General features: G+C 60.0%; 54 protein-coding genes (2 of these 54 cut by a window edge). 42 read left to right on the forward strand and 12 right to left on the reverse strand.

Annotation, left to right across the window (positions count from 1 at the left end; genetic code table 11):
• On the forward strand, positions 1-539 hold the 3' portion of the coding sequence (locus HS122_06120) for a hypothetical protein (protein ID MBE7537969.1). The gene continues 304 nt to the left of window position 1, outside the view; the window shows 539 of its 843 coding nt (coding positions 305-843); its start codon lies off the left edge, out of view; it ends in the stop codon at positions 537-539.
• A gap of 161 nt (positions 540-700) precedes the next feature.
• Here HS122_06120 and HS122_06125 read toward each other — a convergent pair whose 3' ends face one another.
• Together HS122_06125 and HS122_06130 are read right to left on the reverse strand one after the other, a co-directional pair.
• Complete coding sequence (locus HS122_06125; GenBank protein ID MBE7537970.1) at positions 701-1483, reverse strand: nucleotidyl transferase AbiEii/AbiGii toxin family protein; 783 nt, start codon at positions 1481-1483, stop codon at positions 701-703.
• The gene (locus HS122_06130) at positions 1477-2469 is read right to left on the reverse strand and encodes a hypothetical protein (GenBank protein MBE7537971.1); all 993 of its coding nucleotides are present in this window, start codon (positions 2467-2469) and stop codon (positions 1477-1479) included. Before HS122_06130 ends, HS122_06125 begins: the two co-directional genes overlap by 7 nt.
• A 257-nt stretch (positions 2470-2726) precedes the next feature.
• Here HS122_06130 and HS122_06135 point away from each other — a divergent pair, with 257 nt between their 5' ends.
• Genes HS122_06135 through HS122_06145 form a run of 3 tightly spaced genes read left to right on the forward strand, consistent with a single transcriptional unit; the run spans position 2727 to position 4420 of the window.
• A complete protein-coding gene (locus HS122_06135) occupies positions 2727-3260 on the forward strand; it encodes a hypothetical protein (protein ID MBE7537972.1) in 534 nt (177 codons plus the stop codon).
• A gap of 51 nt (positions 3261-3311) precedes the next feature.
• Complete coding sequence (locus HS122_06140) at positions 3312-3443, forward strand: DUF45 domain-containing protein (protein ID MBE7537973.1); 132 nt, start codon at positions 3312-3314, stop codon at positions 3441-3443.
• Between the two features lie 47 nt (positions 3444-3490).
• Entirely contained in the window at positions 3491-4420 is a 930-nt protein-coding gene (locus tag HS122_06145) for a hypothetical protein (GenBank protein MBE7537974.1), read from the forward strand.
• A 96-nt stretch (positions 4421-4516) separates the two neighbouring features.
• Here HS122_06145 and HS122_06150 read toward each other — a convergent pair whose 3' ends face one another.
• The 4 genes from HS122_06150 to HS122_06165 all read right to left on the reverse strand — a co-directional run bounded on the left by HS122_06150 (position 4517) and on the right by HS122_06165 (position 11986).
• On the reverse strand, positions 4517-6439 hold the full coding sequence (locus HS122_06150) for a S9 family peptidase (protein MBE7537975.1): 1923 nt from the start codon (positions 6437-6439) through the stop codon (positions 4517-4519).
• 192 nt (positions 6440-6631) lie between these two features.
• Complete coding sequence (locus HS122_06155) at positions 6632-9385, reverse strand: TonB-dependent receptor (protein MBE7537976.1); 2754 nt, start codon at positions 9383-9385, stop codon at positions 6632-6634.
• Positions 9386-9674: 289 nt separating this feature from the next.
• Positions 9675-10268 carry a gluconate 2-dehydrogenase subunit 3 family protein gene (locus HS122_06160; GenBank protein ID MBE7537977.1) on the reverse strand — a complete coding sequence of 198 codons (594 nt, stop codon included), beginning with the start codon at positions 10266-10268 and terminating at the stop codon, positions 9675-9677.
• A gap of 11 nt (positions 10269-10279) precedes the next feature.
• Entirely contained in the window at positions 10280-11986 is a 1707-nt protein-coding gene (locus HS122_06165) for a GMC family oxidoreductase (GenBank protein ID MBE7537978.1), read from the reverse strand.
• Positions 11987-12546: 560 nt separating this feature from the next.
• Between HS122_06165 and accB the strand changes: the two genes are divergently transcribed.
• From accB to HS122_06215, 10 genes are all read left to right on the forward strand, one after another.
• On the forward strand, positions 12547-13038 hold the full coding sequence (gene accB, locus HS122_06170; GenBank protein ID MBE7537979.1) for an acetyl-CoA carboxylase biotin carboxyl carrier protein: 492 nt from the start codon (positions 12547-12549) through the stop codon (positions 13036-13038).
• A gap of 91 nt (positions 13039-13129) precedes the next feature.
• The gene (gene accC, locus HS122_06175; GenBank protein ID MBE7537980.1) at positions 13130-14494 is read left to right on the forward strand and encodes an acetyl-CoA carboxylase biotin carboxylase subunit; all 1365 of its coding nucleotides are present in this window, start codon (positions 13130-13132) and stop codon (positions 14492-14494) included.
• A 91-nt stretch (positions 14495-14585) separates the two neighbouring features.
• Positions 14586-15029, forward strand: a complete 444-nt coding sequence (locus tag HS122_06180; protein MBE7537981.1) for an Asp23/Gls24 family envelope stress response protein — start codon at positions 14586-14588, stop codon at positions 15027-15029.
• An 81-nt stretch (positions 15030-15110) separates the two neighbouring features.
• Positions 15111-15521 (forward strand): hypothetical protein, encoded by a 411-nt coding sequence (locus HS122_06185; protein ID MBE7537982.1) that lies wholly within the window; start codon positions 15111-15113, stop codon positions 15519-15521.
• 67 nt (positions 15522-15588) lie between these two features.
• Complete coding sequence (locus HS122_06190) at positions 15589-16695, forward strand: NAD-dependent epimerase/dehydratase family protein (GenBank protein MBE7537983.1); 1107 nt, start codon at positions 15589-15591, stop codon at positions 16693-16695.
• 308 nt (positions 16696-17003) lie between these two features.
• On the forward strand, positions 17004-18059 hold the full coding sequence (locus HS122_06195; protein MBE7537984.1) for an aldo/keto reductase: 1056 nt from the start codon (positions 17004-17006) through the stop codon (positions 18057-18059).
• A gap of 12 nt (positions 18060-18071) precedes the next feature.
• Complete coding sequence (raiA, locus tag HS122_06200; GenBank protein ID MBE7537985.1) at positions 18072-18476, forward strand: ribosome-associated translation inhibitor RaiA; 405 nt, start codon at positions 18072-18074, stop codon at positions 18474-18476.
• Between the two features lie 126 nt (positions 18477-18602).
• The gene (locus HS122_06205; GenBank protein MBE7537986.1) at positions 18603-19685 is read left to right on the forward strand and encodes a hypothetical protein; all 1083 of its coding nucleotides are present in this window, start codon (positions 18603-18605) and stop codon (positions 19683-19685) included.
• Positions 19686-19810: 125 nt separating this feature from the next.
• The gene (locus tag HS122_06210; GenBank protein MBE7537987.1) at positions 19811-21193 is read left to right on the forward strand and encodes a hypothetical protein; all 1383 of its coding nucleotides are present in this window, start codon (positions 19811-19813) and stop codon (positions 21191-21193) included.
• A 143-nt stretch (positions 21194-21336) separates the two neighbouring features.
• Entirely contained in the window at positions 21337-22401 is a 1065-nt protein-coding gene (locus tag HS122_06215; GenBank protein ID MBE7537988.1) for a TlpA family protein disulfide reductase, read from the forward strand.
• 57 nt (positions 22402-22458) lie between these two features.
• Here HS122_06215 and HS122_06220 read toward each other — a convergent pair whose 3' ends face one another.
• Positions 22459-24234, reverse strand: coding sequence for a hypothetical protein (locus HS122_06220; protein MBE7537989.1), 1776 nt, complete (start codon positions 24232-24234; stop codon positions 22459-22461).
• 1461 nt (positions 24235-25695) lie between these two features.
• Here HS122_06220 and HS122_06225 point away from each other — a divergent pair.
• Positions 25696-26667 carry a fused MFS/spermidine synthase gene (locus HS122_06225; GenBank protein MBE7537990.1) on the forward strand — a complete coding sequence of 324 codons (972 nt, stop codon included), beginning with the start codon at positions 25696-25698 and terminating at the stop codon, positions 26665-26667.
• A 3-nt stretch (positions 26668-26670) separates the two neighbouring features.
• On the opposite strand, the gene HS122_06230 is transcribed toward HS122_06225, so the two are convergent.
• Complete coding sequence (locus HS122_06230) at positions 26671-27969, reverse strand: mechanosensitive ion channel family protein (protein MBE7537991.1); 1299 nt, start codon at positions 27967-27969, stop codon at positions 26671-26673.
• Between the two features lie 140 nt (positions 27970-28109).
• Between HS122_06230 and HS122_06235 the strand changes: the two genes are divergently transcribed.
• Complete coding sequence (locus HS122_06235) at positions 28110-29096, forward strand: TerC family protein (protein MBE7537992.1); 987 nt, start codon at positions 28110-28112, stop codon at positions 29094-29096.
• Positions 29097-29162: 66 nt separating this feature from the next.
• On the opposite strand, the gene HS122_06240 is transcribed toward HS122_06235, so the two are convergent.
• Together HS122_06240 and HS122_06245 are read right to left on the reverse strand one after the other, a co-directional pair.
• Entirely contained in the window at positions 29163-29573 is a 411-nt protein-coding gene (locus HS122_06240; GenBank protein MBE7537993.1) for an Hsp20/alpha crystallin family protein, read from the reverse strand.
• 84 nt (positions 29574-29657) lie between these two features.
• Positions 29658-30104, reverse strand: coding sequence for an Hsp20/alpha crystallin family protein (locus tag HS122_06245; protein ID MBE7537994.1), 447 nt, complete (start codon positions 30102-30104; stop codon positions 29658-29660).
• 447 nt (positions 30105-30551) lie between these two features.
• Between HS122_06245 and HS122_06250 the strand changes: the two genes are divergently transcribed.
• Positions 30552-32213 (forward strand): hypothetical protein, encoded by a 1662-nt coding sequence (locus HS122_06250; GenBank protein ID MBE7537995.1) that lies wholly within the window; start codon positions 30552-30554, stop codon positions 32211-32213.
• A 324-nt stretch (positions 32214-32537) separates the two neighbouring features.
• On the opposite strand, the gene HS122_06255 is transcribed toward HS122_06250, so the two are convergent.
• Together HS122_06255 and HS122_06260 are read right to left on the reverse strand one after the other, a co-directional pair.
• Positions 32538-32774 (reverse strand): hypothetical protein, encoded by a 237-nt coding sequence (locus tag HS122_06255; GenBank protein MBE7537996.1) that lies wholly within the window; start codon positions 32772-32774, stop codon positions 32538-32540.
• 403 nt (positions 32775-33177) lie between these two features.
• Entirely contained in the window at positions 33178-33600 is a 423-nt protein-coding gene (locus tag HS122_06260; GenBank protein MBE7537997.1) for a hypothetical protein, read from the reverse strand.
• 235 nt (positions 33601-33835) lie between these two features.
• Here HS122_06260 and HS122_06265 point away from each other — a divergent pair, with 235 nt between their 5' ends.
• The 25 genes from HS122_06265 to HS122_06385 all read left to right on the forward strand — a co-directional run.
• Positions 33836-34027 carry a hypothetical protein gene (locus HS122_06265; GenBank protein MBE7537998.1) on the forward strand — a complete coding sequence of 64 codons (192 nt, stop codon included), beginning with the start codon at positions 33836-33838 and terminating at the stop codon, positions 34025-34027.
• Between the two features lie 556 nt (positions 34028-34583).
• Positions 34584-34748, forward strand: a complete 165-nt coding sequence (locus HS122_06270) for a hypothetical protein (protein MBE7537999.1) — start codon at positions 34584-34586, stop codon at positions 34746-34748.
• A gap of 54 nt (positions 34749-34802) precedes the next feature.
• Positions 34803-35357 carry a hypothetical protein gene (locus HS122_06275; protein ID MBE7538000.1) on the forward strand — a complete coding sequence of 185 codons (555 nt, stop codon included), beginning with the start codon at positions 34803-34805 and terminating at the stop codon, positions 35355-35357.
• Between the two features lie 308 nt (positions 35358-35665).
• Positions 35666-35857, forward strand: a complete 192-nt coding sequence (locus tag HS122_06280) for a hypothetical protein (protein ID MBE7538001.1) — start codon at positions 35666-35668, stop codon at positions 35855-35857.
• Positions 35858-36083: 226 nt separating this feature from the next.
• On the forward strand, positions 36084-36380 hold the full coding sequence (locus tag HS122_06285) for a hypothetical protein (GenBank protein MBE7538002.1): 297 nt from the start codon (positions 36084-36086) through the stop codon (positions 36378-36380).
• An 837-nt stretch (positions 36381-37217) separates the two neighbouring features.
• Positions 37218-37331, forward strand: a complete 114-nt coding sequence (locus HS122_06290) for a hypothetical protein (protein ID MBE7538003.1) — start codon at positions 37218-37220, stop codon at positions 37329-37331.
• The gene (locus tag HS122_06295; GenBank protein ID MBE7538004.1) at positions 37280-37780 is read left to right on the forward strand and encodes a hypothetical protein; all 501 of its coding nucleotides are present in this window, start codon (positions 37280-37282) and stop codon (positions 37778-37780) included. Before HS122_06290 ends, HS122_06295 begins: the two co-directional genes overlap by 52 nt.
• 173 nt (positions 37781-37953) lie before the next feature.
• On the forward strand, positions 37954-39165 hold the full coding sequence (locus tag HS122_06300) for a VCBS repeat-containing protein (protein MBE7538005.1): 1212 nt from the start codon (positions 37954-37956) through the stop codon (positions 39163-39165).
• Between the two features lie 499 nt (positions 39166-39664).
• Complete coding sequence (locus tag HS122_06305; protein MBE7538006.1) at positions 39665-40048, forward strand: hypothetical protein; 384 nt, start codon at positions 39665-39667, stop codon at positions 40046-40048.
• A gap of 161 nt (positions 40049-40209) precedes the next feature.
• Positions 40210-40494 carry a hypothetical protein gene (locus HS122_06310; GenBank protein ID MBE7538007.1) on the forward strand — a complete coding sequence of 95 codons (285 nt, stop codon included), beginning with the start codon at positions 40210-40212 and terminating at the stop codon, positions 40492-40494.
• Between the two features lie 116 nt (positions 40495-40610).
• Positions 40611-41141 (forward strand): hypothetical protein, encoded by a 531-nt coding sequence (locus HS122_06315; GenBank protein MBE7538008.1) that lies wholly within the window; start codon positions 40611-40613, stop codon positions 41139-41141.
• A gap of 208 nt (positions 41142-41349) precedes the next feature.
• Positions 41350-42741, forward strand: coding sequence for an RHS repeat-associated core domain-containing protein (locus tag HS122_06320; GenBank protein ID MBE7538009.1), 1392 nt, complete (start codon positions 41350-41352; stop codon positions 42739-42741).
• Between the two features lie 81 nt (positions 42742-42822).
• Positions 42823-43095, forward strand: a complete 273-nt coding sequence (locus HS122_06325) for a hypothetical protein (GenBank protein MBE7538010.1) — start codon at positions 42823-42825, stop codon at positions 43093-43095.
• Positions 43096-44487: 1392 nt separating this feature from the next.
• Entirely contained in the window at positions 44488-45057 is a 570-nt protein-coding gene (locus HS122_06330; protein MBE7538011.1) for a hypothetical protein, read from the forward strand.
• A 1053-nt stretch (positions 45058-46110) separates the two neighbouring features.
• Entirely contained in the window at positions 46111-47775 is a 1665-nt protein-coding gene (locus tag HS122_06335) for a hypothetical protein (GenBank protein MBE7538012.1), read from the forward strand.
• Positions 47776-47790: 15 nt separating this feature from the next.
• Positions 47791-48123: a hypothetical protein gene (locus tag HS122_06340; protein MBE7538013.1), complete on the forward strand. Its 333-nt coding sequence runs from the start codon at positions 47791-47793 to the stop codon at positions 48121-48123.
• A gap of 196 nt (positions 48124-48319) precedes the next feature.
• On the forward strand, positions 48320-49576 hold the full coding sequence (locus HS122_06345) for an RHS repeat-associated core domain-containing protein (GenBank protein MBE7538014.1): 1257 nt from the start codon (positions 48320-48322) through the stop codon (positions 49574-49576).
• A 968-nt stretch (positions 49577-50544) separates the two neighbouring features.
• Positions 50545-50928, forward strand: a complete 384-nt coding sequence (locus HS122_06350) for a hypothetical protein (protein ID MBE7538015.1) — start codon at positions 50545-50547, stop codon at positions 50926-50928.
• 180 nt (positions 50929-51108) lie between these two features.
• Positions 51109-51417 carry a helix-turn-helix domain containing protein gene (locus tag HS122_06355; GenBank protein ID MBE7538016.1) on the forward strand — a complete coding sequence of 103 codons (309 nt, stop codon included), beginning with the start codon at positions 51109-51111 and terminating at the stop codon, positions 51415-51417.
• Positions 51418-51765: 348 nt separating this feature from the next.
• Positions 51766-52401 carry a transposase gene (locus HS122_06360; GenBank protein ID MBE7538017.1) on the forward strand — a complete coding sequence of 212 codons (636 nt, stop codon included), beginning with the start codon at positions 51766-51768 and terminating at the stop codon, positions 52399-52401.
• Positions 52402-52555: 154 nt separating this feature from the next.
• Positions 52556-53053: a hypothetical protein gene (locus HS122_06365; GenBank protein ID MBE7538018.1), complete on the forward strand. Its 498-nt coding sequence runs from the start codon at positions 52556-52558 to the stop codon at positions 53051-53053.
• Between the two features lie 187 nt (positions 53054-53240).
• Complete coding sequence (locus HS122_06370; GenBank protein MBE7538019.1) at positions 53241-53399, forward strand: hypothetical protein; 159 nt, start codon at positions 53241-53243, stop codon at positions 53397-53399.
• Positions 53400-53533: 134 nt separating this feature from the next.
• On the forward strand, positions 53534-56047 hold the full coding sequence (locus HS122_06375) for an RHS repeat-associated core domain-containing protein (protein ID MBE7538020.1): 2514 nt from the start codon (positions 53534-53536) through the stop codon (positions 56045-56047).
• The gene (locus tag HS122_06380) at positions 56044-56499 is read left to right on the forward strand and encodes a hypothetical protein (GenBank protein ID MBE7538021.1); all 456 of its coding nucleotides are present in this window, start codon (positions 56044-56046) and stop codon (positions 56497-56499) included. Before HS122_06375 ends, HS122_06380 begins: the two co-directional genes overlap by 4 nt.
• Positions 56500-56887: 388 nt before the next feature.
• Positions 56888-57671, forward strand: the beginning of a protein-coding gene (locus tag HS122_06385; protein MBE7538022.1) for an RHS repeat protein. Its footprint extends 3593 nt past the window's final position; 784 of the gene's 4377 nt are visible here — the first part of the coding sequence; its start codon is at positions 56888-56890; the stop codon falls past the right edge of the window.

Consider the following 57671-nt stretch of genomic DNA (forward strand, 5'->3'; position numbering starts at 1 on the left):
GCGCCGGTAAACCCAACGAACAGGTACATCTGGTGGATTGGGATCGCGCGGAGCGGAATGACTTCGCCATCGCCGAGGAAGTAACCTTGCGCGGCGGCTACGAACGGCGGCCCGATCTGGTGATTTACCTGAACGGCATCGCCATCTCCCGCAAGCCGGCCAACAGCGATGTGCGCTACAAGTTCGACACGTACACCAGGCACGTTCTCAAGAACAACCAGACGACCAAAGCCTACGAGGACGACCTCAAGCGGCGCTTCATCGAGGGAGGGAAAAAGCTCGATGCAGCCCGCGAGACCGCCCTGTTGCGTGCGGGTGACTTCGAACGGGCGGTCACGCCCGAGGCGATGAAGTTCCTACTGCGAGAGGGATTTCATCCGCAGCTCGGCGTCCAGCCCCTCCGTCAAACGGTCGAACGACAATTGCAGGACGCCGTGGTGCGAGGGCGTGGTAGAAACGGCAGGCGGCGAGGACGAGGTGGCGATATACTTCGCCCTGCGCATCCGGCGACGGGATGCGGCCATCAAGGAGGTCATTGAGCCGCTGTGCTTGGGTGTAGGGCACTAACTCTGGCGACAAAGCCCCCGCACGCGTCACTTTCAATAATTCGGGTTGAGATTCCCCGGCACTCGCCGCGGTCAGGACCCGGGCGCGGAAAGCGTGCCGACGGCGGGAGCGAACGTTTTGAGCGCAGAGGTGTTCATGGGGTGAGACGGAAAAAGACTTGGATGGCCGAGCGCAGGGCGGCCGGCCGGATCCCGCCGCCCAAGGTGTTTTTCAGTGAAGCGAGAATCGATGGCCAATCCGGTGAATCTTCCGGGAAAGAACGGAGAAAACGGTCGAGCTCGTCTGTAATGGACTTGGGTAATTCCGGCCCGGGTTGGCCGGGCAGAGTGCCGGCCAGGCGGAAAACATCGTTTCGATGCTTGGTGATATTCCTTGAATCAACCTCGAGCCCGGAGGCTTTGTCCCGGGTCAGGTTGTGCCAGGCCAGGGCCTTCAGGGGAATAAGCGCGGTCGCGGTGGCAAAGAGGAGCCCGTCGTGAACAGCGTGGTGTTGTTGGATCAACGCATAGTAGGCGTCATCCAGCAGCAGGGCCGACAAGCTGTGCTGATCTGTGTCGGCCGGCACGGGGATGACTTCCTGCCCTTCGCCCAGTTGGATGCCTTCAGGTTTGCGGCTGAAGAACTCCAGCATGAATGGAAACGCATCGTTCTTGGGCTTGGCGAAACGATAGAGCACCGGCACGCCCGCAGTTCGTTCGCGAATCTCGTAACCTCCGTCTGAGACGAAAGCCCGCAGCGCTTGGATGGCCGCCGGGGAGAGCACTTCGATGATCAGGACGATATCGAGATCCTTGGTGCCCCGGAATTCGAGCCCGGCGGCCCCGAACCACTCGTCGCAAGCGGCCCCGCCGATCAGGACAAAAGAGTCTTCAAATTCCTTGAAACGCTCCCGAAAAAGATCGAGGCCCCTTACCATTTGACTTCCTCGATGAGCCGATCCAACTGCTGCTGGACGCGTTCGTCCGCGGTGTCCCGCAGGCTCAGGTAAAGGGAAAGCACATCGACGGTCGGGGAGACTTGGTCGTGCAGCGTTTGCGGATCGTAAGACCAAACTTCAACCCGGGCCGTGGCAGTCTCCGCATCGCGGCATCCGACGCATTCGCCCTGTTCGAGGCAGTCCTGAAAGGCGGTATGGATCATCGCATAGGTGGGCAGCCGGCTGTCGGCGATCATGCTCCGCCGGCTCAAAGCGCTCACCCCGGCGAGCAAGGCGGACGGCTGGGGGCGATTCCAGTTGATCCAGCATTGCCGCTTAACCGGAGAAGCGAGGCGAGGCATGACCTGGTCCCAAAGCCCGCGCCCGGAGGTCGGGAAATCCAGAACGACGGAACGACCGCTGCGGACGACGCGGCAGACCTTGGCGGCCTCAAGCTCATCCTTCACCTTCGACATCATCATCGGGGAGTAACGGACTTTCTGCGCAATTTCCCGGAGGGGAATTCCGGTCAGCGGATGGCGCAGCAGGTGATAGAGCACGGTGCATTGCGCGGCCGGGCTAAGCATCTCACGGGGCTTGGGCGCGGTTTGGGGGAAGCGCTCCCGCAGATCGATCAGGCGATTGGGCAGGAAAGTCTGACTGCCGGGGACAATGAAGGGCAGGCCCATCTGCACCATGCGATTTCTGGCGTAGGAGGGCAGAATCGGCAGGACCAAGATAACCGGACCATGGAGTGCCTGGTGGAGGGTATCGGCGTGCTTCTGATATTCACCGGGGGACCCTGTTTCCCACCCCTTCGCTTCAAGGGCTAGGAACGATTTGCGTCCGAACAGAAGGGTGGAAAAAACCGCGTAACGCTCGCGCAAAAACAAAGGCAAAGAGGATGCTTCCTCGGCAACGAGATCGAGGCGATCACCGGTTAGGGGTTCCCAATAGTCGAACAAGCGTTCTTTCAGGGAGGACATTGGAGATACACTTAATGTGCACGATACACATATCAAGTTTATCGTGCCTACTCTATGCTATCATACTGTTTCATAGGCTTATGCGATTTTCGTTCCTGATCTCGGTGAGGGCGGCTTTCCGCCAAGCGGCCATCCACCGATCCAAGTCATTCTCGGTTGCGATGTAAGGCAGGTCGCAAACTACGCGCAGGGACGAGGCTGCGACATAGGTCGTCGCCGTCGCCGGATCATTTAGCTCACCGGAAAACTGGCCCTTCATGCGTCACCTGCTCAACACCTACGTGCAGGCCGACCCCGCGGCCGACATGGGCAACCTCAACTCGCTGTCGCTCACCGAACTGATTGTCGAAACCGGGATCCACGACGCGATTGCCCGGAAACTGAATGCGAAGGGTAAACTCTCGAAGAACGCCATCGCCGAGGGCATCATCAACAATGTCCGCAAAACCATCATCCGGGACCAACTCACCGATCCAAGGTTTTATGCGGAGATGTCGAGGCTGCTGGATGACCTCATCAAGCAAAGCCGTGCGGACGCCGCCGACTACGAGGCGTTTCTCAAGAAGGCTGAAGAGCTGGCGAGGCACCTGGCAAAAAAGGAGTCGGTCGCGGATGTGCCCGGTATGTTGCACGGCAAACCCGAGGCGATCGTGATTTTTGCCAATCTCCCCGACATTCTCGCCGGAGGGGAGTCTGCGCTTCATGACGACAACGCCATGGAGATTGAGAAGCGCGCGGCGCTGGCTCTTCTGATCGATCAAACGATGCACGAAAAGGCGCCCGCAGGATGAAAGGGCGATACAACGCGGGAGAAGCAGGTCCTCAACGCGCTTTTCCCGCTCATGTCCCATGACCTGGAGCCGACCCACAGCGAGCATTTCGTCGGTATCCTGAACAAACACTACCCGACGTGGCGTGAAGCGCGGGCCGAATTGAACGAACTGCCGCTCAGCGCCGAGGTGTGGCGGGAATAGCATTGCGCGACCGGTGCCGTCAATCTGACCTAAGAGCCCCCGCCACAATGAAGACTTCGTTCATCTGTATCGCCATCGCGCTGTCCACGACTGGCGCCGTTGCCCAGGACATCAAGGGACCCGCCCCGGTTTCCGTCTCCGCCGCCAACTACCAGAAAACCGATCGCGCGGAATTGATTCGCAATGTCTCACAAAAGAACGTCGTCAACCCTGCTGCGATGGCGGCCGCTTCAGACACTGCACCCACCCATTTCATCTTTCTCCCCGGGGAGGTGTATGAGTCCGATGTCACTTACGAGGAGCTCTGCAAACTGCTCACCCCCGCCCTGCTCAAGCGAAACCTGATCAACGCGGCCGACGAGCAGGGGCTGATGCGCGAACCCGAAAAGGTGTCGCTGGTCCTGCGCGTGCACTATGGCATCCGTCCATGGCGCCAGCCGATCGTCCGCACGGAGCAGTTGACCTGGAAAGACGGAATCGTCCCCGGTCCCAAGGGGCGCGGACTGCACACCCTCGGTGGAGACACGCTCTGGGATAGCCGCGCGGGAGGAAACGACGAAGCGCTGGCTGCCGCGAAGGAGAATCAGTCCGGCAGCAGCGCGTGGGGCAAGGGCGGGGGAAAATCCGGCGGGGGCTCCGGCGACTCAGGCTCGGGGGGAGCCGGCACCACCGGCATCATGAACAGCACCGCCACGGGCATCGCGGGGCTGACCGGATACGAGCGCACAAGAGACTTTCACATCATTGTGGTCGATGCGTTCGACTACGCGGAGCTCAAGGAAAAGGGAAAATCAGCCAAACGACTGTGGACCACATTCGTGGCCGCACCCAAGGAACCCAGGCAGCCATTCTCGGCGATCGCGAAGACCCTTATCCGCAACGCAACGCCATACTTCGGGGAAACCACCGACGGACTTCAGGTCTACACCGATGCTCGCGCCAACGTGGAAATCGGCGAAGCCACTGTTGTGGAGTAGCGAAATCCCCGGCGGAAAACCAATCCGTCATTGCATGATCGTCCCGCCAGCGGCGCTTCTCAGCCCGACTGGCGGGATCATTTTCAGCGGCGGCAATCAATTGCCACCGGCACCGGGCACATGCTTCTTGAGGAAGCGGTCCACCTGCGTGAAGAACGCGATGGAGTTCTCCTCTTTCCGGAACCCATGACCCTCTCCGGATTCGATGATGAATTCGAAGTCCTTGCCCGCTCTTGAAAGGGCGGCCTTCATGTCATCGCCATGTTCACGGGTCACCCGGGGATCAGACTGACCGTAGGCCATGATGACCGGCGCACGAATGGAGGAGGCAAAGTTCACTGGCGAGCGAGCCTCAAGCTCCCTGGCATCGTCGTAAAGATCCCCAACGCGAGTCCGCGTCCAGGCACGGCGATCCTCGGTCGAGCGTCGCTGCGAGGCGATCAGCTTGAGATTCGTCACGCCGACATAATTGACCCCGGCGCAGTACAGATCGGGAGTAAAGGCAAGGCCGGCCATGACCGCATAGCCGCCATAACTCGCACCTGCGATCACCACCCGTTTGGGATCCGCCAGCCCGGTATCGACCGCCCATTTCACGGCGTCGCTCAGATCGTCCTGCATGATCCGCCCCCACTGCCGGTACCCGAGCCGCTCAAACCAGTCCCCATACCCGCCCGAGCCGCGATAGTTGGGCTGGAGGACCGCATAGCCGCGGTTGGCATAGAGCTGAACCTCGGGGCTGAATCCGATTTCATCCCGGATGCCAAAGGGGCCTCCATGGGGATGGATCACCAGCGGCAGATTGTGCGGATCGCGCCCGACGGGAAGCGTCAGCATGGCCTCGATCTCGAGGCCATCCCGCGCCTTGTAGCGAATCGCCTTCATCGGCGCCATGGTCTCCGGATCGATGTGCGGCCGAACGACCGCCAGTTGATCGATCTTCTTTCGCTCCTCGTCGAAGAGATAGTAGACTCCGGGTTCCCGCTCCGACCGTGCAACCACAACAATCTGATTCCGTTCGCCACTCACGGACGTCTGGCGGTTGATTGTGCCAGGCAGGGCTTCATCAAGGATTCGCTGCCTTCGGTTCATCGCCTCGTCGAAATAATGGATGCTGTCACGATCTGAAACATAGGTCACCCCGACAATCGGACTGCGCCCCAGATCATCCTGGAAGGAAACCACGCCAGTCATGTCGTACCGATCGTCGGGGTCCGCATAGACGAGATCACCCCGCTTGTGGGTCACCGTGTCATAGCGATAGATCGCATCGGTCTTTCGTCCCTCATTTGAACGGATGAAAACCGTGCGATTGTCGGCATCGAATGCCAGGGGAATCCATCGCGGCTCTCCATCCCGAAACGTCGCCAGAGTTCTCCAATCGTCGCCCGCCTTGTCGCGATACAGAATCGTCTCTTCCAGCGTGCGGCTATCGATCGCAAAACGGGGAACGTTGTCGCCGTCAAGAACCCAGCTCCGCACCTGTCCTGGATTCCTGGCGATGATGGTGATCTTGCCGGTCTTCACATCCAGCCAGCAGGGATCGGCCCGATTGGCATGCGTCTGGTTGGAATAAACCAGCACGCGCCGGGGATTGTTGGGATCCCTTCGAAGGATCGATGAAATCGCCTTCGTATCGTCGAACTTCGTGAAGTTCTTTCCATCCCGGTCGATGGCAAACGGGAGCAGATCCTCATCGCCATCATCATCCAGCAGCATCACCAGCCGGTCGTCATTCGCCCAGCGGTAGGAGGAGATGCTGAAGTCCTTGAACCCGGTGATCAGATTCTTGGTCCGCTTCTCCGTGTCCATGATGACCAGATTCAATCGCCGTTCATACGGAACAAGCGCAGCAATGTACTTTCCGCTCGGCGAAAAGCGGAGCTGGGCGATGGCTGGATTGCGGAAAAAATGCTCCACCGGAAATTCAGCCGGTACGGACGTTGCGGCGAATGACAGACTCGCAAGGCAAAGGAAACCCAATGCCATGAAGCGGATGTTCGTGAAGGAATGATGCATGAACCGGACTACATTTTAGGGTTTGGCGATGTCTGGCATCGAACGGCAATTCACAGCATCCATCTCAGTGAGCTCGAGCTGCGTTTCTTCCGACCCGTCCATGCCTCGCACCGTATTCTCATTCGAAAAATGAAACAGCCTCGCTTCGATGACGCCGCGAGGCTGCCGCTAAGAACCAACTAGGAAGGATGACTAGAATTCCTTTTCAAGCCGGAGATAGATGAAGCGCCCGAGGCCGATGCGGCCATAGGTGCTCTGGTCAAAGCTCGACGACTCATAGCCATTGAATGGGGGTTCCTTGTCGAAGACATTGTTGACGCCGATGGTTGCCTTCGTGTCCCAGAAGCCCTTGTAGGAAAACTGGGCATTAACCGTGGTGACAGCATTCTCACCCCAGCCTGCAGCCGTATAGGCATCGTTGAAGTACGCGCCGATATAGTTCACGCGAACCGCGGAACCATAGTCCTTGTAGGCCCAGGACGCGGACGCTGAGCCATTCCACTTCGGATTGTTGTACAAACCGACATTCTCAAAATCGTCGGGCAGGTTGCCGCTGGCATCACGGATGCCCGAATTCGACTTGATGCTCAAGGTGCGTGTCGTGTTGAGGGTGAAAAGGAAATCACCCACGCGCGTGTTGCGGAGGTCATACTTCGCCTCAAAATCCACTCCCGAATACCACTGTTTCGCGACATTGAAGGGAACGCGGCGGAGGTAGAGGATCGGGCCGGGATTTCCCTGGGTGTTGTCACGCACAACCGCTCCGGGGAACTGGTCTTCGCGCGCGAGCAGGGTTGTGTCGGACGGCGAGGAAATCACGTCATCGATCTCGAATTTGAAGTAGTCGACCGAGAGGGACAGTCCCTTCACAGCCTTAACGTCAAACACGGCTCCACCGTACCAGATGTCTGCTTCCTCCGGTTTGAGGTCGGCATTGCCCGAGGTGATGATCCTCATCTGGGTGGCGGGATCCTGCGGACGCTTGGGGTCCGTGCGGGTTGTGGACGTAAACGCTGTCGTGGCGGCGGTGAACAGGCGGCCCATGTCCGGCGCCTTGAAGGATTGTGAGAATGATGCGCGCAGGAGAACATCCACGATCTTTGTCGGAGGCAGCTTGAACTTGGCACCGATCTTTGGCTTGGTCGTGGTGCCAAAATCGCTGTAATCCTCAAAGCGGCCCGCCGCCTGGACTTCGATTTGGCGGGTGATGGGGAAGGTTGCCTCCACATAGGCGGAGAAAATGGTCCGGTCACCGCGGTAGGGCGTGCCTCCGCCCGATCCGACATAGGCTGAGGTATCGGGATCCTGCTTTATCATGTCCTTGCGATACTCGCTGCCGATGGCCACTCCGATGTCGCCGCCGGGCAGTTCAAACAGGTTTCCGGTGACAGTGGCATCCAGCATCTCCGCCTTTGCCGCATACACGGAATTGGAAATCGTGAACAAGTTGTCGACGAGGCTCTGATTGTCGGAAGGGCCGAATGGATTCAGGGCAGTCTGGCGTGTCGTGCCATCAAGCGCCCGCTGAAGGTCCACTGCACGGATCTGATTCCGGGCGGTCGTCGTAACGTCGCCGCGACCGAGCGAGGCGCCAACCTCCCAGCTCCAATTGTCATCAATGTCACCACCCACACCCATCAAATAGGTGACTGCAGAGCTCTTCGTGTCGAACTTGCGGGCAGGACCAAAGTTTGTCCGGTAAAGGAAGTTGGTGATGTTGATCCCAAGGGGATTGTAGGGGTTGGTCGGGGGAATGTTCAGGAGGCCCGTGGGTCCGGTTCCCGCATTCTGCGTGCTCTGGATCACCGACGGCGTGAATGAGAAATTCGTTTGGTTGTTGCTGTAGATAACCTCTCCAAAGAAGTACAGGCTGTCGCTGATTTCATGCTTAATGTTCGCGTAGACGCCGTAGTAATCAAAGGGAGGGAAAAGCTGATAGGTCTGCGCGAAGTCATAGCGGTTCGCATTGGTCAATGGGTTCGCCAAGGCAAACTGCGACTTCACCGGGTTCGCAGTCGGTTTGCCTCCCGTCAGCGCATAGGTGCCGCCTCCCGTGGTGAACCCTGCTGCGGCCGCCTGCGCAGCGGACAGATTGAGATTTGCCGGCCAGTTTGCAGAGCTGTTCTGGTTTGTGCCCTTGGGAGCATGACTGGAATAGTCGGTCGTCTTGGAGCGGTCGAAGTCCCGAATGAAGTTGTCATTCGCTCCAACGTAGCTGGCCACCATGACGATAGAGGTCTTGCCGGTTTGGGCACCCACCAGGACCGAGGTTTCCTTCGTGAAGGTATCGTGACCGAGGGTGTTGCCACCGAGCAAATCGACGCGAAGGCCGCTGTAATTGCGCTTAAGTTTGATGTCCATCACACCCGTCACGGCATCAGATCCGTAAATCGCGGATGCACCGTCCTTAAGGTAGGTGATTTGATCGATCGCTGCCAGCGGTATCGAATTGAAGTCAAACACCGACTGATTGTTTGAATTCGTCAGTGCGTAGCCAACTGAACGGCGTCCATTGACCAGCACCAGGAACCGGTTGCTGCCAAGGCCGCGCGGATTGACCGTGGCCGCGCCACGCGTAAACGAGGCGGTTTGAACGATCGAGTTGGTGGAGCCGGTGTTGAACGGAAGGCTCTGCACGAAATCGCCCAAACTCGTGAAGCCACCCATCTTGATCTCTTCCGAGCTAAAGGTCACCACGGGTTGTGGCGTTTCCGCATCCAGGCGCTTGATGCGCGATCCTGTCACCTCAAACTTTTCCATCTTAACATGTTCAGTCTTCGATGGATCGTTGGTGGTTGGCTGCGTTTGTGCCTGAACTTCAGTTCCAGCACCCACGGTCATGGCGATAAGCGCCAATGCTATTTTGCTGCTATAACGGTCGGCAAAGATCGCTTTGGCTGAAAATGCGCGATCCGTAACCAACCCCGACAGACGGAGGTAGTTCATGTTGTATTTGTTGTTCGTTGTCAAATAAGCCAGACGGCTCAAAAAGTCGCCAAAGCTTTATTTTGGTCGGGAGGTAAACAAATCCAGACGAATTGTGCAATAAATAAGTCGAATTGACTGACTATCGCGATATGAAGTCAGCTAATCTCCGATCGGCTGAAATCGCAGATGAACAACCGCACTCCGGGAGTCCTAGGCGTCGATTCACTCGCTCCCGTCAATGTGTGGCGCGCGTGAGTTCATCACGCCGTGCGTTCGAAAAGTTGAGCGTTTGAGGTCGATGAATGACCTAAAGGGTCCAGTTCCGATTTCCCACCTCGGAAATTGGCGCACAGGCTTCAAAAGCTCCGGGCACGGGGTCGTAGTGGAGCACGTTCTTTCCGACTGCTTCTGATGTAAAATACCCAAGCACTGTCATATCGCGGATCAGACGGAAAAATCGGCGGCGATCGTCCCGGGCATCCGTTGCAATGGCAGTCAGCAAGGCATCCTGTTCCGGTGCCGCAAGTCTCGAAAATGTCCTGCCGTGAGTCTTGCGACTCTCGTTTTCCACATCCGCCAACCCGGTCACCAGGGAATCATGCTCCTCGGTGGTCATGTACCCGATGCACATGAGATTGATGAATTCCGGCACCGCCACGTCAACAGCACCAGGGGTGTCCGTTCTTGGAATGATTCGTTCGACCATGGCCGTGAGGGTTTCCATCTCACCCTGCGACAGCCTTGCCGACTGTGGGGGGCCGGGCATGCCTTTTTCCTGCGCATGAAGCACCCGCGTCACCAGCGATGGCGAAAAGGCGATTCCCATCAGCAGTGAGGCGCGGCGAATGGCCTCACGGCGAGTCAGGTCCGTGGCGGATGATCGATTGGGTTCCGTGCTCATGGCTGCTTCCATCAGAGGTTGTGCTTCTTGAGTTCACTCACCGCGTGGTCGCAGGCCCGGGCCGTGAGAGCCATGTAGGTCAGCGAGGGATTGACGCAGGAAGACGACGTCATGCATGCGCCGTCCGTAACGAAAACATTCGGAACCGAGTGAACCTGATTCCACTTGTTCAAGACCGATGTCCGGGGATCCCTTCCCATTCGCGCAGTGCCCATCTCATGTATGCAAAGCCCGGGTGCCAGAGGATCATCGAAGGGCGTGATGTCTTTGAGCCCCGCCGCCTCGAGCATCTCAACCGCCGACGCCTTCATGTCCTTGCGCATCGCGTACTCGTTCTCCTTCCACTCGCAATCAAAGGTGACCGTCGGCTGTCCCCACTTGTCGCGAACCTTTTCGTTCAGGTACATCCGGTTGGCATGGTACGGCAGACACTCACCCCAGGATCCAATGCCGAATCTCCACGGACCGGGCGCAACGAGATCAACCTTCATTTGTGAGCCAAAATAACTGAGCTCACGGATGCCCCGGGACCAGTCACTGCGGCTTCCACGGCCTTGATAGCCAAAGCCACGCAGGTAGTCCTTGCGCTGGGATTTTCGATCCAGATTGCGGAAGCGCGGGATGTAGATGCCGTTGGGGCGCTGACCCTTGTAAAACATGTCCGCAAACTCGTCGGACGTGCCATTGGCTCCCACCTTGAAATGGTGATCCATCAGGTTGTGACCGAGTTCACCACTGTCGTTACCCAATCCGTTGGGGAAGCGATCTGACTTCGAATTCAGCAGAATGAACGTCGAGGCAATGGCCGACGCGCACGAAAAGATGATTTTCGCATGATACTCAATGACTTCATTTGTCTCTGCATCAATGATCCGCACACCACTGGCGCGCTTGGCATCCGGATCGTAAATGATCTCATTCACAATCGAATAAGGGCGCAGCGTCAGGTTCCCCGAAGCATACGCAGCGGGCAATGTGGACGCGTTGCTGCTGAAATATGCACCGTACGGACAACCGCGGATGCATCGGTTGCGGAATTGACAAGTGGCTCGGCCATTGTGAGGAACCGTCAGATTGGCGGTGCGACCAATAATCATCGCCCTACCATCGAAGGCGCTCGCAATGCGCTGCTTGACCTGCCGCTCAAGGCAGTTGAGTGCCATCGGGGGCAGGAACTGCCCGTCCGGCAACTGAGGAAGGCCTTCCTTGCTTCCACTGATGCCCGCAAATCGCTCCACGTAGTCATACCACGGTGAAATGTCCGCATACCGGATCGGCCAGTCGACCGACATCCCATCAACGGCGTTCGCTTCGAAATCCAGATCGCTCCAACGGTACGACTGGCGCCCCCAGGTCAGTGACCGCCCTCCCACCTGATACCCACGCATCCAGTCAAAACGCTTGTCCTCTGAATAGGGGTTCTCAAGGTCGTTGACGAACCAATGGGCAGACGCGGGATGGGTCGTATAACCCGTACGATTCTGCTTAAGCTGCTTCGCAAGATCGGCATTCGACAGTTTGGTGCGCCCCGGAAACTCCCACGATTCCATCATCGCGGTCGGGTAGTCGCCGTGCTTCACATCTTGTCCGCGCTCCAGTAGAAGGGTTTTTAACCCCTTCTCGCTCAATTCCTTGGCAGCCCACCCACCACTGATCCCCGACCCTATCACTATTGCGTCGAACGTATTCTGTTGGGTGCCAGTTCCTTGAATATTCATAGTGAGGTAAGTCGAGGCGAATTCCTTGTGACTCAATGAGCTGAGAGCAGCTCAATCCGGGAAGCGTCCCAGCTCAACGCAAAACTCATCAATCCAATTCTTCACTCATCCATGGATGGATTCTCCGTTGACGCACGCTTTCTCCAACGGAATTCCATACACCCCCACCCTCGATGTCGGCGAGGCCATCTCATCCGGTTGCCACGTATGAAACCATCCCTGGAGCAAGCCATCGCATCCAAAGAATCGGGATTTTCGACATTCTAGCCGGGAATTGGTCAAAATACCTCGGAATTCGCCAACAATCCCGTGTTTTCCGCATAATTTGCGGGACATGATTGAGGAATTCTCGGTGCAGATAGCCGCAAAATGCCAATTCCCGAGTCCCGCAAAACATGGTCATTTCCATGGGAGAATCATGGATTTGGGGCCAGTTCTGGCTCATTTTGCGCATTTCCGGGAAAAATTCGAGGGTTGCACATTTGTTCGAGACTCTTTTTGAACGCGACCCCAGACTAGGACACTAACTTCAGTCCCTTCAACTCAACCCAGGATCTATCTTGGACCTAAAACAAATCAAACAAGTCATCGACTTGATGAAGCGATCGGATCTCACCGCCTTCGAAGTCGAAGAGGAAGGATTTAAGATCAAGATCAAGCGAGGCTCGGATGCTTCGCCGATGACAGGTACCCGGACCATGCCGCAAACGTACCTTGAGCTGGCACCGGTCGAAGTGACTCGCAGTGTTGCGCCGAACCCCAACGCCGCCAGGCCCGTTGCTCCCGCAGCACCCAACGTTGATGAAATCGGCGTCGCCTACATCAAATCGCCAATGGTGGGCACCTTTTATCGTGCGTCTTCGCCGGAAAGTAAATCATTCGTCGACTCAGGAGCGAAGGTCTCCGAAACAACGGTGGTCTGCATCATTGAGGCCATGAAGATCATGAATGAAATCCAGGCGGAGGCACGAGGCACCATCGTTGAGATATTGGTGGAAAATGGCCAGCCCGTTGAATACGGACAGCGCCTCTTCAAGCTCAAACAGGACTGAACTCCTTGAAATGCCACTAGTCCCGCCGCTTTCTGCGGCGTCGAACGGCGCCTGTTGAAGCGACGGCGGACGGCCAATCTTTTCGCATGTCATGATCCAGAAGGTCCTCATTGCCAACCGCGGCGAAATCGCGCTCCGCATTGTCCGTGCGTGCCGCGAACTCGGCATCAAGACGCTCGCAGTTTACTCGGAGGCCGACATCCAGTCTCTCCACGTACAACTCGCCGACGAAGCCATCTGCATTGGAGGACCGAAGAGCGCTGACAGTTACCTTCGCGCGGATAGGATCATCAGTGCCGCGGAAATTGCAGACGTCGATGCCATCCACCCCGGCTACGGGTTTCTTTCGGAAAACGCAAAATTCGCGGAGCAGTGCGAATCCTGCAACATCAAGTTTATTGGCCCCAAGTCCAAAAGCATCAGGATGATGGGCGACAAGGCGATCGCCAAGGAAACCGTGCGAAAAGCCGGAGTGCCCACGGTTCCGGGCTCGGATGGACCGGTGGAAAGTGAAGGCGAGGCTGTCAAAATCGCCCGCAAGATCGGCTATCCAGTCATCATCAAGGCAGTGGCGGGCGGCGGCGGTCGGGGCATGCGCATCGCCCACAATGACGTTTCCTTCGCCAAGGAATATCACGTGGCCCGAAACGAGGCGGAAAAGGCCTTCGGCAATGGCGCCGTCTACGTCGAGAAATACATCGAGAAGCCGCGGCATATCGAATTTCAGATCCTGGGGGACGGTCACGGCAAAATCCTTCACCTGGGCGAACGCGACTGCTCGGTTCAGCGTCGACATCAAAAGCTGATCGAGGAATCCCCATCACCCTTTCTCACTTCGGGACTGCGAAAGGCCATGGGGAAGGCTGCCGTGAAGGCGGCCGCCGCGGCGGACTACGAGAATGCCGGGACCATCGAATTCCTCGTCGATGCCAAGGGCAATTTCTACTTCATCGAGATGAACACGCGCATCCAGGTCGAGCATCCCGTGACTGAGGAATGCACGGGCATCGACCTGATCAAGCAACAGCTTCGCGTGGCTGACGGCCTGAAGCTGGATTTCGATCAAGGCGACATAAAGTTCGACCGCCATGCGATCGAGTGTCGAATAAATGCCGAGGACCCCGCCCGCAATTTCACCCCGTCTCCCGGAACGATCGGGCTGTACTACTCCCCCGGCGGCAATGGCGTCCGCATCGACAGCCACGTGTACAGCGGCTACACCATTCCTCCCTATTATGACTCGATGATCGGCAAACTGATCACCTTCGGGCCGGATCGGAAAACCGCCCTTGATCGGATGTATCGTTCGCTCAGTGAATACCTCATTCGCGGGATCAAGACCACCATTCCCCTGCACAAGGCGATCATGAGTGATCCCGTCTTTGTGGAAGGCAAGGCAACCACCGCCTACATGGAGGAATTCATGGCTCGTACACCGACAGACCTGTTCACGTGATGTTTTTGAGATTGCCGCCGAAAGGAAATAATCCGGCGGATATTCAACCGGTTTGTTGCAACAAGTTCCAAACCCTCTACTCTGCCTGAAAATGCAATCGAGCGAATTTGTTCCGCCCACCCGCATTGACGACCAGCCAGAGCTGGGTGACATCAAGATCAACCACACGGTGGTTGCGAGCATTGTCCGTCTTGCCGCGCTTCACGTGAAAGGAGTGGCCGCGGTCGGTGGCGGGCTTGCAGATGGCATCAGTGAGCTTTTTTCAAAACGCGAAGCCGACGCCCGGGGCGTCAGGGTGGCTGAATCCGGCGATGACGCCTATTCAATCGAACTTCGAATCGCCATCATCTACGGAACGGAAATCGGCAGGACCGCCTACGACGTTCAGTTCGCGGTTCGCAAACAGGTCATGGCAATGACAGGGAAGGACGTCGCAAAAGTGGACGTGATCATCGAAGGCGTTCGCCTGCCTTCAGATCAAACCGGCAATGATCCCAGCCAGGATACCTGGCCCGAGCCTCCGGCGACGGACTAATCCCGACGACGCAGTCCGGCGTGGCACCTCCATGCAAAGCCTGGGGTTGCGAACCACCTGGAGAGTCTCCAAAAGGTCCTCGTGTTCTTGATCGAAGCAACCATCACGACCCTGGCTTTCGTCCTGCTCATCTGGGTTCTGCTGGCGTTGCTTGTCATCGTCATCGTCGTCCAGGCACCGCAGTCACTCGTTCTCTCAAACGGAGAATCCGGCCGCCTCGAAATTTCCCGGCAGGCCTTGCATCGGGTGATCGAATCCTGCTGCGAACAGGTTCGCGGCATCGCATCGGCGCGGGCTTCCGTTTCACGCAAGGGCAAACTGCTCCATACCGAGCTACGGCTGAAGATCCGGCCCGACGCCAAACTCGATGCCATCCAGGGATACCTGACGCAGGAGATCAAGGACATCTACGGTCAGAACCTTGGCCTGAAGGATATCGGCCCAATCGAGATCAAGGTGATCGGCATCGAGCCCCTCGATCAGAAGTTCTGACGTCGACCTCCAAGCGGGATCAAATGGAGGAGGATCGGCCCAAGGTTCGCTGTTGGTTTCCACGGTCATCGGAGGGATCTTCGCTTCAAGCGACGCCGGCTTGACAGGAAACCTCCCAGTGAATTCTTCCTCGCCCACAAGGATTTTGGTCACCGGTGGAACCGGATTTCTGGGCCGGCGTCTGGTTGAACGCATGCTTTCGCAGGGCCGTTCGGTCGCAATCTTTGGCCGAACGCCCGCAGCCGACCTTGAAGGCAAAGGCGCCAGATTCATTCGGGGATCCCTTGCAGACGGCGCATCCATTCGAGGCGCCTGTGTCGGCATTGATACAGTCTTCCATCTCGCCGCGCGCGTTGGAGTATGGGGGCCTTACGATGATTTCCACCGAATCAACGTCCTGGGCACGCGCGCACTCCTCGACGCATGCCGGATCCACGGTGTCCGCAGACTCATCCACACAAGTTCTCCCAGCGTCGTATACAACGGCCGTTCGATTGCCGGAGCTGACGAATCACTGCCGCTGACAAATCGATGCCCGAGTCCCTATCCCCTCACAAAGGCAATCGCGGAAAAGGATGTGCTCGCGGCAAACTCTGCCTTCCTCGCAACAATAGCCCTGAGACCTCACCTCGTCTGGGGAATCGGCGACCCGCATTTGATCCCGAGAATCCTCTCCCGCGCCCGTTCGGGCAGGCTTCGCATTGTCGGGCGCGGCGACAACCGCGTCGACATGGTGCACGTTGAAAATGCTGTCGACGCCCACCTCGCCGCCGAGGCGGCGCTTGCCGCCAGGCCTGCGACAGTCGGTGGCCGCGCGTATTTCATAACCAACGACGAACCGATCGCGCTCTGGCACTGGATCAACACCCTGCTGGTCGCCTTGGGAGAGCCGCCTGTCACCCGCCACATCAGCGCGCCCGCCGCCCGTGCCTTCGGCCTCGCGTGTGAATCCGCCTGGCGCATTCTGCCACTTCGCGGCGAGCCACCCATGACGCGTTTCATCGCCGATGAACTGGCCAGGGACCACTGGTTTTCCATCTCCGCGGCCAAGCGCGACCTTGGGTATTCGCCACGCATCTCCATGACGGCCGGCACCAGCGATCTGATAGCAGCCCTCCGACAGACAGATCAAAAGCCGTTTGTCCGTTTTTCTGATCGTCGAGAACAGGCTTGACAGAATTTCCATTCGGACCTTAGTGCGTGGCGAACTCATTAAACTCGCCCCGAAAATGACGCCTTGGCTCACAGCTTTTCGACAATCCCGATTCACGATTGTCATCTTCCCGGCCTTGCCGGCGCTGTGAGATAACGAGTCCGCGACAAGGTCGGGACCCTGCTCAAGGGCGCCGGAGCAACACCAGCCGGCCATCTCTTGTTTGGCCCGGCACGATTCCGAGGACGCTCCTGTGCGATCCTCGTTCCACTCCTCGACTGCGCGCCAACGCGCATCCCCACGTCCACCCAATATCGAACGATCCCGTCATGATGAATCTACGCCCACTTGGCTGCACGAGCCTCAACGTTTCCGAACTGTGCCTGGGCACTATGAATTTCGGCTGGAAAACGGATGAATCCACCTCGCTGGCCATTCTCGACACCTTTTTCGCCTCAGGCGGAAACTTCATCCAGTCGCTGGGCTTCGAAGCCCGTCCTCCCGGCTCGCCGCTCTCCCCCACGTTTTCCGAGGCGATTGTCGGTTCGTGGTGGTCGTCCCGCGGCATTCGGCGGCAGGATCTCGTTCTCGCCACGCGCGTCACCCTGAACGAGGAGGGTTCGTTCGGATCCTCCTCGCCGTACTCCGGCGTCAGGGCCCTGTGCGAAGCCTCGCTCAGGCGTCTGCGCACCGACTACCTCGACATTCTTGTCTGCGAATGGACGGGAGCGGGCAATCCGCCTGAGGCGCTCCGCCGCGGCCTCGACTGGCTCGTCCGCGAAGGCTGGGTGCGGTATGTCGCCTTCTCGAATCTGCCCGCGTGGCGGGTCGCCACGGGACTGCGCGATGGATTCGAGCGCATCCACTGCCGCATCAGCGCCGTGCAGGCCGACTACTCGCTCCTGTCGCGGACTCCGTTCGAGTCCGACCTGGCGGAACTTTGCAGCGAGCAGCGTCTGGGATTCTTTGCGCGCTCTCCACTGGCGGGCGGCTTGCTGACGAAGGCGTCGGGAAGTCACAACGCCATCAGTCCGTCCCGCCGTGCGTGGCTCGCTGAACGCCATGGATGGGACGTCATCGACCGCGCTACGCACGCCCTCTCGGAACTCGCGGTCGACAGCGGGTTCACCGAGTCTCAGATCGCCCTTTCCTGGGTGCTGCATCATCCCGGTGTCACCTCACTCATCACTGGAGCGGCCTCCATCGAGCACTTGATTGATGCCGTGAGAGCCACGCGCATCCGCCTCGGCGCCGAGGAGTTGAATCTCCTCCACCAGGCGACCCGACGCCAGCACGTCGCCCTTCCCCACCGATCCGCTCCCCCGGGCAGATCGTCGCCCCTTCAAGCCGCATCGCGTCACTCCCTCGAACTGGAAAAAGTCTGAACCCTGATCCTCATGACATCCACCACCTTCCTGTCCAATGATCCCAGCGTCCGCCTGATCCTTCGCGGCGTCCATCTCTGGCTGACCGATTCCATGAAAACATCCATCCGGATGAAAGCGGACCGCCTCTTCCGCCACGAACCGCGCATCATCCGCATGCGTATCAGCGTCTCCTGCGACCGTCAGCGCAGCTCGCGCAAGTTCACCGCAAACGGCCTCATTGAAATGCGGGGCCCCGACCTCAGCGCCGCGGTGACCACTGAGAATGCCTACCATTCCGTCAGCCTGCTGATCGACAAGCTCGACCGCATGCTTCGGAAACGGACAACGGCGATGATTGGGCGCCGCAGCGGTGATATTCGGGAGCATCCCGCCTCGCAGTCCAGATCCGTCCGATCGGCGACCGTCGCAGCCTGAAGGCACCGCTTTCACCCGTGTTTGCGTGGGTTGAAGAGATCGCCGGTCGACGGTAGTCTCTGCGAACACCTGCCTGGCAGGCCTCCTCAACTGGCCCGGCCCAGGCTCGTGCACCTCCTCAAACCCATGAAGCATCACCTTGTCGGACTCATCCTCGCCACCGCCGCCTTCCCTGTTGCGGCGCAAGCGGCCCCCAAGTGGCACCCCGGGCACTACGTCTACGTCGGGGGCGCCGAGCTCACCAGCCAGGTCGTTTCCCTTCCGCATTTCCGCGGCGTGCAGAAGGCCTATTCCTGGCGGGATTTTGAATCGCGCCCCGGACACTACGATTTCTCCGAGTTGCGGGCGGACCTCGACCTGGTGCGCAAACACGGACGACAGCTCGTCATGCAGCTCACGTTCAAGTCCTTCAGCAAGGGCGAACGGAGCGTGCCCGATTACATTCAGGGGCCGGACTACGGTGGCGGCGTCTATGTCACCGTGAAGGGCGGACTCAATCCCGTCATCTGGAACAAGAACGTCGGCGAGCGTTTCGATGCGCTGATCGCCGCGCTGGGGCGTCAATTCGATCGCGATCCCAATCTCGAGGCCGTCAATCTTCCGGAGACCGCACCCAACGCGTATCTCGACCGCAGTCCGCAGCCCGGCGTTCAGACCTACACCGACGCCATCTACTTCGAAGCCCTCAAGCTTCGCATGGCGGCCCTGCGCAACGCGTTTCCCAGCACGGTCGTGATCCAGTACACCAACTATCCGACAAAGCTCCTGGACCAGTTCACCGACTATGAACTGGAGATCGGCATGGGCATGGGCGGACCCGATGTCTATCCCCGTCCGGAGGCGATCTCCGATCCGGTGAAGGGGGTCTACCGACTCTACAAGAAGATGGCGGGAGAGGTGCCGCTCGGCGCTGCCGTGCAATCCTCCAATTACTCCGTGGCCTTGAAAAAGCGAAACTACCTCGGGCGGGGCCAGACCAAGTTTCAGGGGCAGCCCATCGTGATTACCGCCGAGGATGAACAACCGATTCCTCCCCGCGATTTCCTCACGCTGGCCCAGGATGTGCTGAAGCTGAACTACATATTCTGGTCACCCCACCCAGTCGAGAATTTCGAGTTGGTGAAGAAATTCCTCGCCGAGCCCGACATCGCCAGTGATCCCGCGGGCGGCTTGATCTCCAAGCTGCCTGCCAAGGCGTTTCTCCATTGAGACGAAGCCAGGCGACCTCAGCGAGCAAACCTGTTGCCGGCGAAAATCCTCCGGCATCAGTGCAGCCGCTGGGTTCCTTCCGGGCCGCCGGCCTTCCTCTGTCCATACGCCAGGTGGCAGCGCTCATGATGGCGTCGTTGTACGCGGCGGCCCTCTTTCTCGGCATTGTATGGCCGGGGATATTGAGCGCGGCCTCGGTCGAGGCAGACCGCTTCGGTGGCATGACATCATGGAGCATCCCGGCGCCAGGACGGTATCAGGTCATGCAGACTCATGGACGCTGGTGGCTCATCACCCCCGAGGGCCGCGGCATGGTGGCGCTCGGCTTGAACCATATCAACGAGCTGAAGCGACCGGCCGACTACTCCCGCACTCAGTTCGCCCGCCGGTTTGGCACGGACTGGCAGCGGGTCTTTGCAGAGGTGGAGCGGCAGTGCCGGCAATGGGGCTTCAACAGCGCCGGTTTCCAGGCCCCCGAAGAGCTGCGCAAATCCATGCCGTATGTCCTGAGCACAAAATTCATCGACGCGTCGTTCTGGCAGACGAAACTGACCTACCGCGACGTGTTTGCCCCGGAATTCACATCCACGGCGAAGTCCAAGGCGCATGCCGCCGCGGTCGAGATGAAAGCCAATCCGCTCTGCATCGCATGGACCTGGAATGACTCGCTCTGCTGGGACCTCGCATTGACCCGCAAATCGTTCGGAACCGACTTTGTCTCGTTTGTTAGGGGCCTGCGTCGGGGCGCGCCGGGACGGGTTCGCTATCAGTCATTCCTGCGGGAGCGGCACCCAAGTATCGACGCCCTGAATACAGCCTACGGCACCACCTTCGCCTCCTTTCAGGAAACCGCGAACGCCGACTGGTCGGCTCTCGATCGCGATCGGCCGGCGGTGTTCGCGGATGACCGTGAATTCCTGCGCCTGATCGCACGCCAGTACTACCAGACCATAAGCACGGCCTTTCGCCGCGAACATCCGCCGGGCCTGCTGATGGGTGATCGTTTCCACCTGCGCGACCATCCAGATGAAGTGCTCGAGGAGGCGGCGCGGTGCATCGACATCCTCGCCATCCAGCCAGGTGATCACTACCAGCCTTCCGTCGTTCCGCTTTCCCGCCCGGACGAGACTTGGTTCGATGCGGATGAGTTCGCCCGCCTGCACCGTCTGACGGGCAAACCTATTGTCATCGCCGACCATCAGACAGGGTTCTTCGATGACCAAACACCGAAAACCGGAGGCTGGTACCAGTACGCAAACGTGGACGAAGCCGCGGATTCGCAGGACCGTTTCCTGCGGGACACCTTCGCCCAAGGGTATGTCGTCGGCTACTTCCGCTGCCAGTACCTCACCCGCTATCACGACGAGGCGCGCCGGTTCAAACAAGGTCTGCTCCGCCCCGATGGCACCCCGTTTCAAGCATTCGTCGAGCGCATGCAGCACACGTACAAGGAAGTGCTCCAGGTTCTTCTCAAGGACAACGGATCCCTGAATCCAGCCGCCCCGTAGAGCGGCCGGCTGAATCCCATCAGCCATTGTCCGGTCGAGCACGCGCACGATCGTGCCAATGTCTCTCGGGCGTTGACTTGTTTTCACCGCGTCGCACAAGCTGGAGGCCGATCCGTCAGCTCCCCCTCAACACCCGACTCCCCATGTCCGCAATTCGACTCCACAGGGGCGTTGCCATGGCTGCATTGCTTGCCGTCGCGATTCCCGCTTTCACACAGGTCCCGCCGGCGAAGAAGGCGGATCCAGCCTCAGCCGCGTACGACGCGTTCACCAAGCTCAGAAACGACAAGGAGGCGAAGGTCGATCAGGCGCGCTTCCAGGTGGTCGCCGCCGCGGGGCTGGATTTTCTCACACAACATTCCGCCAGCTCGCGCACCACGTCCGTCATTTCCTCCCTCGCCAGTTATGGAGGATCCGGCAAGGAGAACGCTGCCAGGCGCATGGCGTGGATCATGTTTCTGAAGTTTGAACTGCTCTCGAGCCAGGGGAAGGAAGGTCTGGCTCCGGATGCTGTCGTCGCCCTGGCCGCACTCGACGCCGCGCTGGGGAACGCGCTGGCGCGGGAGAGTCTTTCGAGGGAAAACGTGGAGGCTTTTCGCTCAAAGATCGATGCACTTGCGCGGCTGCCAGGCAACGAACGATACCTCTACACCCAGGAACGCGCCTGGGGCGAACTTCTGAACGCAACCGGCCGCGCCACCCAGGCCGAGGCTTTCTACAAGGGCCTGCTCGAGCACAAGGACAAGCGCGTCGTCGACATGGCCACGGCTGAACTCGGCCTGATCGAGGCCCGGCGCACACCCTACACCGCCAGTTTCACCAGCATCGACGGCAAGCCCGTCGATTTCGGCCAGATGAGAAACAAGGTCGTGCTGATCGTATTCTGGTCGCCGCTGAATCAGGCCACGAGCAATGAGCAGGTTGCTCTGAGACAGCTCCACTCCGAGCTTCACAGGAAAGGCCTCGAGATCGTTGGGGTTGCCTGTGCCAAGGAGGAGGACCGCGAAAAGGTGACCGCCTTCCTCAAGAGCAAAAAGCTCCCCTGGCCCACTTGCTTCGACGGCAGGGAATTCAACGGCGATATCGCCAGAAAGTTCAACATCCGGTCCCTTCCCGCCGCAGCCATCCTCGACAAGGAGGGTCTGCTGGTGGCAACACCAACGTCGCGCTATGATCGGGAGGTCAAGCGCCTGCTGGGCGTCAAATAGGCGGTTCAAATCCGGCTCCCCAAGGTCCGAGCGGGCACTGTCAACAGGCTCAGTCGATCAATCGGAGCCGGACGAATTCTGCGCACCTGCCGACACGATCACTCCGGCCCGCGCAGACACGTCGCCCGCGGGGGCCGGGGCTGGAACCTGCAGGACATGGTCCGTCGGGCTGCGGAATGAGCGGCGCCCACGCATCAGCACAAGATCGATCTTGTATGGCCCCGGCGGAAGCTCGCTCCGCCGTATGACACAATAGAACCCGCTGAATTCCGCGTCAGTTCGATCCGGAAAGGCCTGGGCAAGGTCCGGTCGAAAATCAGGGAGGCCGCGATACAGGTACCTCTTCTCCCCCTGGCTCAACAGAACGTAGGGCTCAAGGCCGAGGGACACCTGCTGGCGCGTCAGCATCCAGCCTCGCACGTGAATGTTCCTCGGCCCGACAAAAATCTTGTCGAGATAGTACTTCAGGGGGTGTGGATCGAGCGACGGGAGGGGTTCGACCCGCCGGCTCATCCGGGGTTGAAGGCGAAAAATTCCGGCATCGCGCGCAGCCGACACGATCCGGTCAGCCTGCTCCGCGACGGGAAAAATCGGATGACGAATCCCGGCAAACGTGCCGTTCTCGTCGAAATAGCGCGCCGCCGCGACCCGGCGGTGCGAGAACCTGCGCGCCTCCTCGGAAAACTTCATCGACGCCGATGCGCTGATCGTGGCGGCCAGCATCAGGGCGGCGACGGACGCCACGACCTGGCTCCTCAAAGTGGGCAGCACGGAGGCCAGCAGCACGATGCATGCGGTCCAGGCGATTGCGCTCTGGACCATGTAGCGGGAGGAAAGTGGTGAGACTGCGATGAAGTTGACGCGACCATACGCGATGAGAGCGCAGGCAAGGATGGCATTGATCGCCACCGCACAGAGAAAAATATCGAGTCGGTTGCCACGAAGGACAAGCAGCAGCACCATCAGGACGCAGAGCACCAGCCCGGCCCACGGGGCGGCGGCCCTGCCGCCGAGGGACATGATGCCCCCAAGCATCGTGAGCCAATAGACAATCATGGCACGAAATCCCGCGAGCCCGTGAAACGGTGGCGCGACCATGGGAGCCGCGCCAAGGCGCCAGAGAAACAGGCCTGTCACCAGGGCGGAGAAACCAAGCCAGAGCCAGAATGCAGTGCGGCGTTTCTGGAGCCAGAGCGCGCACGCACCCGCCGCCAGCACTGCGACGCCATGGGCAAGCGTGAAGACGGCGAGGGTCGCAAGGACGCCGGCTGCGGCGGCCTGCCATCCTCCGCCACGGGTCAGAAAATAGAGACAGGATGTCGTCAGCAGGACGATCTGGAAATGGTCAATCGATGCGTAGGATGAGAACAGGTTCTCATAGTTCTGGAGTTGAAAGATGAGCAGGCTTGCCACCGCGGTCGCCAGCATCCCCAGCCACTTTGATCGGGCCGCATGGCCCAGGACCAGAATGGCGAGGAACGCGAAGAGGTTTCCCGCAATCGCCAGATGGACGAAGTTCACCTCCCCCGTCAGCTTGTAGAGAACAACCGTGATCAGCCGGCTCGTCAGCATCACGTGTTCGTTTGCCGCCGAAAAAAACCGGCTGATCGCCGTGGCGGTCGAATCCGAGCCGCAGACATGCAGAATGAAGCCGAGGACGGTCTCGAACTCATCCCACATCGGCATGTTCTTCAGGAAATACCATGCATCCCATGCGACAAGGATCACGGGGACAAGGGTGCTGAGAATCAGGCCCGCCGCGGCGGCTCCGCGCAGTCTCGAAGATGGATGCCACGCGCCGCTTGGAGGAGACGGAAGGTGGGGAGAACTCATGCGCTTCTCAGAAAGGCCCATGCGGAATGAGGAGCCGTGACCGTCAAGGAAGTTGGATCACGCCTGGATGGCAAGCCGCATCGCGGAGGCGGGACCAGAGGGAACAAATTTGCATTCCGCAGGGGACGGGCAACCATCGTCGCCCTGCCCATGCCCCTCTTTGCCCTGACGGTTTTCCTTGGCGCGTTTCTTCTGTTTCAGGTCCAGCCACTGATTGGAAAATACATCCTTCCCTGGTTTGGGGGCGGTCCGGGTGTCTGGACAACCTGCCTGATGTTCTTCCAGGCAGTCCTGCTGGGTGGGTACGCGTACGCGCACTTCTCGACCACCCATCTGAAACGACGGACGCAGGGCTGGCTTCATGCGGGCCTCCTGGTGCTCGCGCTGGTCACGCTGCCGATCATTCCGGCGGTCCACTGGAAGCCGGCGGGAAATACCGAGCCAATTGTGCGCATCCTGCTTCTGCTCACCACCAGCATCGGCCTGCCATATTTCGTGCTGTCTGCAACCGGTCCTCTCCTTCAGCGATGGTTCAGCCTGACGTTTCCCGAAACCTCACCCTACAGGCTCTACTCACTCTCCAACGCCGGATCGCTCCTCGCACTGCTGAGTTATCCCTTCCTTGTCGAGCCTCTGCTCAACCGCAGCACACAGGCCTGGATCTGGTCCGCCGGCCTCGGTGTGTTCGCCATCCTTTGCTGGGTGTGTGCGCGACGGATGATTTCCGCGCCGGAGGCTCCACGCCACGAACAGGCCGCAGGTGCCAGTTCATCCGAGGACCGGGTCGATGCGCCGGATGCGCCGCCGCCAGCGGGCATGCGCCTGCTCTGGGTGGCCTTCGCCTCGATCGCCTCGGTCCTCCTCATCGCGACCACCAACCAGCTCAGCCAGGACATCGCCGTCATCCCTTTTCTCTGGGTGCTTCCCCTGGTGATCTACCTGCTCAGTTTCATCCTCTGCTTTGATCATCCCCGCTGGTACCGCAGGGGGCTCTTCGCCGGAATGCTCGTCATTGGCGTTGTCGCCGTTTGCCGCATCCTGCAGACGGAATCGGGAACCTCCCTCAAATTCCAGCTGGCCAGCTATGGAGCAACGCTCTTCGCCGCCTGCATGATCTGCCACGGCGAGCTGTACCGGATCCGGCCGGCACCCCGCCATCTGACCTCCTTCTACCTGCACATCGCCACGGGAGGGGCCCTCGGCGGCGTGCTCGTCGGGGTGGTCGCTCCGCTGCTCCTCGACCGGTACGCGGAACTGCAGGCCGGACTTTGGGCGCTGAGCTATCTGCTGGGCGTCGTCTGCCTGCGCGACCGGGCGCGCGACATCGCCCAGGCGGCGGCCATCGGGGCGCTTGTATCCGCCGTGCTGCTACCGGCGTACCGGATCGACTGGACCGACGGCCTGAGGGAGAGCATCGCGGCATACCCGGGCTCCTTCGCATTGACCTACAAGGACCATTGGATGCTCATCGCGCTCTTCGTGGCGGCACTTATCCTGGCGTTCGCGGGCGGCTGGCGTCGCATCGCGCGGGACTGGCGGCCGCGCATGGGCGGATTTGTCATGATGCTTTCGGTCGGACTCGGCATCTTTTTCATCATCCAGCTGCATCACGCCGTTGGTTCCACCATCGCGGCCAGCCGCAATTTCTACGGCACCCTCCGCGTCTACGAGGAAATGCCCGACCGCGAATACGGCCGCAACACCAAGCTCGTGCATGGCGTCATCACACACGGCCTGCAGTTCTGGAACCCCGTCCAGAGCCGGTGGCCGACCACGTACTACGGCGAAACCAGCGGCGTCGGCCTCGCCATCAAGCACCTGAGCCGCCCCGAGGGGAGCCGCCGAATCGGACTGGTCGGACTGGGGACGGGCACCCTGGCGGCCTACGGAAGGAAGGGCGACCATCTCCGCATCTACGAGATCAACCCCGCCGTCGAGGCCATTGCCAGAAAGCACTTCACGTTCCTCGCCGAGTCTGAGGCCGGGGTGGATGTGATCCTCGGCGACGCACGCCTGTCGATGGAGCGCGAACTGGCCGCGGATTCGCCGCAGAACTTCGACCTGCTGGCGCTGGATGCCTTCAGCAGCGACTCCATCCCCATCCATCTCCTGACGCGCGAGGCGATGGAAACCTACCTTCGCCATCTGGCCCGGGACGGCATCATCGCCGTTCACATCTCGAACCGATATCTGGACCTCCAGCCGGTCGTCGAAAAACTCGCCGACACGTTCCACCTGGCCTCGGTGACCATCAACGACGAATCCGAAGACTCCTGGTGGATCTTTCGCACAAAATGGACGCTGCTCGCCCGGGACCCGGCGCTGCTGGCGGACAGCGAGCTCCAGGACAAGGCCAGCCCGCGTAGCAGCAAAACGGATACGATGCCCGCGTGGACCGATGACCACGCCAGCCTGATCCATGCGCTTCGCTAGCCGTCAGGCTTTCCCGCCACCTGACAGCCTCGAATGCTCCGCGGGAAGAACGACGGGCGGCATCGGAGCGGCAAACGAGACACCCCTGGCCCTCGCCGCACGCATGAAGGCGGCGTTCAAGCGCTGACGAAGCTCCATGTGTTTTCTGAAGTCATCGTCGACCGACATGTAAACGAGCCAGATGTCGAGCGAGGCCGGGCTGAGGTCCCTGAAATAGACCATGACGGAGCTGCGGTCGACGTCGGGCTGCGCAAGGATGATGCCCTGAAACTCCGCCACCAGCGCCTCCATGTCCTCCACGCTGGTGCCATGCGCCAGTGATACGACCTGCTCGACACGCCGCTGGGTGAAGCGCGAGAGATTGGTCACCACCTCGGTCGCCACCGTCCTGTTGGGGACAATCGTGACCGACTTGTCGGGGTTGCGCAGTTTGGTGGAGCGCAATCCGATGTCCTCGACCGTGCCGACATGGGCGCCGATCCTGACCGTCTCCCCCAGCTTGAACGGCTGGTCGATCGCGACCACGACGGAGCCGAAGAGATTCGCGATCGTATCCTGCGCCGCGAGGGCCATCGCCAGACCGCCGATGCCGAGCCCGGCCAGGAACGCCTTCACATCCGCACCGAGGCTCTGCGCAACCAACAGCACGCCGAAGACAAAGAAAATGGCGAGCAGCGTCTTCTTTATCCATGGCATGAACGCCGCAACGCCGAGCTGCCGCGCAGTCGCCACCTCCTGCATGTGGGCAAGGACCGTGTTGAACGCCCGAAGAAAAAGCCAGAAGACGAGCAGGGAGAAGGCGAGCGTCGAGCCGTAGGCCACAGCCTCGCTGCTCGCCGGTGAAAGCTTGAGCACCTTGAGGGCGGCGAGCGCGCCGAGAAGAATGATCAGGGCGCCCACGGGAGACGCCAGCGCGGGGAGGAGCTTGTCATCGAGCGTCGTGCCGGTGCGTGATGCCAGCCTGCGCAAAATGCCAAAAACGACGCGGGTGACGAGCCCGCGAACGATGATCGCGCCCACCAGGAAGAGCGCCGCCATGAGATAGCGGGGCGTGCTGTTGCCGCTGGTGCGCACATCAAACGCATCAAGGATGCCGTCAACCAGATGCTCCAGGAAATCCGAAGCCGGCACCTGCGCGTCACCGTGAGTCACGGCCGCGGCTGCGGCGGCTTGATTTCCAGCATCCGCTGCGGCTGCCTTCTCGGCGGCACCTTCCGACTGTCCGGCCGCAAGGAAAGGCAGACTGGCGGCAAGCAGGGCAATGCAGAGACGGGAGAGCGAAAGAAGGTTGAGCCGATTCATCGATGGGAAGCCCCGAGGATTGACGGAAATTCAGGGGATTGCCGCTTCAAATCGAAAAAAAACAAAAATTCCCACGATGGGCGTTCACCGGAACTCCCCTCTTGCAGCGGCACTCCCGTGGTGCCCATCCTCGGCCAACGATGAACCCGCCCAATCTCCTGGCCGTCCTGTCAGATCTCCCTCCGCTCCCAGGTTGGGCGTGGCTGGCGTTCTTTGGCTTCATCGCCGCCATGCTCGCCCTCGACCTGGGCGTCTTCCATCGCGACTCGCATGTCGTCTCCACCAAGGAGGCGCTGGTCTGGTGCGCGGTCTGGGCGGGACTCGCCCTCGCCTTCTGCGTGGTCCTGCACTTCTGGCGCGGCAGCGAATCCGCGCAGCAGTTTCTCGCGGGCTACTTGGTCGAACTCTGCCTGAGCGTGGACAATGTCTTCGTCTTCATCCTCGTCTTCGCTTATTTCAAGGTCCCCTCGCAATGGCAGCACCGCGTGCTCTTCTGGGGAATCCTGGGCGCGGTCGCGATGCGCGCAGTGTTCATCCTCGTCGGCGTCAGCGTGATCGCGCGCTTCCACTGGGTCATCTATCTTTTCGGCGCCTTCCTCGTGTACACCGGCATCAAGATGGCGTTCTCAAAGGGGGCCGAGGAGGAGATGCACCCCGAGAAAAACGTCGCAGTCCGCCTGTTTCGGAAGATCTATCCGGTGAGCCCAACCATGGACGGCGGCCATTTCTTCACCCGGTTGAGCGGGCGCAGGGTCGCGACACCTTTGTTCGTCGTCCTCATCGTCGTCGAGTCAACCGACCTGATATTCGCCCTCGACTCACTGCCGGCAGTGCTCGCGATCACCCGCGACGGCTTTGTCGCCCTGACTTCCAACATCTTCGCGATCCTCGGCCTGCGATCGCTCTATTTTGCATTGAGCGGCATCATGCAGCTCTTCCGCTTTCTGAAGTTCGGACTTTCGATCATCCTGGTTTTCATCGGCGTGAAGATGCTGATCACCTATTTTGAGTATCACATCGAGACATCCGCTTCGCTCGGTGTCATCGGCGGAATACTGCTGCTGTCGGTCCTTGCCAGCGTGCTGATCAAGGAGAAACCCAGGGCGGCGCACGGGCTGGAAAAATAGGAACCCGGCCCTCTTGCGGGACCGGGTTCACAGGACCGGATCGCTTTCCGCTCGCGCCGTCCGCGATCAGTCAACCGCGATCTTGCGCGGTTTGAGCGCCTCGGCCTTGGGCAGCGTCAGAGTGAGCACCCCGTCGCGAAGCTCCGCGTTGATCTTGTCGACATCGACCGACGCGTCATGGCTCAGCGTGAGACTGAATTCCGCCTCGACGCTTTCGCGGTAGAGCGACGTCCAGGTCTCCGGAGCCTTCCAGCCACGCCTGCCTGTGACCACGATTTCCTCGCGATCGGCGCTGATTTCCAAACCGTCCTTCGTGACTCCAGGAAGGTACACAGTAGCGGTGAACGCATCTGCCGTTTCCTGGACTCGATAGGCCGGTCGGACCGTCTGCATCGTGGTCGCGTCCGCCAATGGCAGTTCGTCACGGGTGCCGGATGGGCGATTGAATGAAGGGAGAATGGAATGTAATAGGCTCATGATGATATTTTGGAACTAGCGTTGTGATTGAAGTGTGCTGCGAATCGGGCGGGCGGCATGGCCCGCACCGACTCATGGTTTCGGTCAGCCGACCTGGACGGAGATCTTCCGTGGTTTCGCCTCTTCCTTCTTCGGGAGGGTTACCGTCAGGACTCCATTTTCATAGGTCGCCTTGACGGTGCTCGCCTGGACGTTCTCGGGAACGCTGATGACACGGCTGAAAGTCGTGGTTTCCGCGCTGTCGCCCTCGCCCCGCTTGCGCGAAGCCTTGATGGTGAGAGTCTGGTCGACCATGTCGACCTCGATGGCGTCGCGTGTGACACCCGGTAGGTCCGCCCGCACATACGCGTTGTCCTTGTCTTCGTACAGATCGACAGGAAACGCGGTGCCAAAGGCCTGGGTCATGCCGCCGAAGGCAGAGTTGAACAGGCGGTCGATCTCACCATCGAGTCCGTACCAAGGATTGCGCGATGCCGTGGTGGTCGGCGAGTAGCTGCGGTAGTTTGGATGATTGTAACGTACGAGTCTCATGATGTTTTATGGATTGATTTCGTTTTTGTTGGGAAGTGATGCTGCCTCTGTAGCGCCGTATATGCACAATCGGTGCCGTTCATCACGCACCCCTGCGCACCTTGTGAATCAGCACGTTATGTGATCCGGGAAAATGAGGGTGTGCAGCTTTTGCACCCTCGCCTGTCTCACGCTGCGCAGATTCGGCGCGTTCGATTCCGGGATTTCATCTCCAACTTGAAATCCCGCGCCAAGCAGCAACGGCCCCCTTCCGGTGACGTTTCGCAAAGCGCCACCCCTTGGACGAACGGCGCAGCCTTCGATGGCCCCCGAGGTGCCCACTGAAACCACACTCACCCGACATTCGTCTGTTTCAGATGGATCGTTCGCCGCGCTGCCAGTGAGTCTTCAGATCTGTCGTCCTGAACGAAGCGAAGGATCCAATTCCCGCCCGACTGTGATTCCATCATGAAACCTGCCGTTCCAATCATCACCGTCCTCCTATCTTTGACTGCTGGCATCGCGCTTTGGGGTTCGCAGAACGGGCGGGAAACCGACAATGCCAAGGCCGCGACCGACAAGAGTTCAGGGGCAGTCCTGACCCCCGAAATGTTTGGTGCCACCGGCAACGGAACGTCCCACCGGCTTTCCGAGAAATACAAGACCATCGCCGACGCCCGTAAGGACTATCCCGGTGTCCAGGACTTGAACATCACCTTCGATGGCGCCGCCTTTCAGAAGGCAGTCGATACGGCTTCCGCGAGCGGCGGCGAGGTCGCGGCCGAAGGCAGGTACGTCATCAATTCACCGATTGTCATGAAGGACCACGTGGTCGTCGACGGCAGGAACAAGGGCACCCTGACCAACGATCGGTCCCGGGGAAAGATGCTCAACTGGGCCTTTCTTTTTGGCGACCATGCACCGTATGGCTTCAACAAGGCCGGCAACAACGGGGCGGGGTACGAATTTTATGATGTCAACGAGCCGATGAAAATCGGGCGCGATTTCCTGACGTTGGCTCATGACGCCGACGCGTCGGCGTTCAAGATGGATCAAATCGTGATGGTGGTGTCGGCCTTCAAAAGGAATCAGAACCTCTCAAGGGTCATGCTGCCGTACCATGTCACCATTGCGAAAATCGTGAAGCTGGACGGCAATCGGATCCATTTTGAGCATCCTTTTGACGAGGACGTGGATTCGGTTCAAATCTGTGCGAACGGAAATTTCGACAGCCATACCGGCATAAATTTCGGGGGCGTGCAGGATGTCACCCTCAGGAATCTCACCATTGATGCCGCCCAGATCTCCGGGAGCGAGTATGCGTACAAGTGCCATATCGACAACATCCACCTGATCGACGGCGTCCGGTTGGTGGGAATGAACGCGATGGCCTACTCCACCTTCACGAACATCACCGGCACCTTCGCCTGGCGATGCATCGAGATAAAAACCGGCTCGCACAACCTGCTCGTCAAAAATATTCGCGGCACCTGCAAGCCCATCCCCGGGTTTCCCAAAGTCATCGATGCCATCTCGATCGGCCAGTACAACCGGGGTGTCACCGTGGACGGCTTCGACATCGACTTCGGCGCGGCGGCCCCGAGGATCTCCACCGTGGGTTTCCGCTCAAGGAAGGCGGTGATTTCCAACGGGGTGATCACCTGCACGCATCAAACCACCCCCTTTGTCACTTTCCACAACGAACACTATTTGGCCGATCCGCGCTTCGGCTGCCAGGGCAACAGGCTGACGAACGTGAAGTTCCACGGGGGCTCAAGAATGAAATTCGTGTTCGAAATGGGTGACGGCACCGCCCCAAACAAGGACAAACGAAAGGACAATTGGGTCACCCAGCGGAAACTGGCCCACAGTCAAAGCAAGGCGGCAAGAACCGGCGAGCCTGCCGATCCGGACGAAATGTTCGACGCCCCGAAAACCGAGAATGTCTATCCCGAGGGAAACCTCGTCGAGCATTGCCTGTTCCAGGGCGGTGGCGCCCATTCCGCGGTCAGCCTCAAGGGCGGCTCGGGGAACATCATCCGCAACTGCACGTTCCCGGACGCGCACCTGAAGGCTGCCCCCGCCTTCCTTTCCTCAAACCAGCTCGTCGACAATACATTCAGGAAGTAGCCCCTGCCCCCATTCATAATGGCAGGCCAGCCATGTTGGCGCCGCACGGACTGACCTCGCGCCCTCAACGGATCGCATCAAGGTATGTCCAAATCAAACTCACATTTCTCCGTCATGGGCTGTGGATATTTCGCCCCGTTGGGGCTCCGGAGGCGCGCGGCGGGGATCGATGATGTTGCGTCAGTTTGCGGTTCCGCGTCGGCGCGCAAACGGCGCAATCCATGGCAGCCCAAGGCAACGCCTTGGGTATATTCGTCAGTCTCCAAAGCGAGCCCTGTAGGGGCGGCCCAACGCAATCCCGCGCGCAAACTGGAACGGCCTTTCTCAGGAGATCAGCCTCCTCCTCGCTGTCTGGCTGGCACACGTGCCTATCCTCCCGATGATCTTCGCGGCCCCTATGCTGACATCAACTTCCTCAACGACCGGGCATGCAATAAACTTGGTCTCCTCGCATGTTGGGGCGAACCTGCCTGGGGACTCGCCTTCGAACACGAGCATTTTGACCCAGAACAAATTGATCTCATCGAAACCCAACAACCTCGCGTACTTCCATCTCAACATGAATCAGCCCTTCGTCACAGCGCGCCGAACTCGAGCTCCTTGAGGTAGATGAAGTCCGGCGTCCTGGCGGATCTTCGCCAAACGAGGACTCTCGAAGAAAGCCCTCGCCGCCGCAGTCGACGCCCACACCGAAAAGTGGGAGATCCACCTCGGTTCATTTTCGAAGCGAAGCACCTGATACGAGCGTTCGCCGGCTTCCGCTTTGGAGATGCAAGCGACAGTGATCCGAGCACGGCTCGGCACACCGCCGGTCAGAGTCAACGCCCGGAGCGGCTTATGCCAGCGGCTAATTCAGTTACCATGTCGTGGTAATAGGTCTTCTCCGCATTTCAAAAAATGCGACACGGGGTGAATCGGCGACGCCCGCAGGGGCGTAACGAGATGAGACGAACTGCGTTCGATTTCATGCACACGACTTCACGACTTTCCACAGCAAGGACCATTTCTGTTTTTGGATCAGAATTTCCGAATACCCCGACGCGACCGGGAAGCTTTCACCCAATGTCGCATTCGAGTTTTCCGCAGAATCCAGCCTCGGCATCCCTGCGCTTCGTCCGCTCGCTCCAGCAATCTTGAACGCGCATCCGCAAATTTTCCACTGCACCAACCCATGAATCCCGCTGCCTGCATCTCCAGCTTGATCGTCGCCGTACTGGCTTCGCCACATTTCTTCCAAGTGCAAGGGCCAGTCGGAAACCGGGATCATCGCGCGAAACCATTTGTCGTGGAAGGCACGCCCGTGGTGGCGCAAGTCTTTCGAAGGCAGGTGAGGAGGCAGCAGTTCAGGCGATTCCCTGCTGGCAGCGCGCCAAAAGGCCGCGGGCAAGCGTGCTCGCGATCTCCGAAACGACCCGATTGGCAAGGAGACTTTGCATCGGCAGGAGACATAACGATCAGGTTTTGCCTTCGAGCCCGTGAACCTGCCTCCCGGAGCCTACGGCAGACTGGTTGTCCAAGGCAGCCCGCGTGGTGCTTGGCGAAGCGGGGGCAACAAAGCCCGCGCGATATGACTTTTCAGCGATCGAGTTGCTGGCGGGGCAAGCATCGACCTTGCGGGCCCGGTGACATTGACCACCGATGGCTTCGACAAACTGGACGGTGTGATAGGGCGCGAGGATCTGCCGGGATGGCTCGATCTGCGAATCTCCGGCCGTGCGTTCACGGTCGGCCCAAAGGCGCGCGTCTACGGTTCGGTCTATGCGCCCGAGAGCACCGTTCGCCTCCAGTCCAAAGCCGCGTTGACGGTTGGATAGTCGGCGACGATGTCACCTTGGAGCGCGGCGGGCACCTCAACGCCATGCGCATGGTTTGGTCCCTGGGATCGCGTTCGGACCCAAGGCCCACTTCCCCAACGCGCCGTGCTCGCGCAGGGGCGTCTCGAACGATTCATCGCGTCCCACAAAGCGCGCGTTGCAGCAAATCTCGATTTTTCCGCGGACATACCTGAGCTCTGTTGACCCGGTCGCCGGCAACCGCAATCCGCCAAGGACGAGCCTGAGGAAAGGCTCTGGTACTTCCAGCCTGTTCGCTGCTCTTTCTTTCGGGGACCTGATCAGGCAAGGATCGTCATCGAACAGGCGCCGGCAAAGGGACAGGCAAGGCGGGAGTCTGTGGTGGCCACAATGACGCGAAACGATTTCGAGGGAATCCTGGCGGTCGCCCGGGAGAAGATTCCGGGAGGCCGTCCGCCGGATTGAGGCGGATCCCCTGCTTCAGAGTTTGTTCTTCGAGCGAAGAAGCCAGCGCAGGCACGGCGGCGCGTCGGAAAACCTCTGACCCACACAAGGACCGCCATGAAACTCAGGATCCTTGCGCTCGTTTTCGCCCCTGCCACCCGTGTATCTCGGTTACGACGTGACCGTCACCGGAGCAACCACCGGCATCGTCTGGGGCACCGGCGTCTATACTCATGACAGCAACATTGCGACTGCCGCCGTGCACGCGGGCCCATCGCACCCGGCCAGACTGCTCTGATCACAGTCACCCGCTTCCCGGACAAAGCAGCTACACCGGATCGACCGCCAACGGGTGACCACCTACAGCTATGGATCGTGGTATTCGAGCATTTCATTGTCGCTCGCATCGGGCGGCAGCACACCACCCGCGATCCAGTTCCCGCCGGGCTCAGGCATCACTCAGGCGAACGGCGTCCTCACCGCGTACACAGGGTCGCAGATCACGATCAGTCTCTCGGCGAGCGACGCCGATGGCGACCTGAACCATGAACCTCATGAGCCAGGAGACTCATTTTCTGGCTTCATGGACAATCCTCGGTGGTTCCTACAGCAACAGCGTGACGCTCACGACGCCGACCTCCAACGACATGGGTGCTTCGGGGTGGTGGACGATCAGGCCGGCAACACGGGCGACAGCGGCTGGTACACGATCCAGATCGTGAATCCGAACACCAATTCCGCACCCACCGCCCGATCTCAGGTCCCGCCTCGCTCCACAACCGGGCAGGACGGCACGTGGAACTATTCGGCATCGGATTCCAATGCGAACCTGTACCGGTGGCGGCAGGTGATCGCCGGGGTGCCCTGCATGGAGCTACATCCGGCGGCAGCGCCTCCTCCAGCCTGACCATGTCCTTTGTCTCCGCGGGACCCCCACAATCACGATTGAAGTGGAGGATTCCAATGGCGCCACCGGCACCGCGTCGACGTCCGTCGTCGTCACGCTCCTCCGGCCACGAGCCTGCCCTACACCGTCTCATCGAGCTACGCGGCTCATTACACCTACCCCGCGCTCGCGCCCAATTACACCTACCTGAACGACGGCCGCGCGCATGACAACTCCTACGGGTATGCGTCCGACACCGCTGCGGCGAACTGGCTCATGGCGGATTTGGCAGTGCAAAGCGGATCACCAAGGTTCATGTGGGCGGGGGCATGCTCGCGGGATGGGCCACGGGCATCCGACTATTCGGACGGCTCGATCCTCAGTACTCCAGCGACGGCACCAACTGGAGCACCGCATACACGTTCAGCACCGGGTATTCGAAGACGGGCACAAGTGTCAGCATCGACATTGTCGCCCGGTACTGGCGGCTCCTATCGGACGAGTTGGTCTGGCACGACTGAATTCCGATTCGAGGGCACCGCCGTCGTCAGCCCAGCCATTAGCCACGATCTCCGTTGTCAACGGAACGAGCAGCGGCCAGAGCTCCGTCACCGCCACCGAGGAACGGTGTTTCCTGATCACCGCGAATCCGCCGCCCGCCGGTCAATTGTTTTCCCAATGGACGAAGTCCGCCGGGCACGCTGGCCGTCAGCACAAGCGCCTCGACAAACTTCACTGTCGGCAACGGTGCGGGCCACCCTGACCGCAAACTACCTCGCCAACACCGCGCCCACCGCATCCATTGGTGCCTCCGGTGCGACAACGATAGCCGCGGGATCGACGGCCACGATCCTCTATTCCTCGCGACTCCACCTCGAACCTTTCCCAATGGCGGGTGAGTCTCTGCCAAACTCGGCAAACTGGACGCCGATAGCCGGAGGAAGCCAGTCGGCACAGTTCAACCATACGTTCCCCACCGCCGGTGCCTACACCTTCAAACTCGAAGTCGTCGACACCCGGGCGCAAGCGCCACGGCGCAGCTGACCTTCACCGTGCAGTCGCAGGTTTCGGTCAGACGCCAAACCCGGTCGCCCTGGGACAGACTGTCACCGTGAGCTACACCGAGCACCGACAACGTCCTCCTGGCTTGGCATCTACCCTCGTCCGAAGCGACACGAGTCCCATCAAGTCCGGATCTGTGCCCAGCGCGGGTTCGGGCTCGGTGAACTTTGCCGTCGACAGGCCTCCTGCCACCCGGCACAATGCCCGGCTCTTCCGTGCAACGGGCGGTTATGTCAAACTGGGAACCTCGGGCAATTCCACGGTCCAGGCGGCCGCAACCACAGTCTCACCGTCAATGGCGGCACTGGCAGCGCGAGCGGCCTTCCGCCAACGCCCGGTCGCCATCCGTGCAACACCGCCCGCAGGCATGGCGTTCAGCCACTGGTCAAAATCCAGCGCCGACGGCGGTTACTTCTTCAATGCCTACTCGCCATCGACCAGCCATGCGCTGAACGGAGCCAGCGCGGTCGTTCAGGCCAACTTCACGACGAACACGGATCCCAATGCCGACAATGATTCCGACGGCCTGCCCAATGGATGGGAGCTCCTACGGTCTCAATCCGGCCTCCGCCTCCGACGCCCTGCTCGATCCGGACAACGATGGTTGAACAATCTTGCCGAATACAACCTCGGCACAAGTCCCCTGATCTACAACCCGGCGCCGCAGAATCCGGTCCGCTCGCAAAACCCGCTGGCTGGGCCGTCGCCAACACCGCCAACACCGGGTCGTCGGGCGCCACTGTCGGCCAGGCCAGTGTGGATGCCTTCGGAGCCTTTCACCTATTCCATCCCTCTTGGACAACACCAGGCTCCTCCGGCATGGAGCCGAAAGTCGCCCTCAACTACTCCAGTCAGTCTGGAAATGGTATCGCCGGATTCGGATGGTCGCTTCAGGAGTTTCGGCGATCACCCGAGGCCCGCAGTCCAAGGTGATCGATGGCGCCAACCGCGGAGTCAGCCTGACGGACGCGGACCGCTTCTATCTCGACGGCCAGCGGCTGGTGCTGGTGGCGGGCATTCACGGTGCTCCCAACAGCGAGTACCGCACCGAAATCGATTCGATCACCAGAATCGTTGCCAACGGCTCCGCAGGCTCGGGTCCCGCCTCTTTCACCGTGTACACCAAGGCCGGGCTCGTCCTGCAGTTTGGCCAGACGGCGGACTCGGCGCTCGACGCCATGTCGAGCGGCGCCGGCGAGGCGGCCCTACTCCCGCGCCGAAAAGGTCTCGTGGCATGTCAATCGCATCACCGACACCACGGGCCCTTCATGACCTTTGAGTACGAGGAGGACGCCGTTCAGGGCTCCCACCGCCCGCACCGCATCAACTACACGACGGCAGCGGCGGAATCGCCCGTACGCGTCGCTTCGTTTCGAGTATGAGGCGCGCCCCGACTGGTCGCAGGGCTACTTTGCCGGCAGCCCGCTTTCCAACACCGTTCGGCTGAAAACTGTTAAATCGTATTTCGGCGAGAGTGTTGCCCGCACCTACACGCTCAACTACCCGCGTCAACTCCGGCACACAGCTGTACACCAACCGCAGCATCCTAACCTCCTTGGTCGAGACCGGAAGCGACGGCAAATCCTACCCGCCGCTAACCTTTGCGTACGAGGACAACGCCTACGGCTGGACCCTCGCAAACCAGTACTCGCCCGCCTACTACCTCGCCGACAACTCCAACGAGGGACGCCCGGCAGGCTCAGGCTTTGTGGATTTCGACGGCGACGGTCGCGTCGACTTCGTCGCCCGGCGCGACGGCATGGGCATCAATCTGGCCAAACGCAACACCGGCGCCGGCTGGGTCGATAGCACCAACTATCTCCTGCCGCACCCGCTCGCGTTTTCAAATTCGGCACTGGACACCGGAGGACGCTTTGTGGACGTCGACGGCGATGGCCTGGTCGACTACCTGTGGTGGCGCATGGGCGCTGGCGGCGACACCCATGAGAAGGGAGCACGGCGCAACACCGGCACCGGTTGGGAAACAGCCCCCGCCTCGTGGACTCCGCCTTCCCCGACCGCCAAGGATGACAAGCCCCTGCACGGAGCGCGGTTCATGGACGTCAACGGCGACGGTCGTGTAGACATGGTCAGTCACATCCGCACCGGCCAGTATGCCACCCAGAACATCTTCGTCTACCTCAACACCGAATCCGGCTGGCAGTACGATGCAGCCTACAGCACGATCAGCCACGACATCGCCCAGTGGAAGGGCCGGTTCATTGACTTGAATGGCGATGGCCTGGTTGACATCGCCGCCTACTACCATGGCAACGGCCAGACGCTTCGGAAGAGCTGGCTCAACACGGGCTCTGGCTGGCAGGATGCGCCCGCCTACTACCTTCCGCGCCTGATTGCCGATGACCGCAATTTCTCGGTCGGAGCGGAGTTTGCCGATGTCAATGCCGACGGACTGCCGGATCTGCTCTGGTACCGCGAGCCCGGAACGGTCGACAGGGGCTGCGCGATGAACACCGGCACCGGCTGGCGGATCACGGCCTCGGAAACAGCCCGGTTTGCCGCCCCACACCCCCTCGCACGCGACGGCTACCGAAACGCCGGAGGCGCCTTCATCGATCTGAATCTCGACGGCATTGCCGACCTCGCATTCAGCCGCCAGTTCAGTGGGCAGGCGGCCGAAAACACACGCTCTACGGAACCGGTCGCGACTTTGTACATGCCGGTGCCAGTGCTCCGCACGATCTGCATCACTTGCTGCTGCTTCAGGATGGCGTGGATCAGACTGGGGCTGATTTTGTCGATCTGAACGGCGATGGCGCCTGTCGACTGCGTCTGGTACCGCAAGCATGCCAATGGGACGGAGTTCTCCGCGGCCTACCTCAATCAGTCCAAGCCGATCGCGGATCGAGATCAAAAGCGTCACCAATGGCACGGGTGTTCGGGTGGAGGTTGCCTATGACTCCTGCTCAATCCCGTCGTCTACACGAAGGCGGCCAATAACGACGACCTGCCTGAGCCAGACCGCCCCAAGGTCGTCAATATGACCGGCCCTCGGCAGGTGGTCTCCAGTCTGAAGAACGAGGACGGCATCGGGGCGTGCACGAATTGCGGTACTCCTACGCCTTCCTGCGCCCACCCCTGAGCGCGGTTCGCTCTGGTTTGGCTACATGAAGGTTCATGATTTGAAGACCGACATCCGCACCCATTCCTTCTATCGGCAGGACTTCCCTTCATCGGCCTCGTGGACAGCACCGGATGACGCTCCACAGCGACACCGATGGTATGCTGGGTGAAACCTTCACGCAGTGGTCAGTGAAGCTTCTAGAACACCAGCGCGCATACCCGTCCCGTTTGCTCTACGCCCTCACAGGTCGAGCAACGCAACCCACGATCTCACCACCTTCCAAAATTACCTGACGACAACCACCACGAGCGCGGAACCGGATGCCTACGGAAACGTCACCTCGATCACGGTTGCGACGAGCGACGGCTTTTCGAAGACGACCACAAGCCAGTACAAGGCTCCGGACACCGCCGCATGGATCCTCGGGCGGCTCTCCTCGGTGACTGTGACTTCCTCGGCGCCGGGTCAGCAGCCCGTCACACGGACATCGTCGTTCGATTACAATGCCTCCACGGGGCTGCTCACCTCGGAGACGGTCGAACTGGCGATCCGATTTTCAGGCTGACGACATCCTACCAGCATGACGCACCGGGGCAACAGGACGCGGGTTGAAACAGGGGTGCCGACCTGACCGTATCCGGCGGCAACTACACGGTCGGAGCGGATGTCACCGGGTGGCGACAACCCAGTACGATCCTCTTGGCAGGTTTGCGCAGTGGACGAACAATGCGCTGGCTCACGGGAGAACACACCGCCTACAATCAAGTCCTCGGCGTAGTCCAGTCGATCAAGGGCATCAACGGCCTCGTCACCACTGGCAGCATGCAGCGGCTTCGGGCGCACGGTGCGGGAGGATCGCGCGGATGGCACGTATTCCCTCACAAACTATCGCTGGCCGGCCGCCGGGCGCCCTCCGGCACCGCACGGTTTGTCGAGACAGAGCTCCGGTGGAGCCCCATCCGTCTCGTTCCACGACTAAAATACGGTCGCGCGATCGAAACGCACGGGTGAGCGGCGACAACCGCTGGTGCGGCAGTTGACGCTGTACGACGGCACGGGGCGGGTTTCGGCGGTGTCGCGGCCGTACTATGCGAGCGGACCGGTCCACTGGACAACGACGACCTACGATGCCATCGGACGGCCTCTCGCAGGTCGTCACTCCCGATGAGGGCGAACGGCGCGCAGACGACGACCTTCAGATATTCCAATTTTGCCGCGAGTGCGACCGATCCGAAGGGGCGTGTCACCGAGACGGTGCGCAATTCGCAGGGCTGGGTTGTGTCCTCGGTTCGAAACAAGTACTCGGAGGCTCGGACCAATCGAGTGTCACGCACACGCATGACGCCCTCGGAAACACGGTGTCGACAAACGCGGACGGCTCGGTGACAACAATCGCGCATGACGTTCGCGGGAGGAAGACATCGATGGTGGATCCCAACATGGGGACCTGGGAGCACCGCTACAATGTCTTCGGGGAACTGATCTGGCAGAAGGACGCAAAGCTGCAGGTCACGACCATGACCTATGATCCGCTCGGGCGCATGAAAACCAGGTCCAGCCGTTGTCCCAGGGAGCAGGGCAGTTTCCCGCAGCGGACGATCACGGACGTACGATTCGGCGGCCATGGGCAAGGGCAGGATCGCCAGCGTGCAGGATGACCTTGGCTACGAGGAGACATTTGCCTGACAGCCTCGGACGCCCCGCCGGGTGGACCGAAAGATCGCGGAACCGTGTACAGCGTGCAGACAGGCTACGACTCGAGGGCAGACCGAACCGGATCGTCTATCCGGCGACCGGGCTCACGACGGAGTCGTTCTCAGTCAGGCACGTTTACAATGACTTCTGGTACCTGAAGGAAATCCGCTCGTGGCTGGATGCGGATTCGGCAAGGCAGAACAATCAGCTCCGGGGCCGCGTGTTCTGGCGGACCGACAGCTTCACGGCCGCGGGCCGGATCGATTCGGAAATCTACGGCAACGGCCTTGCGAACGACCGGGTGTATCCACGGCGACCGGACGGCTGCCGCATGCGGCGATCGACCGTGCCGCCGCGATCGGCACTTCCTACGCCGTCCAGAACCTGTGGTACGAGTACGACCGGGTCGGCAATGTGATCGAGCGTCGGGACCAGGCGATCGCTCGCGATGAACGGTTCTACACCGCTGGATCGCCGGGCAAGAGCGATGGTTATGACGGACTGGACCGGCTGATGGTGCACCGGGTGATCGGCGGCGCGGAGACCACGCTCTACTACTTTCGCAATGGGAATATCTCGTACAAGTCGGATGTCGGTAGCTTCAGCTACAGCGTACCGCACGCCGTGGGGTACGCGGGCAGTCGCAACTACGCCTACGACGCCAATGGGAGCATGATGTTTTCGGGCTACGGCAGCAATGCCCGCTACACGGATTGGACGTCGTTTGGCCAGCTCTGGAAAATCTCCAGCATGCAGACGCAGAAGTCGGCCCTGTTCTCCTTCGACGCGGCCGGACAGCGGGTGAAGCAGGAGCGGTTCAGCAACACCGCGGCATCGGGCACACCGGATGAGACCACGATTTACGTCGGTGGCATCTACGAGAAGGTGGGGGCGGGCACGACCTTCGAGCACAGGCACTACATCCTGGCTCCCACCGGCCGTGTGGCGGTGCACACCGACCGCACCTCGCTCGTCAGGGACACAAGGTTCCTCCACACCGACGGCCTCGGCTCGATCGGGACGATTTCCGATGAACGCGGACGCGTGGTGCGACGGTACACCTACGACGCCTGGGGCAAACAGGCGGTTCACTACACCAACCCCGCCCCGGATGTCACCAACGCGGCTCCGACGACGCGCGGCTTCACCGACCACGAGGGCCTGACCGACTTCGGCCTGGTCCACATGAACGGACGGATCTACGATCCGGTCGTGGGCAGGTTCATGACGGCGGACCCGTTCGTCGGAGACGCGAACGACGGACAGGAGTACAACAGGTATTCGTATGTCGCGAACAACCCGCTGGGAGGAACCGACCCCAGCGGCTTCTTCAACCTCAAGGACGCGGTGAAGATTGTGGCCGTAGTCGTTGTGGGTGTAGTGACTGCGGGAGCTGGGTTGGTTGCAATTGGTGTCGCAAGCAACCTGTGGGTTGGGATGGGGATGGTTGTGACGGCGAGTTTCGGCACCGGATGGGCAGGACTTGCCAACGCAGTAGTTGCCGGAGCGGCTGGAGGGTTTGGTTCAGGTTCTCAGGCTCATTGCTCAATGGCGGGAGTATAGGTGATGCCTTCAAAGCTGGTGTGATCGGCGCCGCAGTGGGTGGTGTCTCGGCAGGCCTTGCTTTCGGGTCGGTGAACTGGATTGTCGGGAATCAGCGAGCATCTCGCTCACGGTGTCGCACAGGGTGGAGTTACCGAAGCGATGGGCGGCGAGTTCCGGCATGGCTTCTACGCGGCGGCGTTCGCATCCGCTGCAGCAGGGCCGATCTCGCGATTTGCTCCGGGTGGTGTTCCCGGTCAGGTGGTCGCCGCTGCTGTGGTTGGCGGCACGGCGTCGGCCATCGGCGGCGGAAAGTTCGCCAACGGTGCGGTAAGCGGTGCGTTCACTTATCTCTTCAATCATGCCGCACTCTGATGGTTCCATTCTGGGGCTTTGGCACGGCTGACGAGGCAGGCGTAGAAATGTCTATACGTGCAAAGAAACTAACGCTTGCCGACGTCGATAGCCTCGAACACAGCGGCGAAATCTTCAGTTACGAAGAAGCAGGAAAGACACTGTATGGAGCGCAGGCACCTCGTCCCGGTGGAAAGCCGTATACGAAAGGCGGAAAGGTTTACCAGCCCGGTGCAGGTATTGACTCTCGAAAGATTCCGGCTGGGACTCGGTTCGTAGGTGGTTATCACTCTCATCCCAGCTCAGCTTCTTCAGCGATGACGGAATGGCATTGGTGACATTCCCGCGGTATTAGCGGCGTCGCAAAGGCGGGTCGTGCAATTCCGCTATACCTCGGTCGAGATGGCGGCTTCTTCGGAAAGAAGATCACCGTGGAAGTCTTGCGAGCCTATCAAGAGCCAGACGGAGCTGGCGAACGCGAACAGAAAACCCGGGACCTTCAGCCGATGAAAACCCGGGTTATGTGCTTCGTTTGTCTTGTCGTGGGATTCTTCATCATGAGTTGCAAAAACACGCCTTCAACAATTTCTGCAGCTGCCATGAGTGCCATATCTGTTAGCGACCTGCTCAAGGATCCGGAACGGTGGAATGGGCAAATGGTTCGAGTCATGGGCTTCTACTATTTTGAAGCTCCGTCTTCGGTCCCTCTTGAAAGTCGAGGTGTCTCATGGCGAAAACACGGAGTTGTGCTTGTGGATCGGCAAAGATTGCCCCGGCTCGCAAGCAGAACGGACAACGAGGGATAATCAGGTAAACGTCGTCATTGAAGGGGTCTTCAAGAGGCGAGCCACTTGGCATATTCAACCAGTTCCCAGCGCAAATCGAATGTGTCGCAGTGTTCGAGGTGGTGAAATGATCCAGCGGCAGACGAGGCGCTACTTCATTCCGGTCCGGAGAGTCCAGCCCGTGGGCGGCGACCGAGTTCACCAAGGTGGGTATGATCCGGGTGATAGGTGACAGATTGTCCAGAGTGATGGGTTACACATAACGGCGACATGCCGTGGAAAAATGTAACCACTATGGACGAGATAATTCGATTTGTGAGCCTTGCGAAAAGCGGGCGATTCACCGTGACCGAGCTGTGTGAGCAGTTCGGGATCAGCCGAAAACCGGGTACAAGCATCTGGAAAGATACGCGGATGAGGGATGAATGGCCTCCGAGTGCGGAGTCATCGACCGCATCGCATGCCCCAGCGAACCGCAGAGCAGATCGAGGCCTGATTGTGGCGGAAAGGCGGCTGCATCGAACACAGGGGCCGAAGAAGCTGTATCGGATGCTTGAGTTGAAGCATCAGATCGAGCGACCGCCGGCGCGAAGCACAATTGGAGATCCTCAGGCGCAACGGATTGAGCGTGAAACGGCGGCGAAAACCAGGTGCCTACGAGGCTCCAAGCAATGGGTTGACCGAGGCGACGCAGCCCAATCACGTGTGGACGGTCGACTTCAAGGGCTGGTTTAATCTGGCGGACGGCACTCGCTGCGATCCGTTGACGGTGTGCGACCTGTACAGCCACTTCATTCTCGCGTGCCGTGCCCAGCCCAATCAGCAGTTCCACAACACGCTGTGCACGTTCAAGAATCTGATGCGACAGGTCGGGCTGCCGGAGATCATTCGCGTCGGGCTCAGCCAAAAGGGTCAAACCTCACCTTTCGCACTTTTGAAGGCCAACAATCATCGCCAATCCTACCTGCATGGAAGAATTGCGAGCGTCGATTCGCCGACGTCATTGAACCGGGAACTCGCTGGGGGGGAGTGTATCGCCAATGCGGACAATTGCGAGGTCACGTATCGGCAGTTTGCCAACAACGGACTCGGGTGGCGACAACCCAGTATGATCCTTTTGGCAGGTTTCCGCAGTGGACGGAAAATGCGCTGGCTCACAGGGAGGAATACACGGCCTACAATCAAGTCCTCGGCGTAGTCCAGTCGATCAAGGGGATCAACGGCCTCGTCACCACCTGGCAGCATGACGGCTTCGGGCGCATGGTGCGCGAGGATCGCGCGGATGGCACGTATTCCCTCACAAATTGTCGCTGGCCGGCCGCCGGAGCGCCCTCCGGCACCGCCTGGTTTGTCGAGACGGAGAGCTCCGGTGGAGCCCCATCCGTCTCGTTCCACGACAAGTACGGTCGCGCGATCGAAACGCACGGAGTGAGCGGCGACAACCGCCTGGTGCGGCAGTTGACGCTGTACGACGGCCTGGGGCGGGTTTCGGCGGTGTCGCGGCCGTACACTATGCGAGCGGACCGGTCCACTGGACAACGACGACCTACGATGCCATCGGACGGCCCTGGCAGGTCGTCACTCCCGATGAGGCGAACGGCGCGCAGACGACGACCTTCAGATATTCCAATTTTGCCGCGAGTGCGACCGATCCGAAGGGCGTGTCACCGAGACGGTGCGCAATTCGCAGGGCTGGGTTGTGTCCTCGGTTCGAAACAAGTACTCGGAGGCTCGGACCAATCGAGTGTCACGCACATACGCATGACGCCCTCGAGGCGGTGTCGACAAACGCGGACGGCTCGGTGACAACAATCGCGCATGACGTTCGCGGAGGAAGACATCGATGGTGGATCCCAACATGGGAACCTGGGAGTACCGCTACAATGTCTTCGGGGAACTGATCTGGCAGAAGGACGCGGCCGCAGGTCACGACCATGACCTACGATCCGCTCGGGCGCATGAAAACCCGGGTCCAGCCGTTGTCCCAGGGGCAGGGCAGTTCCGCAGCGGACGATCACCGGACGTACGATTGGCCGCCATGGGCAAGGGCAGGATCGCCAGCGTGCAGGATGACCTGGCTACGAGGACATTGCCCATGACAGCCTCGGACGCCCAAGCCGGGTGGACCGAAAGATCGCGGGAACCGTGTACAGCGTGCAGACAGGCTACGACTCGTCGGGCAGACCGAACCGGATCGTCTATCCGGCGACCGGGCCCACGACGGAGTCGTTCTCAGTCAGGCACGTTTACAATGACTTGGTACCTGAAGGAAATCCGCTCGTGGCTGGATGCGGATTCGGCAAGGCAGAACAATCAGCTGCAAGGCCGCGTCTTCTGGCGGACCGACAGCTTCACGGCCGCAGGCCGGATCGATTCGGAAATCCACGGCAACGGCCTTGCGAACGACCGGGTGTATTCCACGGCGACCGGACGGCTGCTGCATGCGGCGATCGACCGTGCCGCCGCGATCGGCACTTCCTACGCCGTCCAGAACCTGTGGTACGAGTACGACCGGGTCGGCAATGTGATCGAGCGTCGGGACCAGGCGAGCGGTCGCGATGAACGGTTCTACACCGCTGGATCGCCGGGCAAGAGCGATGGTTATGACGGACTGGACCGGCTGATGGTGCACCGGGTGATCGGCGGCGCGGAGACCACGGTTGCCTACAATCGCAATGGGAACATCTCGTCCAAATGGGGCGTGGGCAATTACAGTTACAGCCGGCCGCACGCGGTGGGGTACGCGGGCAGTCGCAACTACGCCTACGACGCCAATGGGAGCAAGATGTCCTCGGGCTACGGCAGCAACGCCCTTTACACGGATTGGACGTCGTTTGGCCAGCTCTGGAGAATCTCCAGCATGCAGACGCAGAAGTCGGCGCTGTTCTCCTTCGACGCGGCCGGGCAGCGGGTGAAGCAGGAGCGGTTCAGCAACACCGCGGCATCGGGCACACCGGATGAGACCACGATCTACGTGGGTGGCATCTACGAGAAGGTGGGGGCGGGCACGACCTTCGAGCACAGGCACTACATCCTTGCCCCCACCGGCCGTGTGGCGGTGCACACCGACCGCACCTCGCTCGTCAGGGACACAAGGTTCCTCCACACCGACGGCCTTGGCTCGATCGGGACGATTTCCGATGAACGCGGACGCGTGGTGCGGCTCAGCCAAAAGGGTCAAACCTCACCTTTCGCACTTTTGAAGGCTCAGCCAAAAGGGTCAAACCTCACCTTTCGCACTTTTGAAGGCCAACAACCATCGCCAATCCTACCTGCATGGAAGAATTGCTGGACGGAAAATGCGCTGGCTCACAGGGAGGAATACACGGCCTACAATCAAGTCCTCGGCGTAGTCCAGTCGATCAAGGGGATCAACGGCCTCGTCACCACCTGGCAGCATGACGGCTTCGGGCGCATGGTGCGCGAGGATCGCGCGGATGGCACGTATTCCCTCACAAATTGTCGCTGGCCGGCCGCCGGAGCGCCCTCCGGCACAGCCTGGTTTGTCGAGACGGAGAGCTCCGGTGGAGCCCCAGCCGTCTCATTCCATGACAAGTACGGTCGCACGATCGAAACGCACGGAGTGAGCGGCGACAACCGCCTGGTGCGGCAGTTGACGCTGTACGACGGGCTGGGGCGGGTTTCGGCGGTGTCGCGGCCGTACTATGGGAGCGGACCGGTCCACTGGACAACGACGACCTACGATGCCATCGGACGGCCCTGGCAGGTCGTCACTCCCGATGAGGCGAACGGCGCGCAGACGACGACCTACAGCTATTCCAATTTTGCCGCGAGTGCGACCGATCCGAAGGGGCGTGTCACCGAGACAGTGCGCAATTCGCAGGGCTGGGTCGTGTCCTCGGTTCGGAACAAGTACTGGAGGCTCGGACCAATCGAGTGTCACACACACGCATGACGCCCTCGGAAACCGGTGTCGACAAACGCGGACGGCTCAGTGACAACAATCGCGCATGATGTTCGCGGGAGGAAGACATCGATGGTGGATCCCAACATGGGGACCTGGGAGTACCGCCACAATGTCTTCGGGGAACTGATCTGGCAGAAGGACGCGAAGCTGCAGGTCACGACCATGACCTATGATCCGCTCGGGCGCATGAAAACCCAGGTCCAGCCGTTGTCCCAGTGGGAGCCAGGGCAGTTTCCGCAGCGGACGATCACCGGACGTACGATTCGGCCGCCATGGGCAAGGGCAGGATCGCTGTGGTGCAGGATGACCTTGGCTACGAGGGACATATGCCCATGACAGCAGCCTCGGACGCCCAAGCCGGGTGGACCGAAAGATCGCGGGAACCGTGTACAGCGCGTGCAGACAGGCTACGACTCGAGGAGCAGACCGAACCGGATCGTCTATCCGGCGACCGGGCTCACCACGGAGCCATTCTCGGTCAGGCACGTTTACAATGACTTCGGGTACCTGAAGGAAATCCGCTCGTGGCTGGATGCGGATTCGGCAAGGCAGAACAATCAGCTCCGGTCGCGTATTCTGGCGGACCGACAGCTTCACGGCCGCGGGCCGGATCGATCTGGAAATCCACGGCAACGGCCTTGCGAACGACCAGGTGTATTCCACGGCGACCGGACGGCTGCTGCATGCGGCGATCGACCGTGCCGCCGCGATCGGCACCTCCTACGCCGTCCAGAACCTGTGGTACGAGTACGACCGGGTCGGCAATGTGATCGAGCGCCGGGACCAGGCGAGCGGTCGCGATGAACGGTTCTACACCGCTGGATCGTCGGGCAAGAGCGATGGTTATGACGGACTGGACCGGCTGATGGTGCACCGGGTGATCGGCGGCGCGGAGACCACGCTCTACTACTTTCGCAATGGGAACATCTCGTACAAGTCGGATGTGGGTAGCTTCAGTTACAGCGTACCGCACGCCGTGGGGTACGCGGGCAGTCGCAACTACGCCTACGACGCCAATGGGAGCATGATGCTTTCCGGCTATGGCAGCAACGCCCGCTACACGGATTGGACGTCGTTTGGCCAGCTCTGGAAAATCTCCAGCATGCAGACGCAGAAGTCGGCGCTGTTCTCCTTCGACGCGGCCGGGCAGCGGGTGAAGCAGGAGCGGTTCAGCAACACCGCGGCATCGGGCACACCGGATGAGACCACGATCTACGTGGGTGGCATCTACGAGAAGGTGGGGCGGGCGACCTTCGAGCACAGGCACTACATCCTTGCCCCCACCGGCCGAGTGGCGGTGCACACCGACCGCACCTCGCTCGTCAGGGACACAAGGTTCCTCCACACCGACGGCCTTGGCTCGATCGGGACGATTTCCGATGAACGCGGACGCGTGGTGCGGCGGTACACCTACGACGCCTGGGGCAGACAGGCGGTTCACTATACGAACCCCGCTCCGGATGTCACCAACGTGGCTCCGACGACGCGCGGCTTCACCGACCACGAAGGCCTGACCGACTTCGGCCTGGTCCACATGAACGGACGGATCTACGACCCGGTCGTGGGCAGGTTTCTGACCGCGGACCCGTTCGTCGGCGATGCGAACGACGGACAGGAGTACAACAGGTATTCGTATGTCGCGAACAACCCGCTGGGATTCACGGATCCGAGCGGATACCGCAAGTTCAGCGATGTTTTGAAGCAGGCGTTTTTCCTAGGGCCGCACATTTTGGCGATGCCCGAGTACTGGTTCGCTCCCAAGGCGTTCAACCAATACTATGGCGGGTGACAGGCCTCGCAATCGCTGCCGTGGTAACCTATTTTGCAGGCCCGGCCGCCGGAGGCATGGCAGGGGCACCTATTCCGGTTTCGCCGGAAGCTTGTTGAACGGAGGCAGCATCGGAGACGCCTTCAAGGCCGGAGCGATCGGAGGAGCAATCAGAGCGGCTACCGGCGGCATTGCAGGCAAGTTTGGTATTGGCGACATTCCACGGACGCACGCGAATACGTCAGGCAACTCGCTGCGGTGTCCGCAATGGGCGGCGTTGCAGGAGGAGTTAGTGCTGAATTGCAAGGTGGCCAGTTTCACCATGGATTCCGCACTGGAGCAATTTATGGAGCAGCCGGTTACGTCACTTTCACGGGACTAAACACCTACCTCCGCGAGCAAGGAGTACCGATGTTTCCAGATGGCGGGTCGCGAAACCCGGCTGACTACGATCGTGTCACGACAAACGGAATCATGGGGATAGAGCCGCAATGCAGATCAGATTAGACACCGCGAAGCTCCCAACCATTGGGTACTTCAACCCATCGCAAGGTATCATCAACGACTTGGTGCAGTCATTCTGGCAGAAGATTGCATCTGGCGTCGGAGACTCGTTGGCGGCCGGTTTCGAAGGCTGACATTTCAGATGGCAAGCGGTCCGCTCATGATTACAGCTCACAGTCAAGGAACGTTGACAGTGACCAATGCGATCCTGCAGGGCGGCGTGCCGCGTGGTTCGACATTGAACCTGAGAAGCCCGGCGATCAGCTATCCGCGTGCGTGGCTAGCCGGTCGAATCAACGGCGGCACGATGAATTACATCCAGCCTTGGGCGATGGCGCAAATCTCTGGGGACCGTCGCTCAACCCTATCAAATACGCGTCAGGATTGGCCGACATCCTCGCACGCGCCAAAATCCACACCGGAAACTACCCATGAAAAATCTATTCCTTGTTGGCCTTCTGATTGCATGCCTCCCAGGATGTACTGTGGTGCCGCCCTATGACGAAGTCGACTACGGAAAGACTGCGGATGGAAAAACTTATTTGAGGGACACGCAGCGCACATGGAGCGTACTTAGCCGCGAAACAGATGAGGCGATTGCTCGCGAGTTAAAGGGCAAGCCGCCCGGTGGCGCAATGAAGTCGTGGAACGAGAATTGGCTGCGAGTGATCGGGAACATCCGAGAGGGCAAACAAGAAAACCCTGAAAAATACGTCGCCTACATCGTGGAACAGCGCCGTAGGGCCGGGCTGCACGAGATCGTTTCTCCGGAGCCCGAGAAATCGTCGAATCCCGAAAAGCCCAATCCCCCACCGACGAAGAAGAATGAGCGAAGCGACACGAAAAACCTGTTTGGCGGCGGATCATAATTCACCAGTTCGCACGCGTTCCAGGGCTGATTCATGCTGAGGTGGAAGTAACGGAGGTTGTTAGGTTAAGCGGAGATTAATTTGTTCTGGGTCAAAGGTATGATCCGGGGACATAGGTAACAAACTGTCCGGGGACATGGGTTACACTTTCAGGCTATGGCACGGAACGAAGAAACCCTCATGGAACAGAAGCATCGGTTTGTCAGTCTCGCGGCCACGGGCCGCTTCACGTTTACCGAATTGTGCGCGGACTTTCACGTCAGTCGGAAGACCGGCCACAAGTGGTGGAAGCGTTACCGTCGGGAAGGCACCGCGGGATTGCGCGAGCGCAGCCGCCGTCCGCAAGGATGCTCGCACCAGACCGCTGGGCAGATCCAGGGGCTGATCGTGCGGTTGCGCCACAGGCACCGGACGTGGGGCCGAAGAAGCTGCGCAAACTGTTGCGCCGCGACCACGGCATCCGGCGGCCGCCGGCATGCAGCACCATAGCAGCGATCCTGCGGCGTCACGGCTTGAGTCAGCGTCCGCGACGCAAGCCGGGCCTCTACACGGTGCCGCGCCGTGCACTGACGACACCTACGCATCCGAACCATGTCTGGACGGTGGACTTCAAAGGCTGGTTCACTCTGGGCAACGGGCAGCGCTGCGATCCCCTGACGGTGTGTGATCTGTTCAGCCGCTACTATCTGGCCTGCCGAGCCCAACCCAATCAGCAGTTTGCCGGAACACTGCGGACCTTCCGCAAGATCATGCGCTTGCATGGGTTGCCCGAGATCATCCGGGTGGACAACGGCACGCCCTTCGCCTCTTGCCTTGGGCCGGCTCTCCGCCCTGAGCGTGTGGTGGATCAACGAGGGCATCGTCGTCGAGTTCATCCAACCGGCTTCACCGCAACAAAACGGTTCTCACGAACGCGCTCACCGCGATCTGAAGGCCGAGGCCACGCAACCGCCGTCCCCAACCTGGTCCGCCCAGCAGCGGCGATTTGATCGCTGGCAGCACCTGCGAAACCATGTCCGGCCACATGAAGCGCTGGGCATGCTCTGCCCGGCTCAAATCTACCGTCGCAGTCCCGCCGCCTGCGCGAGAACGACACCGCGGTGCGCTACCCGAAGGACTGGCTGGTGCGGCGCGTTTCCGCAACAGGCAAGCTGTGGCATGACGGACACGACTACGCTCTTGGTGAAATCTTCGCTCATTGCCGGGTGGCGTTGCGCAAGGATTCCACCGGCCGCACCGAGCTGCACTTTGCCAACGTACATCTCGGCTACCTCGTCTTTGATCCGGCAGCGCGATTCCGGCCTGCGGCCTACATCGCGCTGCCGGATCAAAAACCTCTCGCCAAATCACACACAAAAACTAAACAAAAAGTGTAACCTATGTCCCCGGACAAAGTGTAACCCATGTCCGAATCAAACCAAAATGGTCGGAGGCTCAGCCAAAAGGGTCAAACCTCACCTTTCGCACTTTTGAAGGCCAACAACCATCGCCAATCCTACTTGCATGGAAGAATTGCGAGCGTCGATTCGCCGGCGTCATTGAACCGGGAACTCGCTGGGGGGGAGTGTATCGCCAATGCGGACAATGGCGAGGTCACGTATCGGCAGTTTGCCAACAACGGACTCGGGTGGCGACAACCCAGTATGATCCTTTTGGCAGGTTTCCGCAGTGGACGGACAATGCGCTGGGTCACAGGGAGGAATACACCGCCTACAATCAAGTCCTCGGCGTCGTCCAGTCGATCAAGGGGATCAACGGCCTCGTCACCTCCTGGCAGCATGACGGCTTCGGGCGCACGGTGCGGGAGGATCGCGCGGATGGCACGTTCACCCTCACAAACTATCGCTGGCCGGCCGCCGGAGCGCCCTCCGGCACCGCCTGGTTTGTCGAGACGGAGAGCTCCGGTGGAGCCCCATCCGTCTCGTTCCACGACAAGTACGGTCGCGCGATCGAAACGCACGGAGTGAGCGGCGACAACCGCCTGGTGCGGCAGTTGACGCTGTACGACGGCCTGGGGCGGGTTTCGGCGGTGTCGCGGCCGTACTATGGGAGCGGACCGGTCCACTGGACAACGACGACCTACGATGCCATCGGACGGCCCACGGCAGGTCGTCACTCCCGATGAGGCGAATGGCGCGCAGACGACGACCTACAGCTATTCAATTTTGCCGCGAGTGCGACCGATCCGAAGGGCGTGTCACCGAGACGGTGCGCAATTCGCAGGGCTGGGTCGTGTCCTCGGTTCGGAACAAGTACTCGGGAGGCTCGGACCAATCGAGTGTCACACACACGCATGACGCCCTCAGAAACTGGTGTCGACAAACGCGGACGGCTCGGTGACAACAACAATCGCGCATGATGTTCGCGGGAGGAAGACATCGATGGTGGATCCCAACATGGGGACCTGGGAGTACCGCTACAATGTCTTCGGGGAACTGATCTGGCAGAAGGACGCGAAGCTGCAGGTCTGACCATGACCTATGATCCGCTCGGGCGCATGAAAACCAGGTCCAGCCGTTGTCCCAGGGAGCCAGGGCAGTTTCCGCAGCGGACGATCACTGGACGTACGATTCGGCCGCCATGGGCAAGGGCAGGATCGCGAGGGGTGCAGGATGACCTTGGCTACGAGGAGACATATGCCTATGACAGCCCTCGGACGCCCAAGCCGGGTGGACCGAAAGATCGCGGGAACCGTGTACAGCGTGCAGACAGGCTACGACTCCGAGGGCAGACCGAACCGGATCGTCTATCCGGCGACCAAAGGCTCACCACGGAGCCATTCTCGGTCAGGCACGTTTACAATGACTTCTGGTGCCTGAAGGAAATCCGCTCGTGGCTGGATGCGGATTCGGCAAGGCAGAACAATCAGCTCCAGGGTCGCGTATTCTGGCGGACCGACAGCTTCACGGCCGCGGGCCGGATCGATTCGGAAATCCACGGCAACGGCCTTGCGAACGACCGGGTGTATTCCACGGCGACCGGACGGCTGCTGCATGCGGCGATCGACCGTGCCGCCGCGATCGGCACCTCCTACGCCGTCCAGAACCTGTGGTACGAGTACGACCGGGTCGGCAATGTGATCGAGCGCCGGGACCAGGCGAGCGGTCGCGATGAACGGTTCTACACGGCGGGATCTCCAACCAAAAGCGATGGCTATGACGGGCTGGACCGGCTGATGGTGCACCGGGTGATCGGCGGCGCGGAGATCACGCTCTACTACTTTCGCAATGGGAACATCTCGTACAAGTCGGATGTGGGCAGCTACAGTTACAGCGTGCCGCACGCCGTGGGGTACGCGGGCAGTCGCAACTATGGCTACGACGCCAATGGGAGCATGATGCTTTCCGGCTATGGCAGCAACGCCCGCTACACGGATTGGACGTCGTTTGGCCAGCTCTGGAAAATCTCCAGCATGCAGACGCAGAAGTCGGCCCTGTTCTCCTTCGACGCGGCCGGACAGCGGGTGAAGCAGGAGCGGTTCAGCAACACCGCGGCATCGGGCACACCGGATGAGACCACGATCTACGTGGGTGGCATCTACGAGAAGGTGGGGGCGGGCGACCTTCGAGCACAGGCACTACATCCTTGCCCCACCGGCCGAGTGGCGGTGCACACCGACCGCACCTCGCTCGTCAGGGACACAAGGTTCCTCCACACCGACGGCCTTGGCTCGATCAGGACGATTTCCGATGAACGCGGACGCGTGGTGCGGCAGTACACCTACGACGCACCGGGGCAGACAGGCGGTTCTCACTATACGAACCCCGCTCCGGATGTCACCAACGCGGCTCCAACGACGCGCGGCTTCACCGACCACGAGGGCCTGACCGACTTCGGCCTGGTCCACATGAACGGACGGATCTACGACCCGGTCGTGGGCAGGTTCATGACGGCGGATCCATTCGTCGGAGACGCGAACGACGGACAGGAGTACAACAGGTATTCGTATGTCGCGAACAACCCGCTGGGAGGAACCGACCCCAGCGGCTTCTTCAGCCTCAAGGACGCGGTGAAGATTGTGGCAATCGTGGTGGCGTCATATTTCACGGCGGGTCTGGCTGTCTACGCCGTGGGTGCGAGTTCGGGCGCGACGCTGGCAAGTTCGTTTGCCGCCCTTTCTGGGAGTAGTGGGTTTTCACTGACATTCGCCGGTGCCGTAAGCGCTGGTGCGGGTGCTGGATTTGGATCGGGCTTTGCAGGATCGCTGCTCAACGGCGGCAGTATCGGCGACGCGTTCAAAGCCGGTGTGATCGGCGGGGTAGCCGGTGGAATTACCGGCGGCCTTACTCACGGAATCGGCCAACTGGCACATGCGGGTGATCTCGGCTACTTCGGTCACGCTGGAGCACACGGGGTGGTCCACGGTGCAGCAGCGGAAGCGACTGGCGGAGAGTTCCGGCATGGTTTTTATTCCGGCTTTTTCTCTGCAGCTGCTGGTCCATCCATAGAAGGGTTGGCAGAGAACGCTTATGCCCGAACGTCGATGTCTGCGGTAGTGGGTGGCACGGCCTCGGTGCTTGGCGGCGGAAAATTTGCCAACGGTGCCGTGAGTGGCGCGTTTATATACATGTTAAACGAAGCTCAAGCGACGACCTTTGAGGAAAACGGAAAGACCATTCGCCTCAACGGAGCTTCTCCATTCTTTACGCCCGCGGATAGAGACGGTGCCGAGTATTATGATCTTATGAACGGAGCGTCGGTCACAGGAATAGCTGCGGATAGAGCAGCAGAAGCTATAGTCACAATATTGGCCAGCCGATTTCGCGCCACCGGTTTTGAAAAGCAAAAGGGACCTGATTGGGGATCAGCAGTCGGGAAACTTCTGCCGTCGATGGAGCGTGCATTGACTACATTGACCACGAGTTTTTCGACCCTAGGCATGCGCGATATGGCATCGATACACTCAAGACTCACTTATCAAGAGCGTCGCGGATGGGGGATTTTCAAATGGTGGGGTAGAAAACAAAACGACTTCGAATTGGTGAAGAATCCAACCGGCTTCCCGTCGAACACGAGATGGACACGGGATCAAATCCTGAACGTGAATTCTTGGGGTCCTGATTATACCTATACGGCCATTGGTCACTTAGACGGGTTGCTCACCTCGAAGCTAAAATGAAATATTTGATACTAATCGTAGCATTGTCACCGATTCTTGCAGGGTGCAATTCCGATCGTGAAATAGAACGGGAAATACTCATTTCACTCGATCAAGCCCATATGGACTTTGTGCAAAGCCCGGCTCCAAGCGAGAAAGTGAAGGCCCTAAATCGTCGCGTTGGAATACTTGAAAGTAGTCGAACAGTGGGCGTTCCCAAGGAACGCTTCATCGCGGGTGAGCTCTGCTTCACATATCTGAGGATATATGTATGGGAAAGCGCCCAAGGAAATTATCAAGCAGCACGCGAAGCCTTAGTGAAAGCGGACGAAATCAATCGAAGTCACTCGTTGGGCGTCCTTAAGAATATCGACCTAACTGATCCGATCCAGGCAGCATTTATCACTAAGAGTATCCAAACCTTGGATGAGGAGCTTGCTAAATCGTTCGCTAAAGATCCGGTGGTTCGATAACCCACGGCACCTCGTCCCTGCGGCGAGCCATTCCCACGGGGGGTAGAGTAGAGCCTGTCCCAGGCTCATAACATGTTTACCTGCATGTGATAACGTAAAATGATAGTGGCCGAAACCGGGAGGATTTCCTGGCTTCGGCCAAAAAACGGTCTCCATAATTTTGGTTTCTATGACAAAAGCGGCGACCGTCAGGGCTCAGCCAAAAGGGTCAAACCTCACCTTTCGCACTTTTGAAGGCCAACAACCATCGCCAATCCTACCTGCATGGAAGAATTGCGAGCGTCGATTCGCCGACGTCATTGAACCGGGAACTCGCTGGGGGGGAGTGTATCGCCAATGCGGACAATTGCGAGGTCACGTATCGGCAGTTTGCCAACAACGGACTCGGGTGGCGACAACCCAGTATGATCCTTTTGGCAGGTTTCCGCAGTGGACGGAAAATGCGCTGGCTCACAGGGAGGAATACACGTCCTACAACCAAGTCCTCAGCGTAGTCCAGTCGATCAAGGGGATCAACGGCCTCGTCACCTCCTGGCAGCATGACGGCTTCAGTGGTGAAACCGTCCAGACCTACCGTTATGCCGGACTCAGATCCCACCACCTTTACGGCAGCCTCGGATTTCATCACACGAGCGTTACGACCGCTTTCGCCGGCGACAGCCGCCTCCGGCGTTCTGAAACCTGCTACAGCCAGATTTTCCCCTTCATTGGTCTTCCGATACGGCGGAAAACGATCGGTGACGGCGTGCTGCTGGGCGACTCGACGATCACCTACGAAGCCAAGTACTTCCAGTCCGGCTCGACGCACATGGCGGTCGGCCGGTTGTCCACGGAGATTTCTTACGAACTGAGCGGCGTCGAAACCAGCCGGACTGTCACCAGCATCCCCAACGTGGCCACCGATATCGACGACTACGGAAACGTCTTGAGGATCGAAGTCGATACCAACGGCTACAAGAAGATCACCCGAAGTCTCTACGACAACAACACCCAGCCATCCCTGTGGCATCTCGGCAGGTTGACGGAGAGCGAAGTGACGTCGATTGCGCCGAATACTCCCAACATTGTCCGGAAGTCGAAATTCGGCTACCATCCGGCCACGGGCCTGCTCCATTGGGAGAAGATCGAGCCCGGCAATCCTGTTGTCGAAGTCACAACAACCCACGAATACG

It is taken from the genome of Opitutaceae bacterium (genome assembly GCA_015075305.1).
Taxonomy (GTDB): Bacteria; Verrucomicrobiota; Verrucomicrobiia; order Opitutales; family Opitutaceae; genus UBA6669.

Bases quoted from the DNA above. Each gene is read 5' to 3' on its own strand.
- HS122_06125 (MBE7537970.1), bottom strand. From the start codon at position 1,483: ATGGTAAGGGGCCTCGATCTTTTTCGGGAGCGTTTCAAGGAATTTGAA.
- HS122_06130 (MBE7537971.1), bottom strand. From the start codon at position 2,469: ATGTCCTCCCTGAAAGAACGCTTGTTCGACTATTGGGAACCCCTAACC.
- HS122_06135 (MBE7537972.1), top strand. From the start codon at position 2,727: ATGCGTCACCTGCTCAACACCTACGTGCAGGCCGACCCCGCGGCCGAC.
- HS122_06140 (MBE7537973.1), top strand. From the start codon at position 3,312: ATGTCCCATGACCTGGAGCCGACCCACAGCGAGCATTTCGTCGGTATC.
- HS122_06145 (MBE7537974.1), top strand. From the start codon at position 3,491: ATGAAGACTTCGTTCATCTGTATCGCCATCGCGCTGTCCACGACTGGC.
- HS122_06150 (MBE7537975.1), bottom strand. From the start codon at position 6,439: ATGCATCATTCCTTCACGAACATCCGCTTCATGGCATTGGGTTTCCTT.
- HS122_06155 (MBE7537976.1), bottom strand. From the start codon at position 9,385: ATGAACTACCTCCGTCTGTCGGGGTTGGTTACGGATCGCGCATTTTCA.
- HS122_06160 (MBE7537977.1), bottom strand. From the start codon at position 10,268: ATGAGCACGGAACCCAATCGATCATCCGCCACGGACCTGACTCGCCGT.
- HS122_06165 (MBE7537978.1), bottom strand. From the start codon at position 11,986: ATGAATATTCAAGGAACTGGCACCCAACAGAATACGTTCGACGCAATA.
- accC (MBE7537980.1), top strand. From the start codon at position 13,130: ATGATCCAGAAGGTCCTCATTGCCAACCGCGGCGAAATCGCGCTCCGC.
- HS122_06180 (MBE7537981.1), top strand. From the start codon at position 14,586: ATGCAATCGAGCGAATTTGTTCCGCCCACCCGCATTGACGACCAGCCA.
- HS122_06195 (MBE7537984.1), top strand. From the start codon at position 17,004: ATGATGAATCTACGCCCACTTGGCTGCACGAGCCTCAACGTTTCCGAA.
- raiA (MBE7537985.1), top strand. From the start codon at position 18,072: ATGACATCCACCACCTTCCTGTCCAATGATCCCAGCGTCCGCCTGATC.
- HS122_06205 (MBE7537986.1), top strand. From the start codon at position 18,603: ATGAAGCATCACCTTGTCGGACTCATCCTCGCCACCGCCGCCTTCCCT.
- HS122_06210 (MBE7537987.1), top strand. From the start codon at position 19,811: ATGATGGCGTCGTTGTACGCGGCGGCCCTCTTTCTCGGCATTGTATGG.
- HS122_06215 (MBE7537988.1), top strand. From the start codon at position 21,337: ATGTCCGCAATTCGACTCCACAGGGGCGTTGCCATGGCTGCATTGCTT.
- HS122_06220 (MBE7537989.1), bottom strand. From the start codon at position 24,234: ATGAGTTCTCCCCACCTTCCGTCTCCTCCAAGCGGCGCGTGGCATCCA.
- HS122_06225 (MBE7537990.1), top strand. From the start codon at position 25,696: ATGCTCATCGCGCTCTTCGTGGCGGCACTTATCCTGGCGTTCGCGGGC.
- HS122_06230 (MBE7537991.1), bottom strand. From the start codon at position 27,969: ATGAATCGGCTCAACCTTCTTTCGCTCTCCCGTCTCTGCATTGCCCTG.
- HS122_06235 (MBE7537992.1), top strand. From the start codon at position 28,110: ATGAACCCGCCCAATCTCCTGGCCGTCCTGTCAGATCTCCCTCCGCTC.
- HS122_06240 (MBE7537993.1), bottom strand. From the start codon at position 29,573: ATGAGCCTATTACATTCCATTCTCCCTTCATTCAATCGCCCATCCGGC.
- HS122_06245 (MBE7537994.1), bottom strand. From the start codon at position 30,104: ATGAGACTCGTACGTTACAATCATCCAAACTACCGCAGCTACTCGCCG.
- HS122_06250 (MBE7537995.1), top strand. From the start codon at position 30,552: ATGAAACCTGCCGTTCCAATCATCACCGTCCTCCTATCTTTGACTGCT.
- HS122_06255 (MBE7537996.1), bottom strand. From the start codon at position 32,774: ATGTTGAGATGGAAGTACGCGAGGTTGTTGGGTTTCGATGAGATCAAT.
- HS122_06280 (MBE7538001.1), top strand. From the start codon at position 35,666: ATGCTCGCGGGATGGGCCACGGGCATCCGACTATTCGGACGGCTCGAT.
- HS122_06290 (MBE7538003.1), top strand. From the start codon at position 37,218: ATGGAGCCGAAAGTCGCCCTCAACTACTCCAGTCAGTCTGGAAATGGT.
- HS122_06295 (MBE7538004.1), top strand. From the start codon at position 37,280: ATGGTCGCTTCAGGAGTTTCGGCGATCACCCGAGGCCCGCAGTCCAAG.
- HS122_06310 (MBE7538007.1), top strand. From the start codon at position 40,210: ATGCGCTGGCTCACGGGAGAACACACCGCCTACAATCAAGTCCTCGGC.
- HS122_06315 (MBE7538008.1), top strand. From the start codon at position 40,611: ATGCCATCGGACGGCCTCTCGCAGGTCGTCACTCCCGATGAGGGCGAA.
- HS122_06335 (MBE7538012.1), top strand. From the start codon at position 46,111: ATGACTTGGTACCTGAAGGAAATCCGCTCGTGGCTGGATGCGGATTCG.
- HS122_06345 (MBE7538014.1), top strand. From the start codon at position 48,320: ATGCGGATTCGGCAAGGCAGAACAATCAGCTCCGGTCGCGTATTCTGG.
- HS122_06355 (MBE7538016.1), top strand. From the start codon at position 51,109: ATGGAACAGAAGCATCGGTTTGTCAGTCTCGCGGCCACGGGCCGCTTC.
- HS122_06380 (MBE7538021.1), top strand. From the start codon at position 56,044: ATGAAATATTTGATACTAATCGTAGCATTGTCACCGATTCTTGCAGGG.